Below are 44,969 nucleotides of genomic sequence, written 5' to 3'. Positions count from 1 at the left end.
GGCGACGTTCGATCGCGGTGATTTCGGCGTGGACTACGGCAAGGCATACGGCTTCAAGATGAAGACGACGCTGCATATCCAGGCTGAAGGCGTGCGCCAGTAATTTGGTGGCAGGCATCATGGTCCGGCGTGCCGGACCGCAAAAACCGCTTTAACGGCTCAGGCCGGAAGCGGCTTTTTTTCGACTACAGGTTTTGCGAGCATTTCGATCTGGATTTCGGTGTGGCACAGTCGGCAGCGTTTGCGCCTTTGCAAGCGGTCCGATTGCTGGCTATATCGATAAAAAAATACCAGGAGAAATGCATGAGCAGCACGCCTGCAGCAGTACCGGTTGTCCGCCCGGCAGCGTGGCGCGCCGTGGTGGCCGCGTCCATAGGCAACGCGCTCGAGTGGTTCGACCTCGTGGTCTACGGGTTTTTCGCGGTCGTGATTTCGAAGTTGTTTTTCCCCTCGGGCAACGATTCCGTCTCGATTCTGCTGACGCTCGGCACGTTCGGCGTGTCGTTTTTCATGCGGCCGCTGGGCGCGATCGTGCTGGGCGCTTACGCCGATAAAGCCGGCCGCAAAGCCGCGCTCACCCTTTCCATTTTGTTGATGATGGTGGGCACGCTGATCATTGCCGTGTTGCCGACATACTCGTCGATCGGGATCGCGGCGCCGTTGATCCTGGTCCTCGCGCGCTTGATGCAGGGCTTTTCGGCCGGCGGCGAATTCGGCAGCGCAACCGCGTTTCTTGCCGAGCACGTGCCCGGGCGGCGCGGTTTCTTTGCAAGCTGGCAGGTCGCTAGCCAGGGTTTGACCACGCTGCTCGCTGCTATTTTCGGCGTAGTGCTGACTGGAAATCTATCGCCGGAACAGATGAATACGTGGGGCTGGCGCATGCCGTTTGTCTTCGGCCTGCTGATCGGACCGGTGGCGTACTACATCCGCACGCGACTCGATGAAACGCCCGAATTCCTTTCGGCCGTGACAACCGAAACGCCGTTGCGCGATACGTTTGCATCGAACAAGGAACGCTTGCTGATTGCCATTGGCACCGTGGTGCTGGGAACCGTCGCGACCTATCTCGTGCTCTTCATGCCCACTTACGCGATCCGCCAGTTGGGACTGGCGCCATCGGTGGCGTTCACGGCCATCCTGCTGACGGGCGCGATCCAGATGGTCTTGTCGCCGCTCGTAGGCCATCTCTCCGATACCCACGGCCGCACCCGCATCATGCTGATATCGGCCGTGCTGTTGCTCGTGCTGATCTATCCGCTTTTCTCGTGGCTCGTCGCGCATCCGACGTTCGGCAACCTGCTAGTCGTGCAGGCGGTGCTCGGCGTATTGATGACCGGTTACTTCGCGGCGTTGCCAGGTCTGCTCTCGGAAATGTTCCCGGTCGCGACGCGCACGACGGGAATGTCGCTGGCTTATAACATTGCGGTGACGGTGTTCGGCGGGTTTGGACCGTTCATCATCACGTGGCTGATTACATCGACGGGATCGAAGGCCGCGCCCAGCTTCTACATGATTTTTGCGGCGGTGATCAGCCTGGTGGCGTTGATGGCGGCGAGGCAGAGGTTGGGGTTCAAGTGATGGGTTGGGGTGGCGGCTTGATTAATTCCGCGCGCAGAAAAAAGTCGTCACCCAATTCAGGCATTTCACTCGTGTCGATGCGGGAATCCGGCATGGTTTCGAGCAGCTTCCAATCGGTCTTTGTTGTCTCGCTCATAGCAGGGCTGTCCTGGTTCCACCAAATATTGCAATTCACTGTCCCAAAGCAAAAAAGGCCGATTCATTCGAATCGGCCTTTCGTACTTCGTTGCTTCTAATGCGGAAAACTCAAACCTCCGCGCCGGCGTTCGGATCGCCCGGATCGTACTTAGGCTTCTTGTCCTTCACCAGGTCTTCGCGCTTCACGCCAAGCCACATTGCCAACGCGGCAGCCACGAACACCGACGAATAGATACCGAACAAGATGCCCACCGTCAGCGCCAACGCGAAATAGTGCAGCGTCGCACCGCCGAAGAAGAACATGGACAGCACCATCATTTCCGTACAGCCGTGCGTGATGATGGTTCGCGACATGGTGCTGGTGATCGCGTGGTTGATCACCTCGATCACCGTCATCTTGCGTTGCTTGCGGAACGTCTCGCGAATCCGGTCGAAAATAACCACCGACTCGTTCACCGAGTAACCCAACACCGCGAGAATGGCCGCCAGCACCGAGAGCGAAAACTCCCACTGGAAAAACGCGAAGAACCCGAGAATGATCACCACGTCGTGCAAGTTGGCTATCACGCCGGCAACCGCGTATTTCCATTCGAACCTGAACGACAGGTAGATCACAATGCCGATTACCACGCACGCCAGCGCAAGCAGGCCGTTGGTCACGAGCTCCTTGCCGACCTGCGGACCAACGAACTCGACGCGTTGCAACTGCACCTGCGCGTCTTGCGTCTTCAGCGCGGCCATCACCTGATCGCTTTGTTGCGCCGACGTCAAACCCTGCTTCAACGGCAAGCGGATCAGCACATCACGCGACGTACCGAAGTTCTGCACCTGAGCATCGGGATAACCGAGCTTGCTCATGGTGCCGCGAACGGGTTCGAGCGGCACGGCTTGCGGATACTGCACTTCCACCACGGTCCCGCCGGTGAATTCCACCGACAGATGCAGCCCGCGATGCAAAAGGAAAAACACGGCGGCAAGAAACGTGATGATGGAGACGGCGTTGAACAGCAATGCTCGTTGCATCAACGGCAAGTCGCGGCGAATACGAAAGAATTCCATGATTTATTCTCCGTGACTCAGTTGGACGAGCCAGGTTTTTTCGGTTCGATACCCGGACCCGAGCGGCGGCGAACAACCGGCTTGCCGTTACGAAGCGAGGGCGCAGCTGGCTTTTGCTGACGGGCAGGGACCGGCGCCTTGGCACGAGGAGCTGCCTGGACGATTTCATCGACGGGAGAATCATCACCGCGCTGATTCGCAAGGTACGCCGCCGTTGCCGCCGCGGTATCGGCGCCTTCCGGTCGCCAGACCTGACCAATCGCGAGCGATTGCAGCTTCTTCTTGCCGCCGTACCAAAGGTTCACGAGGCCGCGCGAGAAAAACACCGCCGAGAACATGGACGTCAGAATGCCGATACAGTGCACGACCGCGAAGCCCCGAACCGGGCCCGATCCAAACGCGAGCAGCGCAAGACCGGCAATCAACGTGGTCACGTTCGAGTCGAGAATCGTTGCCCACGCGTGCGAGAAACCATTCTGGATCGCGAGCTGCGGCGGCGCGCCGTTACGCAATTCCTCACGAATACGCTCGTTGATCAGCACGTTTGCATCGATTGCCATACCGAGCGCGAGCGCAATAGCCGCAATACCCGGCAGCGTCAGCGTGGCCTGGAGCATCGAGAGAATGGCGACCAGCAACAGCAAGTTCACCGACAGCGACAACATGGAGATCAAGCCGAACAGCATGTAGTACGCGATCATGAAGATGGCGATTGCGGCGAAACCGTACTGCACCGAATCGAAACCCTTCCGGATGTTGTCCGCGCCCAGGCTCGGGCCGATCGTGCGTTCTTCGATGATATCCATGGGCGCCGCGAGCGAACCGGCACGCAAGAGCAGCGCGAGATCAGTTGCGGCTTGCGGCGAAGGTTGGCCGGTGATCTGGAAGCGGTCGCCGAGTTCCGACTGGATGGTCGCAACCGTCAGCACTTCGCCCTTGCCTTTTTCAAACAGGATCATGGCCATCGGCTTGCCGATGTTGTCACGCGACACGCTGCTGACCGACCGGCCGCCGGCCGCATCCAGGCGAATGTTCACCGACGGACGCTGATGCTCGTCGAATCCCGCCGATGCATCGATAATCCGGTCGCCCGAGAAAATCACTTGCTTGCGTACGAGCGTCGGGCCGTTGTTGCCCTGCGTGAAGAGTTCGTCGCCGGGAGGAACCGGGTCGTTCGGACCAGGATGCGTATTGGTCGGATCGGCGAGACGCGCTTCGAGCGTTGCCGTGCGTCCAATGATGTCCTTCGCCTTCGCCGTATCCTGCACGCCCGGCAACTCGACCACGATACGGTCGGAACCTTGCTGCTGGATCACCGGCTCGGCCACGCCGAGTTCGTTCACGCGGTTATGCAGCGTGATGATGTTCTGCTTGAGCGCGCTGTCTTCAACGGTCTTTTGCGCAGCCGGCGTGAAGGTGCCGACCACCTGATAACCGTCGTTGCCCTGGCGCGTCGCCCATTGCAACTCGTTCAGGCTCGTGGAAAGCAGGGTACGCGCGGAATCGGCTGCGGCCTGATCCGAGAAGTTGACGACTACCGACTGATTGACGCGATTAACACCGCCATCGCGGATGTTTTTATCGCGCAAGAGAGCGCGTGCGTCCGTCGCGTTCGAATCCAGTTTCTTGTTCAGCGCACCCGCCATGTCCACTTGCAAAAGAAAGTGAACGCCGCCGCGCAAGTCGAGGCCGAGATACATGGGCAATGCGTGCAGCGCGGTGAGCCAGCGCGGCGACGCCGCCTGCAGATTCAACGCGACGACGAATTGCGGATCGCTCGGGTCGCTGTTGAGCGTTTTCTGCAACAAGTCCTTCACGCGCAATTGCGTTTCCGGGTCTTTCAGGCGTACGCGGATGTTTGCATTGGCCGACGAATTGTCGAACGTGACTTCGTCAGGCGTGATCTGGCTTGCCGACAGCGCGCTCTCGACATTGGCAAGCGTCGACGAATCAAGCTTGACCGTTGCCTTGCCGCTCGATACCTGCACCGCCGGCGCTTCGCCGAAAAAATTGGGCAGCGTATAGACGAGGCCGATGACGAGCGCCACCAGCATCACGGCATATTTCCAAAGTGGGTAGCGATTCATGGGGATGGCCGAACAGGAGAGTTGGCGAGGAGGGGATAAGCGATGCGTCCGGCAATGAGCGGGGTTCCGGTTTCATGACCGTAACCGCGCGGGCCGCGCCGGACGCGAGAGCAATTGGCCTTACAGCGACTTGATCGTGCCTTTCGGGAGGATGGTCGTGACAGACGCCTTCTGGATGGTAATTTCCGTGCCTTCTGCGATCTCGACACCCACATACGCGTCCGACACCTTCGTCACCTTGCCGACAATACCGCCGTTCGTTACGACTTCGTCGCCTTTCGCCATTGCAGCCAGCATGTTGCGATGTTCCTTCTGGCGCTTCATTTGCGGGCGAATCATGATGAAGTACAACACAGCGAACATCAAGATCAGAGGCAAGAAACTCATGATGCTCGACTGCGCACCGTCGGCGCCTTGTCCGAAGGCTCTTGAAATAAAATCCACGTCGGTCTCTCCGTATATAACGATCAGAAAATTAGCCCGCTATTCTAACACCGGGCTACGCCGCTACAGCGCGGAATGCGCTTTGTGATCAAGCTGTTAAAGGGCGGCGTAAAGTAATTGTAATGTTTATTGCACGGATTGGAGATCCAATGGCTGAACGTTAGCCATTCGGTCGTCATTCGGCGAGTATCCGTTCAGTCGATTCCACGCGCCCGGTTCTCGTGAAACACCTTCACGAACGCGTCGAACATATGGTTTTCGATCGAATCGCGGATTTCCTGCATCAGTTGAAGGTAGTAATGCAGGTTGTGAATGGTGTTCAGTTGCGCGCCGAGAATTTCGCCCACGCGATGCAAATGGTGCAAATAACCGCGCGTGAAATTGCGGCACGTGTAGCAGCCGCAGCTTTCATCGAGTGGCTTGAGCGAGTTCTTGTGCGCGGCGTTGCGGATCTTTACGTCGCCAAAACGGGTGAAGAGCCAGCCGTTGCGCGCATTGCGAGTCGGCATCACGCAATCGAACATGTCCACGCCGGACGCTACGCCCGCGACCAGATCTTCCGGCGTGCCGACGCCCATCAGGTAATGGGGTTTATCGGCGGGAAGCCTCGGGCCGATGTACTCCAGCACGCGCATCATGTCTTCCTTCGGTTCGCCCACCGACAAACCGCCGATCGCAAAGCCATGGAATCCGATATCCGCGAGACCGGCAAGCGACTCGTCGCGCAAATCTTCGAACATGCCGCCCTGGACAATGCCGAACAGCGCGTTCGGGTTGCCGCCTTTGGCGAATTCATCGACGGAACGCTTTGCCCAGCGCATCGACATGCGCATGGAATCCGCCGCGTCCTGGTGCGGCGTGGGCACGCCGTTGGTGGCGTAGGGCGTGCATTCGTCGAACTGCATCACGATGTCCGAGTTCAACACTTTCTGAATCTGCATCGAGATTTCCGGCGATAAAAACAGCTTGTCGCCGTTGATGGGTGATGCGAACGTGACGCCATCTTCGGTGATCTTGCGCAGATCGCCGAGGGAGAAGACCTGGAAGCCGCCGGAATCGGTGAGGATCGGCTTGTTCCAGTTCATGAACCGGTGCAAACCGCCGTGCGCCGCGATGGTTTCGAGTCCCGGGCGCAGCCAGAGGTGAAATGTGTTGCCGAGGATGATCTGCGCGTGCATTTCCTCGAGCTCGCGCGGCGCAACGGCTTTCACCGTTCCGTACGTGCCGACAGGCATGAAGATGGGCGTTTCGACCACGCCGTGGTTCAGCGTGACGCGGCCGCGGCGCGCTTTGCCGTCGGTCGTGATCAAGTCGAATTTCAGGCCGTTTTCAGGGCGCGTTGTATTGCTGCTTGCTTCGGTCATGCAAAGTGCTCCTGTGCAACCAGAGTGCCTTGCATGGGGCCGGAATAAGCGCTGTAGCGCCAACTCCGGACCGGCAAGTCCGGCGCAAATTGGTAAATTTATTGCCGCGTGAGCAGCATGGCGTCGCCGTAACTGAAAAACCGATACCGCTCTTCGATCGCGTGCGCATACGCGGCGCGGATCGGGTCCATGCCGGCGAAAGCGGACACGAGCATCATCAACGTCGATTTCGGTAAATGAAAGTTCGTCACGAGCCGATCCACCACGCGAAACTGATATCCCGGCGTGATGAAAATATCCGTCTCGGCGCTCGTTTCGGCGAGCGGCCGGCCGGCTTGATCGGCATCGCGCGCGGCGGCTTCGAGGGCGCGCATCGACGTGGTTCCGACCGCGATCACGCGATTTCCCCGTGCCTTCGTTGCCGAAATCTTGTCCGCGAGCGCCTGCGGCAGCCTGTACCACTCGCTATGCATCTTGTGTTCTGCGAGATTCTCCACGCGCACTGGCTGAAACGTGCCCGCGCCGACATGCAGCGTCAACGTCGCGCGTTCAATGCCGCGCGCATCGAGCGCTTCGAGCAGGGGTGCGTCGAAATGAAGGCCGGCCGTGGGCGCCGCGACCGCACCCGGATTCGCGGCGTAGACCGTCTGGTAGCGGGTTTCGTCGTAGGCATCGGGATCATGTTCGATGTACGGCGGCAACGGCAAGCGCCCGTATTGCTCGATCAGCGTCAAACAATCCGCCGGGAAATGCAGCGTATAGAACGGTTCCACGCGCTCACCGATGGTGACTTCGAACGCATCGGCGAGAACGATCTTCGTGCCTGGCTGCGGACTTTTGCTCGCCCGGATCTGCGCGAGCGCGGTCGTCGCGCCCGTCAAACGCTCGACGAGCACCTCGATTCTTCCACCGCTGGCCTTTTGGCCGAGGAAACGCGCCTTCAGGACTTTGGTATCGTTGAATACCAGCAGATCGCCGGGTTGCAGCAGGCCGGGCAGTTCGGTGAACTGGCGGTCGGTGAACGCCGGCGGATTCGTGCCGTTGTCCACGTCGAGCAAACGGCTCGCGCTGCGCTCGGCGAGCGCCGTTTGCGCGATCAGCTCGGGCGGCAGATTAAAATCGAAATCGGAAAGCGTGAACATTGGGAAAGCGTGTCGATGCGCGATGATTCGCGCGGTATTTTGCAAAAATGCGTGGCAAGGCGGCGCGGTGTTGGAGCGCGCGCGGCGGCAGCGTAATGCAGGCGTGGCCGCGCCGAACGAAGCCAGTATTGTACTTTGAAGAGATTAGATGCCCTTGCCCGACCGCCGTTTGCTTGTCGAACCCGACGCCGAAAACGTTCCTGACGCTCGGGGCGAACCGGACGCGCTTGCACAAAAGCCCAAACGCGGACGCGCGGCCGCCGCGAAAAAGCTCGCCAATCTTGAAATTGCCGACAAAGTCCAGCCGCTCAAACCCGCCGCGCCGCCACCGAAGCCCGTCGATAAACTCGCGAAGCTCGGCTTGAAATCGGATATCGATCTGGTGCTGCATCTGCCGATGCGCTACGAGGACGAAACGACCATCACGCCTATCGGCCATCTGATTCCGGGCGACAACACGCAAACCGAAGGCGTTGTGTTCGACAACGAGATTGCGTACCGCCCGCGTCGCCAGTTGCTTGTGAAAATGCACGACGACGCCGGCGACGAACTCACGCTGCGCTTCCTTAATTTCTACGGCTCGCAAGTCAAGCAAATGGCGATCGGCGTGCGTTTGCGCGTTCGCGGCGATGTCCGCGGCGGTTTTTTCGGCATGGAGATGGTTCATCCGCAAGTGCGTCCTGTCGACGAAGACACGCCGCTGCCGCAAGCCCTGACGCCGGTGTATCCGAGCACGGCGGGCGTATCGCAGGCGTATTTGCGCAAGGCCATCGACAGCGCGTTGTCGCGTGTTCATCTGCCGGAATTGCTGCCCGAGAAAATCGCGCGCGCTCATTTGCAGCCGCTGAACGTGCCCGGTTTGCTCGATGCCGTCAAAACGCTCCATCATCCTCACGCCGATTCCGATGAAAACGCGTTGATCGACGGCACGCATCCGGCGTGGACGCGCATCAAGTTCGAGGAATTGCTCGCGCAGCAGTTGTCGTTGAAACGCGCGCACGAAGAGCGCCGCACGCGGGCCGCGCCCACGATGCCGCGTTTGCACGACGCGCCCGAATCGCTCGTCGCACGGTTTTTGAAGACGCTGCCGTTCAAGCTGACCGGCGCGCAGGAACGGGTTTGCGCGGAGATTTCAGGCGAACTGATGTTGCCGCATCCCATGCAGCGCCTGCTTCAAGGCGATGTGGGCAGCGGCAAGACCATCGTGGCCGCGCTGGCTGCAGCGCAAGCCATCGATGCCGGATATCAGGCCGCGTTGATGGCGCCGACCGAGATCCTCGCCGAGCAGCACGCGCGCAAACTTCGCGCGTGGCTCGAACCGTTGGGCGTGACGGTTGCGTGGCTCGCCGGCAGTCTGAAAGCGAAGGAAAAGCGCGCGGCGCTGGAAGCGGCGGCGTCCGGCGCGGCGCAACTTGTGATTGGGACGCACGCGATCATTCAGGACGCGGTGGAGTTTGCGCGGCTGGGCTTTGCGATCATCGACGAACAACATCGGTTTGGCGTGGCGCAGCGGCTCGCGTTGCGCGCCAAAGCGCAAAACGCCGGCGATGGCGCGCGGAATTTTCAGCCGCATCAGCTGATGATGTCGGCCACGCCGATTCCGCGCACGCTCGCGATGACGTATTACGCGGATCTGGATGTATCGACTATCGACGAATTGCCGCCGGGCCGCACGCCGATCCTGACCAAGCTCGTCTCCGATAACCGCCGTGACGAAGTCATCGCCCGCGTGCGCGAGGCCGCGTTGACTGGCCGGCAAGTGTATTGGGTCTGTCCGCTGATCGAGGAAAGCGAGACGCTGCAATTGCAGACGGCCGTTGAAACCTACGAGACGCTGGCCGTGGCGCTGCCGGAATTGCGTATCGGGCTCGTGCATGGTCGTTTGCCGCCTGCCGAAAAAGCCGCCGTCATGGATGCGTTCACGCGCGCCGAAGTCCAGTTGCTGGTTGCTACAACCGTGATCGAGGTCGGCGTGGACGTGCCGAATGCATCGCTGATGGTGATCGAGCATGCCGAGCGGTTCGGGCTCGCGCAGCTTCATCAATTAAGAGGCCGCGTGGGGCGGGGGACCGCGGCGTCGGTGTGCGTGCTGATGTACGCGGGACCGTTGTCGCAAACGGCGCGCGCCCGTTTGCAGACCATGCGCGAAACCACTGATGGCTTCGAAATCGCGCGTCGCGATCTCGAGATTCGCGGTCCCGGCGAATTCCTCGGCGCACGACAATCAGGCGCCGCGATGCTGCGCTTTGCCAGCCTGGAAAACGACGGATGGCTCATCGAGCCGGCGCGCGCCGCGGCAGACCAGATGCTTGCCCAGTTTCCCGAAGCCGTCACGAATCACCTTGCCCGCTGGCTCGGCGCCCGCGAGCAATATCTAAAAGCGTGAACGTAGCGGCGTTCCATCAGTCTTAAGCGATCGCGTGAAACGCTTTTTCGCGTTTCAGGCGCAAGTATTCTGCTCGGGTTGGCGAATCCACTCGACGGGTGTATAAGTCAAATCCTATCGATTCATTGACTCTGATTGGCCCCTAATGACCCTGACCGAATTGAAGTACATCGTTGCAGTGGCGCGCGAGCGGCATTTTGGCCGTGCCGCCGAGGCATGTTTCGTGAGTCAACCGACGTTGTCTGTAGCAATCAAAAAGCTCGAAGACGAACTGAACGTCCAGATTTTCGAGCGCGGCACGAGTGAAGTCAGCGTGACGCCTATCGGCGAACAGATCGTGACCCAGGCGCAGCGCGTCCTGGAACAAACGCTCGCCATCAAGGAAATCGCCAAGCAGGGCAAGGATCCGCTGGTTGGGCCGTTGCGGCTGGGCGTGATCTACACCATCGGGCCGTATCTCCTGCCCACGCTCGTCAAGCAGATGATCAAGCGCGTGCCGCAAATGCCGCTGATGCTGCAGGAAAACTACACGCTCAAGCTGATCGAGTTGCTGAAGCAGGGTGAAATCGATGTCGCCATCATGGCGCTGCCTTTCCCCGAAACCGGCTTGATGGTTCGGCCGCTTTTCGACGAACCGTTCGTGGTCGCCATGCCGGCCGGTCATCCGTGGGAAAACCGCGAAAAGATCAACGCCGACGACCTGAAGCTCGAAACCATGCTGCTGCTCGGCAGCGGCCACTGTTTCCGCGATCACGTGCTCGGCGTGTGTCCCGAGTTGATGCGTTTTTCGCAGAACGCGGACGGGATTCAGAAGACGTTCGAGGGATCGTCGCTGGAAACCATCCGGCATATGGTCGCGAGCGGCGTGGGCATTACCGTGTTGCCGCGCATGTCGGTGATGGAAGTGAAGCCGCACGCGGCGGGCGTCGATGCGGGTCTGCTCAGCTACGTTCCCTTCGATGACCCCATTCCGGACCGCCGCGTTGTGCTTGCGTGGCGCAAAAGCTTTACGCGGATGCCTGCTATCGAAGCAATTTGCGATGCCATCGCCGCGTGCAATATCCCTGGCGTAACGCGACTCGAACTTCCCGCCGCGGTCAACTAAGCCATTTCCGCCGCGCCTTTTCTGGCGCGGCTTCCGTCCCCGTCCCTTTTTTAAGCCTTCGTCCCACCGAGGATTTGTTCGACCTATCGGATAGATTAAATTAATTGAATTCGATAAGTGGATAGTCTTTGTTATGCTCCGACTCATGGATCAGCACCATCCAACCAGACAAAACCGGAGGAAGCCATGACATTGATCGCCCGCCAGGCAACGCAACTTACCGCGCGTTATCGCGAAGCACGCAGTGTCGTGGTGGATGTCCTAGCCAGCTTCGCCGGCACCTGCTGAACAAATCCCGCAAAAACGCACTACCGAATACATTCCAGGAGCACTCGATGACCAATCGCACTCTCACCACTGCAGCAGGCGCGCCAGTCGGCGACAACCAGAATTCCGTGACCGCCGGTCCTCGCGGCCCGATCGCATTGCAGGATTTCTGGCTGATCGAAAAGCTCGCGCATTTCGATCGCGAAGTCATCCCCGAGCGCCGTGTTCACGCCAAAGGATCGGGCGCGTTCGGCACGCTCACCGTCACGCACGACATTTCCCGTTTCACAAAAGCCAAGGTTTTCGCGGAAGTCGGCAAACAAACGCCGCTGTTCATGCGCTTCTCGACGGTCGCCGGTGAACGCGGTGCGGCCGATGCCGAGCGCGATGTGCGTGGTTTCTCGATCAAGTTCTACACGGAAGAAGGCAACTGGGACGTGGTCGGCAACAACACGCCGGTGTTTTTCATCCGCGATCCGCTGAAGTTTCCTGATTTCATCCATACGCAAAAGCGCGATCCGTACACGAACATGCGCAGCAACGTGGCGGCGTGGGATTTCTGGTCGCGGCATCCGGAGTCGTTGCATCAGGTCACCATCCTCATGAGCGATCGCGGGATTCCGAAGAATTATCGGCAGATGCATGGTTTCGGGTCGCACACGTATTCGTTCATCAACGCGAATAACGAGCGTTTTTACGTGAAGTTCCACTTCAAGTCGCAGCAGCCGCTCGAGAATTTCACCGATGCCGAAGCGTCAGCCGTAGTCGGCAGCGATCGCGAAAGCGCGCAGCGTGATCTGGTGGATAACATTGACCGGGGCAATTTCCCGAAGTGGAATTTCCGTATCCAGGTGATGACGGAAGCGGAAGCGGCGACGTATCGCATGAATCCGTTCGATATCACCAAAGTATGGCCGCATAAGGATTTCCCGCTGATCGATGTTGGCACGCTGGAGTTGAACCGCAACGCGGGCAACTATTTCGCCGATGTCGAGCAAGCGGCTTTCACGCCGGCGAACGTGGTGCCGGGTATCGGCTTCTCGCCGGATCGTCTGCTGCAAGGACGTTTGTTCTCATATGGCGATGCACATCGGTATCGGCTTGGCATCAATCACCATCAGATTCCGGTGAACGCGCCGAAGGCCGCCGTGCAGAACTCGTTTCATCGCGATGGCGGCATGCGTGTCGATGGCAACAGCGGCGGCCGCGTGAATTACGAGCCGAACCGGTTTGGCGATTTTGCGCAGGACGCGAGCGTGAACGAGCCCGCGCTGGCGGCGGGCGCGGTCGAGCGTTACGACCATCGTGAAGACATGGATTACTACAGCCAGCCGGGCGACCTGTTCCGACTTTTCGACGACGCGCAAAAGCAGCGCTTCTTCGGCAATATCGCGCGGCATATTCACGGCGTGCCGAACGAGATCGTCAAGGTGCAGATCGAGCACTTCCGGCGCGCCGATCCGGCGTATGCAGCGGGTGTAGTTGCAGCGCTCGCGGCGTTGGGACAAGTGGTCGAGACCGCCGACGCGGATCTTGAAGTAGCAGTGAAATAAGCAGGCCGGGACGCTCGAGCAGAAGCGTCCCATCGATTGAAAACGCAGGACTCAAGGAGAAACGGCGATGACACAAGCGATCATGAATATTGAACGGGCGGTAAGCGGCATCGAGGCCAAAAGCCTGAATGCGTCGCGCGGCGTGCGGCTCGCGATCGGTTTTGGCATCGTCGCGGCGAGTTACGCGGCGGTGGTTATAGAAGGATTGCATGGGGCGGGACTGGTCTGATGGACCCATGTAATTGCTTTGGTGCGCGTCGTATCGACGCGCCCGATAACCCTTCGGACCCGCGCTGCACGGCGGGTCCGGCTGCGTTTCTAAGATAAACTCACGAACGCCCGGCGGAACCCGGTCCACGATCTGGATCAGTCATTCGCCTGCATTGTTCGTATCACTCTCACGGAGTCACTATGGCGAAGAAAATCGCATCACCGGCTGTGAACATCGGTATCAGCGACAAAGACCGCAAGAAGATTGCCGATGGCCTGGCTCATCTGCTGGCCGACACCTACACGCTGTATCTGAAGACGCATAACTTCCACTGGAACGTCACGGGGCCGATGTTCAACACGCTCCACCTGATGTTCGAAGGGCAATACACGGAACTGGCGCTGGCGGTCGATGCCATCGCCGAACGCATCCGCGCGTTGGGCGTGTATGCGCCAGGCAGCTATCGTGAATTCGCGAAGCTTTCGTCCATTCCGGAAGCCGATGGCATTCCGGCCGCCGAAGAGATGATCCGTCAATTGGTGGAAGGGCAGGAAGCGGTGGTGCGCACGGCGCGCGCGATTTTCCCGCTGACCGATAACGCCAACGACGAACCGACGGCCGATCTGTTGACGCAGCGCATGCAGATTCATGAGAAGACCGCGTGGATGTTGCGTGCGATGCTGGCTGAGTAAGAAGCTGGCCGTGATTTAGAAAAAGCCCCGCGCTCGTTAGAGCGCGGGGCTTTTTGCTTAACGCCTGCCTGTCGAAAGCGAGGCGTCAAACCGTACTGCCTTAAAATACCCATACCGCTATTTGCCGCAGCCCAATCGCCATGTTCGCTCGTCTTCCTTTGTATCTCCGCCTCGTCCGCATGGACAAGCCCATTGGCAGCTTGCTGTTGTTGTGGCCGACGCTCAACGCGTTGTGGATTGCGTCGAGCGGCCGCCCATCGCCCATGATTTTGCTGATCTTTGTGTTCGGCACGCTGCTCATGCGCTCGGCCGGTTGCGCGATCAACGACTACGCCGATCGCGACTTCGATAAACACGTCAAGCGCACCGAAAACCGGCCGATCACGTCCGGCAAGATTGCCGCGTGGGAAGCGGTGGCGCTGGCGGCGGTGTTATCGGCGATTGCGTTCTTGCTGATCCTGCCACTCAACACGCTAACGAAGGAACTGTCGGTTTTCGCGCTGTTTGTGGCCGGAACTTATCCGTTTACGAAACGCTTTTTCGCGATTCCCCAGGCGTACCTCGGGATTGCTTTTGGATTCGGCATTCCGATGGCCTTCGCTGCCGTGCAGGATCACGTGCCGCCGCTTGCCTGGATCATGCTGGCGGCGAATGTGTTCTGGTCGATCGCCTACGACACCGAGTACGCAATGGTCGATCGCGACGATGACATCAAGATCGGCATCCGGACCTCGGCGCTGACGTTCGGACAATTCGATGTCCTCGCGATCATGCTGTGCTATGCAGTGACGCTCGGCATCTACGCGTGGATTGGCGTGACGATGGCGTTCGGCGTGCTGTACTGGATCGGCTGGGCAGCAGCCGTTGGCTGCGCGGTTTATCACTACACGTTGATCAAGGACCGCGAGCGCATGGCGTGCTTCGTCGCGTTCAAACATAACAACTGGCTTGGCGGCGTGTTGTTCGCGGGGATCGCGGCGCATTACGCGTTTTTGCGTTAAGCCGGTTTAGCTTTTCCGCGTAAATAGGTTGCCTGACGCTTCGCTGTTGACAACCCCGTTTCTTTTCGCAATCCGATGTATCTAGAAGTGACCGGATTTTTTCGATGTGACATGGCGAAGGCGATCTGCTTCGTTTCATGAAATCAGATTCCCCACATAGTTATTCATCAGTTTGTGCAAGATCAAGCGTGCAGTTTGAGCCACGCAAACGCCTCCGATACAATTCTGCGCCCCTCGCGCCGGCAAGACGCCAAGGCAGCGGCGGCTGCCAGATCGGAACTTCATGCTAGATAAATTTTTCGGACTCACCGTAAATCGAACCTCGGTGCGCACCGAGTGCCTCGCCGGACTGACCACGTTCCTGACCATGTCCGCGATATTGTTCGTCAATCCGGACATTCTTAAAGCCGCAGGCATAGATCATGGCGCTGCGTTTGTAGCGACTTGTCTCGCCGCCGCCATTGGCAGCCTGTTGATGGGGCTCCTGGCGAACTACCCGATCGGCCAGGCGCCGGGCATGGGCATCAACGCCTTCTTTACTTTCGGGCTGGTGAAGGGTATGGGGTTGTCGTGGGAAGTGGCACTGGGCGCGGTATTTTTATCGGGCGTGCTATTCGTTTTGTTTAGTTTGTTTAAAGTGCGCGAATGGTTTGTGAACGCCATTCCCGCCGGTCTCAAGCTGTCCATATCCGCGGGCGTCGGGTTATTCGTGGCCCTGGTCGCGCTTCATCAGGCCGGCATTGTTGCGGCGAACGCCGACACACTGGTTGCCATCGGCAATATCAAATCACCGCAGGCATTGCTCGCCATGGCCGGCTTTCTTCTGATGGTGATACTCGATAAACGCGGCGTGCCGGGCGCGATTCTCATCGGCATATTGGCGATCACGGGTGTATCGATTGCAATGGGGATCACGCCGTATGGCGGTATAGCGTCGAGTCCGCCATCGCTTGCACCCACGTTCCTGCATGCCGACATCAAGGGGGCGCTCGATGGCGCTGTGCTCGGCGTCGTGCTGTCTTTTTTCCTGATGAGTTTGTTCGAGACGTCGGGCACGCTGATCGCCATTGCAAGTCGAGGCGGATTTCTGAATGCCGACGGCAAGTTGCCCCGTCTCAAACGTGCGCTCCTTGCGGACTCGCTGGCGATCAGCGCGGGCGCGTTGCTGGGGACGTCCAGCACCACGTCGTACATAGAAAGCACCACGGGCATAGCCGCGGGAGGACGAACCGGCCTGACCGCCGTGGTCATTGCACTATTGTTCCTGGGCAGCCTGTTTTTTGCGCCGTTGGCAGCGATGATCCCGCCACATGCAACCGCCCCCGCATTGCTGTTCGTGGCCATATTGATGCTCAAGAGTCTCGCCGATCTCGATTGGCAAGATCTGACGGAATCCGCACCGGCCGTGGTGTGCGTTACCGTCATGGCGTTCACCTTTTCAATTTCCGATGGCATCGCGTTTGGCACCATCGCTTACGTGCTCCTGAAGTTGTTCAGCGGTCAGCGCCGTGGATTGAACGTGCCCATTGTGGTGGTAGCTGCGTTATTCACGGGCCGCTATTTATTTCTATGAGCGTTGCGGCCGGGCCGGCAACCAGATGAAAACGGGCAAAGCCGCGAGCAATAACAGCGGCAGCCCGGTCAGCGCCACCAATACGCCGCTTCCCATCCAGCGGGCCGGCAGCATCATCATCAAGCCGCCCATCACGAACTGGCTGCCGTTGACCAATGCCGACGCAACACCAGCCTTGTCCGGGCCGGCCAGCATGCAGGCGATGCTGAAACACAGCATGGAAGCGCCCGCGGCCAGCCCAAAGGTGAAGAGCAACAGCGCCAAGGGCACTGCGGTTATGGCACCGCCTTCCAGCAATACAACCAATATTGCCAATTGAAGCAGCACGCCAATGAGCAGCGGTTTTTTTGGATTGCTGCCCGCGCAGCGCGCAAACAACGGCGCCCCAAACGCCATCCCGAGCCAGCAACAGGCAGCGGCAATGCGCGCAGGTTGTTGCGCTATGCCATAAGCCTCGACCAGCCGGGGCGCCCACACGACGCCAAGCGCCAGCATGCTGCCGAAGCTCACGGCACCAATAAACAGATTGCTCGGCATGCCCGGAACGCGCGCGACATGAATCAGATCGATCACCATCTGCCGCAGAAAGACCCGCGGTTCATGTGGCCATCCGTGATTGCTGTTCCAGCCGGGTGGATCGCGCATTAACAACATCAGCAACGTAAGGCCGACGGCGGCGGCTGCCAACGAATAAATTACGGCATGCCACGACCACGCGACGAGTGATTGAGTCAGCGTGATCTGCGATAAAAACGCGGCAATCGAAGCCACGAATTGCACCCAGGCGAACATCACGCCGTATCGTTCAGGTGCGAACCACACGCCGCCTACAAACCCCGCGCCGATAAACGCAAACGACGCACCCAAACCCAGCGGCAATTGCGCGAGCAAGAGCGTAGTCAGATTGGTCGCACTGGCGACGAGGGTTGCGCCAAAGGCGAGCAACGCGCAGGCGAGCGGCAGCAAGCGCCGTGCGCCTACGCGATCGAGCAACGCACCGGAAAGCAGCTGGCTCACTGCGAAACACCACGTATAGGCGAAGCCGACCAGACCGATATCGGCCATGTCGAGACTGAGACTCGATGCAATATCTCCGTTCGTGATGGCGTAACCCGTCTGGAAACCAAAGACAAGAATGACGAAAAAGACACTTAGCGCCCAGTTGAACCAAGGCTGACAAGCAGTCAGAACACGGGTCTGCATGAGCATGCTCCCGACAGGATGAAGCATGGCGAACCAGCCGATACTCGATAGCCGGCCGCCATGCCTGGGTGCGTCAGCACAATGCTGATGCGGCTGTGACGGCTTAGCCTCGGCGCGCCGGGTGAGATTCGCGGACGATGAGCGAGACCACGAAAGACACGACGAGTAGCCCGGGCATACTCAGCATGGCGTCCTGGAACGCGGGCAGATCGCCTGCCGTGCCTTCGAGGAATCGTCCCGGCAGGTTCATCAACACGCCGCCCACGATAAACATCGCGCCATTGACCACCGATGCAGATGTGCCGATCAAGCGCGGCGGCACGTTATCGCCGGCCATGGTGAAAGCGAGCATGTGACCCGCGTTTGCAAAGCCGACGACGAAGCACAAGGCCATCGCCAATATTCCGGTCAACGGCAGGTAGATCAGTGCCAGCAGCGCGGCGAGCTGAAGCAGGGTGGTGATGATGACGGGGCTCTTGCGTGCCTTGATTGCATCGGACCACTTATTGATCAATGGGCTACCCGCAGCCAGGCCGAGCCACAGGCAGGCGTTTGCCATGTTTGCATCGGATTCGCTGACACCGTGCGCCATGATCAGCTTGGGCATCCACACCACGCCCAGCGCTAGCATCACGCCGAAAGTGATCGCGCCTGCCACGGAGATGAGAATAACCTGATGGTTCTTAAGCACTTCGGCCATGGAACCGAGGACGTCGGAGAGAAACCGGCCAGCGGTCAAACCGCGGGTATCGGGCGTGACAGGATTGCGCATGAACACGAGCGATGCCACCAGCAGCAGGACGCCGAATCCGCCGAAGCCGAACATCAGCTGGCGCCAGGTCATGACGGACAGTGCCGCGTCGAATCCGGCGGCGCCGAAAGCCGATGACAATGCGGCGACCAGTTGCACGAGGCCGAACATCACGCCGAACTTGGCCATGCCGAACCACACGCCGCCCACATAACCCGCGCCGACGAAGCCCGCACACGATCCCAATGCAAGCACAACCTGCGAGAGCAACAGCATCTCGAAACTGTGAGCCGTCGCAAACAGGAATACGCCGAGGCCGACCAGCAAGATTGCCGGGATCAATATTTTTCGCGATCCCAGCCGGTCCAGCAATGCGCCCGAAAACAGCTGGGCGATTGCAAAAACCCACGTATAGACCGCGGCGATCAAACCGACTTGATCGAGGCGCAGGCCAATATCGGACTGAACGTGCGCGTTGAGAATGGCGTAACCGGTTTGAACGTTGAACAACCAGACTACAAAAAGGGTGGCCAGTATCCATACCAGCCAAGCGTAACCGCCGCCCTGCGCCGCAACCGGCGTGGGTGTTACGGTGCTCAGATCATTGTCGCGAGCACTCATGATGTTGATTCCAGAAAAGTGATAACCGCTGCATGACGCAGCGGAAAATAAAAGCGGCGTTTATGAACGCTCGTAGATGGGATGTCCGGCGACGTAAGTAGCGGCAATGGCGCGGTCATCGGCCAGCGTCATCTGAATGAACAACGACTCTTCGAAGCTTTCGCAATAACGCATCCGATAATCGATGATCGGGGTCGAGTGCAAATCGATTACAGCCAGATCGGCTTCGAAGCCCGGCGCGATCGTGCCGATCTTGTCAGCAAGCCCCAGCGCGATGGCTGTGCCGCGGCTTGCCTGATAAAACGCGTGACCCGACGAAAGCGCGGCGCTGTTCAATTGCGCAGCCTTATACGCTTCATTCAGCGTCTGCAAAATGGAGAAACTCGTGCCAGCGCCCAGATCGGTCGCGATTCCCACGTTCACCGGATTTTTTCGCGTCCTGGCATTCTTCAAATCAAAATAGCCGGATCCGAGAAAGAAGTTGGAAGTAGGGCAATGCGCAATAGAAGCGCCGGTTGCCGAAAACAAATCCAGTTCTTCGTCGCTGAGATGAATACCGTGACCATAGATGGCCCGTTCGCGTAACAGACCATATTTATGATAGACGCCGGTATAACTCGTGCATTCCGGATAAAGCGATTTCACCCAGGCCACTTCGTTGATATTTTCCGACACATGCGACTGAATCAACGCCGTAGGCAAATCAGATGCCAATTGAGACAACATCTCGAATTGCTCGGGCGTGGACGTTGGCGCAAAGCGAGGCGTAATGACATATTCATTGCGCCCGTTGCCATGCCATTTTTTCGCCAGTGCGGCGGATTCGTCGTATGCGCGTTGTGGAGAATCGAGTAAAGCACTCGGCGCATTGCGATCCATGCAGATCTTCCCGGCTTGTACGCGCATGTTGAACTTGCTGGCGACTTCAAAGAACGCATCGACCGATTGAGGATAAACCGTGCAGTAAACCGTCGAACTCGTCACGCCATTGCGTAATTGTTCGCGCAAGAATACTTCTGCTACTTCTGTGGCGTGTTCCTTGTCGGCGAATTGCTGTTCGGCAATAAACGTATAGTTGTTCAGCCAGTCCAGCAGTTGCTCGCCATATGCGCCAATGATTTGCGTTTGCGGATAATGCACATGGCTATCGATAAAGCCCGGAACAATCAGGCTCTTTTCATACTTGCGGACGCGAGTATCGGCGGCAAGTGTGCCGATCAAATCCTTGGCCGGCCCAACTGCGCTGATCAAACCATTTTCCATGACCACGATCGCATCGGAGTCGTAGACCATGCAATCTTGCATGTCCCGACGGAACGGGTCGTCCTTGAATGTGAGCATTGCCCCGCGAATTGCTGTTTGCATCTTGACACTCCGTATCTACACCTTCACTCGGCGGCCACGTGTGCATGGCTACCGCCCGAGGCCGCGCGATGCTCGTTTAGGACTGCGCGCTGATCGCCTTCGGTGTAGATATTGTGCGCTGCACACTTTCGCTTCTCTTTGCTTTTCATCAAGTATCTTTGTATCGAGATACATTTGACGAAGAAACTTTCGATCGAACGATATGCAGTCCTGCCAATCTGGTTAAATAGCGTCCCCTAGCTTATTGAATTAGAGACTCGTTCATGCCAGACCGAACCGATGGCGTCGATCAGATCGTCTCCCGCTGGCGGCAAGTCCGCCCCGATCTGGATTCGTCCAGCACCGAAGTCATTGGCCGTATCGTGCGGCTGGAATATTTCATCACCCGTCGCGTGTTGCTGGATCTGGCGCGTTATCAGCTAACGGTAGGTGAGTTCGATGTGATCGCGGCATTGCGCCGCATGGGCGCGCCGTTTGAATTGCCGCCCTCTCAGTTGCAGAGCATGGTGCTGATTTCGTCGGGAGGGCTGACCAACCGGATAGACCGGTTGGAAAAAGCCGGCCTGGTGACACGGCATCCTGATCCGGCCGACCGGCGTGGCGTGATAGTGCGCCTCACAGGGAAGGGCGTGGAAGTGGCGGACGACGCCGCCGGACATCATCTTGGCGCCGAGGCGGAACTGCTGAATCCATTGGATACAGACGAACGTCAACAACTGGCCGGCCTCTTGCGCAAGCTATTGAGCCGGCACGAAAGTTAGGCCTTCGTCTTGCCAATGTGTCAGGCCTTGCCCAACTCCGCGCCCATTTCCTTCGCCCGCGCGTCGGCGGCCAATGCGCCGCGGACGATGGCGTCCTTCACGCCCTGGGCATCGAAGGAAGCGAGCGCTGCCGCTGTCGTTCCGCCCTTCGAAGTCACGCGTTCACGCAGCACGCTCGCCGGTTCGCCTGACTGAGCCGCTAGTTGCGCAGCGCCGGTGAACGTGGCGACCGCAAGCGCGCGACCTTGCTCTTCATCCATGCCGAGCTGGCGCGCGGCTTCCTGCATGGCTTCGATGAAATAAAACACGTACGCCGGGCCACTGCCTGAAATGGCGGTGACGGCGTCGATCTTCGCTTCGTCGTCGAACCATACCGTTTCGCCGACTGCTTCCAATACCTTCGATGCCAGCGCCTTCGCCGCGTCGTCCACGCCCGGCAACGCGGCCAGACCCGTCACGCCCATGCCGATCAGCGCAGGCGTATTAGGCATGGTGCGGACGATTTGCGTGTAGCCGCCCAACCAGCGCGACAGATCGGCGGCGCGAATGCCGGCGGCAATGCTGATCACCAGTTGCTTCGATAACACCGGCTGCAGTGCGCCTGCAACGTCCTTCAAGACCTGCGGTTTGACGGCGAGCAGGATGGCGTCGTAATCGCCGAGTTTCGAATCGATCGACGCACCCGTCGCAGCGCCAAACTCTTTCTGCACGCGAGTACGCGCTTCTTCGCCCGGATCGACCACGTAGAGATCCGCTGCCGCAACGCCGCGCTTGATCAAACCGCCAATAAGCGCCGACGCCATGTTGCCGCCACCAATAAATGCAATTTTCATAGTGAGTTCAGATCAGGATTGTTTGGAGTAGTCACGCGCGCCGAAGATGGCGGTGCCAATGCGAACCATCGTTGCGCCTTCCAGGATCGCGGCTTCGATATCCGCCGACATGCCCATGGAAAGCGTATCGAGTTCCAGGCCGTCCGCGCGCAAAGTGTCCATGAGTTCGCGCAAACGCTTGTGCGGCGCGCGTTGTTCATCGAGCGAAGCCTCGGGTTCTGGGATCGACATCAAGCCGCGCAATTTCAGGTTCGGCAGCGCCGCGATTGCGTGCGCAACGGTCGACGCTTCTTCCGGCGCCACGCCGCTTTTGGATGCTTCGCCGCTGACATTCACTTGCAGGCAGACGTTGAGCGCCGGCATGCCCTCCGGGCGCTGTGCCGACAAACGTTCGGCAATCTTCAGCCGATCCACTGAATGCACCCAGTCGAAATTCTCGGCGACCAGCTTCGTTTTATTCGATTGCAACGGACCGATGAAATGCCACTGAATCTCGCTGCGCAGGTCGGCGAGTTCAGCGATTTTCGCGACCGATTCCTGCACATAGTTTTCGCCGAAAGCACGTTGTCCCGCATTGAACGCGGCGCGAACATCGCTGGCAGGAAATGTCTTCGATACCGCCAGCAACGCAACCGACGACGGATCGCGCGAAGCCTCGGCCGCGGCTTTTGCGATGTGCTGCCGGACTTCGTCTAGATGACGGGCTATGTGGGAGGACATGGAATCGGACGCCGCAAGGAAGCAGAGATCCGATTATACGGACGCGGCGCGGCGGTGCGGCGCGCGCCGGCCAGCGTTAGCCATACAGCAGATGTTCCACGAGCTGGATCCAGTGGACCACGGGCGTGGACGTGCCGCTTTGCAGATGCGCGATACAGCCTACGTTCGCGGAAAGGATCATCTGCGCTTCCAGTTTCTGGAGCTTTTCGATTTTCTGGTCGCGCAACGCGTAAGAGAGTTTCGGCTGCAACACTGAATACGTTCCGGCCGAGCCGCAGCACAAATGGTTATCGGCGGGAAGATGGACTTCCATGCCGAGCGCTGTCAGCAAATTCTCCACGCGGCCGCGGATCTGCTGTCCGTGCTGCAGCGTGCACGGCGGGTGAAACGCGACGGTATGGACAGCACGGCGCCGGACCATCGCGCTCAGTTCTTCCTCGTATTGCGGCAGCACTTCTGCGAGATCGCGCGTCATGTCCACGATTCGCGCAGCTTTCTCTGCATACGCCGGATCGTTACGCAGCAAATGCGCGTATTCCTTGACCGTCGCGCCGCAACCGGAAGCGTTCATCACGATCGCCTCGATGCCGCTTTCAACATACGGCCACCATGCATCGATGTTGTTGCGTACGTCGTCGAGGGCGTCATCGTTGTATCCGAGATGAAGGCGGATCGCGCCGCAACATCCCGCGTCCGGCGCAATCAGCATTTGTATGCCGAGGGCATCGAAAACACGCGCCGTTGCGGTGTTCACGTTCGGCATCATGGCCGGCTGAACGCAACCGGCGAGCATCAGCATCTTGCGTTGGTGGATGCTGGTCGGCATGGCAAGCGGACGCTGCGCCACCGGGATCTTTGTGCGCAAGGTATTCGGCAGCAGCGGCCGGAATTGCTGGCCGAGCTTCATTGCGGGCGTGAAAAGCTTGCTGTTCGGCAGGAAATTGGCGAGCAATTTCCGTTGCACTCGCTGGCCGAACGGCCGCTCGACTTTCTCCTCCACGATCTTCCTGCCAATCTCGACCAGCCGTCCATATTGAACGCCCGACGGGCACGTCGTTTCGCAATTGCGGCAGGTGAGGCATCGGTCGAGATGAAGCTGCGTGCTGCGCGTGACGGGCGCGCCTTCCATCATCTGCTTCATCAGATAGATGCGGCCGCGCGGGCCATCGAGTTCATCGCCGAGAATCTGGTAGGTCGGGCACGTCGCCGTGCAGAATCCGCAATGCACGCACTTACGCAGGATGGCTTCGGCTTCGTCGCCGTCGGCCGTATTGCGCATGAAATCGGCGAGATTGGTTTGCATTGCGTAGGTCGGTCAGCTTAAAAGTCGGGGTAGAGACGGCCGCGATTGAAGATGCGCGCGGGATCGAATGCGGCCTTCAGGCCACGGTGGATTTTCATCATGGGCGCGGGCAGCGGCGTGAAGACGCCGGCATTGCGGTCGTACGACGAACCCGAGCGGAAAATGGTCGCGTGGCCGCCTGCCTGCTTTGCGCTGATGCGCACGGTCTGCGCGTCGGCGTCCGTGATCCACCAGCGTTGCGCGCCGCCCCATTCCATCAGATGCGGGCCGGGAAGATGCATGGGTTCGGCAATCGATGGCAACGACAGTCGCCACAACGCCGATGCCGCCGGCAGCACCGCGAAAAACGGATCGGACTGTTCGCGCAGGCCGCACCAGAATCGATCGGCTTCCACGGCGTCGACCACTTCGCCGCCAAGCGCCGTACGCGCCGATTTCACCGCCGCCTCCGCGCCGCCGAGCCGCAGCGCAAGCGTGTGATCGCGCCACGCGCTGCCCGTGATCGGCAACGGATGGCCGCCCCATTCGTTGAGCTTGCGCACGGCGTCGGTATCGTTCATTTCGAACTTGAGCGTGATCTCGGCAACGGGTTTAGGCAGCACTTTCACCGATACCTCGAGGATCATACCCAGCGTTCCAAGCGATCCCGCGATGAGCCGCGAGACGTCGTATCCCGCGACGTTCTTCACCACCTGGCCGCCGAAATGCAGCACGTGGCCCTGGCCGTTCATCACCACCGCGCCGAGCACGAAATCGCGCGGTGCGCCGGCCGCGGCGCGCCGCGGGCCGGCGAGTCCCGCAGCAATGCAGCCGCCAATGGTTGCATCGTGGCCGAAATGCGGCGGCTCGAACGGCAGCATCTGGTTGCACTCGTCCAGCCGCGCTTCGATTTCGCGCAGCGGCGTGCCGGCCTTCGCGGTGATCACGAGTTCGGCCGGGTCGTGTTCGATAATGCCGCTGTGCGCGCGCGTTTCGATGACCTCGCCTTGCAGCGTCTGCCCGTACCAGTCCTTCGTGCCGCCGCCGCGAATCCGCAAAGGCGTGTTGCTCGCGGTCGCGGCGCGCACGCGCTCGGACCAGCTCGCGACAATGTCTTCCTCGTTCATGGTGTCCCGCGTTTCATTGCTCGTTTTGGGTGCTCAAGGTCAGTGTATCGGCGCGTGCTGGTAAGGCCACTCGTATAAACGTGGATATGTTTTCCGCCTCGAAGCCGCTGCCAGCGGCAATCCAAGGCATTCCAAGCTAATCCAGGCCGATCGCCGGCGTTTAGATGCGGCGCATAAACACGAGGCCTAAAAGCGCGGGATTTCCGGATGCGGCAGCAAGCCGCCGCGAATGTGCATTTTTCCGTACTCGGCGCAGCGCGCGCGCGATGGAATGCCCTTGTCCGGGTTGAGCAGGCCGGGGGGATCGAAGGCGCGCTTGATTGCATGGAACGTGTCGCGCTCTTCCGGCGAAAACTGCACGCACATGGAATTGATTTTTTCGATGCCCACGCCATGCTCGCCCGTCACCGTTCCGCCCAGTTCCACACACGCTTCGAGAATGTCCGAGCCGAACGCCTCCGCGCGATGCCACTCGTCGAGATCGTTGCCATTGAAGAGAATCAGCGGATGCATGTTGCCGTCGCCAGCGTGGAACACGTTCATGCATCGGAGCGCGTATTTGACTTCCATTTCCTCGATACGCGCGAGCAACGGTCCAATCTGGCGGCGCGGCACGGTGCCGTCCATGCAGTAATAATCCGGCGATATCCGGCCGGCCGCCGGAAACGCGTTCTTGCGTCCCGACCAGAACTTCAGCCGTTCAGCTTCCGATCGCGAAATCTGGATGCGGTTCGCGCCGAACTCGCGCAAAACCGCCGTCATGCGGACAATTTCCTCGGACACTTCGTCCTGCGTGCCATCGGATTCGCACAGCAGGATGGCCTTCGCTTCGAGGTCGTAGCCTGCCTTGACGAACTCTTCGACCGCGCGGGTCGCGGGTTTGTCCATCATCTCCAGACCGGCCGGAATGATGCCGGCGGCGATGATCGCGGCGACCGCATTGCCGCCTTTCACCACGTCGTCGAAACTCGCCATGATCACTTGCGCCGTTTGCGGCTTCGGGATCAGCTTGACGGTGATTTCGGTGACGATTGCAAACATTCCTTCGCTGCCGATCAGCACCGCCAGCAGGTCGAGTCCGGGCGCATCGAGTCCGAGCGAACCGAATTCGAGAATATCGCCGTCCATCGATACAGCCCGCACCCGCATTACGTTGTGACACGTCAGGCCGTATTTCAGGCAATGCACGCCGCCGGAGTTTTCGCTGACATTGCCGCCGATCGTGCATGCGATCTGCGACGAAGGATCGGGCGCGTAATACAGCCCGTAAGGCGCGGCGGCTTCGGAAATGGCGAGATTGCGCACGCCTGGCTGAACCGTCGCGGTGCGTGCATACGGATCGACTTCCATGATCTTGCGAAAGCGCGCAAGCGATACCACGATGCCATGCCGTATCGGCATTGCGCCGCCCGACAAGCCCGTGCCGGCGCCGCGCGGAACGATGGGCACGTCCAGCCGCGCGCAAATCTGCACGACGCGCTGGACCTGCGCTTCGGTTTCCGGCAATGCAACGGCGAGCGGCAAACGTCTATAAGCGGCTAATCCATCGCATTCATACGCGGCCGTGTCTTCCTCGCGATACAACAAGCAATGCGTCGGCAGCACGGCCATCAAGGCCTGGACCACTTCACGCTGACGTTGCGCGAGAATTTCCGGCGAAAGCTCGGCGGGTGCGTTCATGTCTCCTCCCGGCGGTTTGTGCGCTGTGGCATGTCCAGCAGCAGATCGCCTGATCTTGCACCTGGGCGTCCCCGCCGTCGATTGGGCTAATTACGGGGACGGAGCGTGGTTTCCCTAAGGCTTTCCGCGATCAAGCGTCGTACGCGAAGATCTTGCCCGGATTCATCAGGTTGTTTGGATCGAGCGCGTGTTTGATCGATCGCATCACGCTGATGGCGTCTTCGCCATGTTCCTCGATCATGAACTGCATCTTGTGCAGCCCCACGCCGTGCTCGCCGGTACACGTTCCGCCCATGCGCAGCGCGCGTTGCACGATCCGGTGATTGATGCGCTCGGCCTCCTCGAGTTCTTCGGGTTTGGCGGGATCGAGCAGCATGGCGACGTGGAAATTGCCGTCGCCAACATGGCCGACGATCGGGCAGGGCAGCGTGCTCGCCTTCAAATCCTGTTCCGTTTCGATCACGCATTCGGCCAGGCGCGAGATCGGCACGCACACGTCCGTGGTCACGGCGCGGCAACCGGGTTTCAGTTGCAGCATCGCAAAATAAGCGTTGTGACGCGCGTTCCACAAGCGGCTTCGATCTTCCGGGCGCGTGGCCCATTCGAAATCCGTGCCATGGTTTTCCGCGATGATCGCCTGCACCGTTTCCGCTTGTTCCTTCACGCTGCTTTCCGTGCCGTGGAACTCGAAGAAGAGCATCGGCGATTCGCGGAAAGTCATGTTCGAGTGGCGGTTGATCGAACGCACGGCAAGCGAATCCAGGAATTCGACGCGCGCGACGGGCACGCCCATCTGGATTGTTTCGATGGTCGCGCGCACGGCGTCGCCCATCGAGGGAAATGCGCAGACGGCGGCCGAAACTGCTTCCGGCTGCGGATACAGCCGCACGGTGATCTCGACGATCACGCCAAGCGTGCCTTCCGAGCCAACGAACAAGCGCGTCAAATCGTATCCCGCCGACGATTTGCGCGCGCGCGTGCCGGTCTTGATGACGCGGCCATCGGCCAGCACGACGGTCAGGCCCAGCACGTTCTCGCGCATGGTTCCGTAGCGCACGGCGTTCGTGCCCGAGGCGCGCGTGGCCGTCATTCCGCCAATGCTGGCATCGGCGCCCGGATCGATCGGGAAGAACAGGCCCGTGTCTTTCAACGCTTCATTCAACTGTTTGCGCGAAATGCCCGGCTGGACGGTGACCGTCAGGTCTTCCGCGTCTATCGATAAAACACGGTTCAGCCCGGACATGTCGATGGACACGCCGCCTTGCACCGCGAGCAAATGTCCTTCGAGTGAAGACCCGTTGCCGTATGGGATCACCGGCACGTTGTGTTGGGCGCAAAGCTTCACGACCGCCTGGACTTCCTCGGTGCTCGTGACGAACACAACGGCGTCGGGCAATTGCGGATCGAACGGCGATTCGTCGCGTCCGTGGTGCTCGCGCACGGCAGCCGTGGTCGAAACGCGCTCGCCGAACGTGGTCTTGAGCGAATCGAGCAGGGCGGACGGGAAGGTGCGACGAACGGCAATAGGAGGAACGGGGTGGTTCACGGCATGTCTCCGGACATCGATGTGATGGACGTTGGGATGCGCGAAATCCGCCAATGGAATGCGTGATTCGCGCGTTTTATGCATTTATTTTACGCCGATACCCCGATTCCAGCCCGCGCCCGGTCGATCCTCCCGCGGTGCCTATAATGAACGCGGACGCTGACCGGCGTTCGCGTTCAACCTGGGAGACAACATGGGCAATCGCCTGAGCAAGATAGCGACGCGCACCGGCGACGACGGCTCGACCGGACTCGGCGACGGCAGCCGCGTGCAGAAAGACGATGCGCGGATCGCGGCCATTGGCGACGTGGATGAACTGAATTCGCAGATCGGCGTGCTGCTGTGCGAAAAGCTCCCGGAGAATGTCCGCGCCGCTTTGGTCGCGATCCAGCACGATCTCTTCGATCTCGGCGGCGAGCTATGCATTCCCGGCCATTCGATGATCGAAGAAGCGCATCTTGCGCGTATCGACGAATGGATTGGCGAGTACAACGCCAATCTTCCGCCGCTGAAGGAATTCATCTTGCCGGGCGGATCGCGGGCGGCGTCGCTTGCCCACGTCGGCCGGACGGTTTGCCGGCGCGCGGAACGATCGATCGTGGCGCTCGGCCGCGTGGACAAGATCAACGCCGAGCCGCGCAAGTATGTGAATCGGCTGTCGGATCTACTATTCGTTTTGGCGCGCGTGCTGAACCGCGCGGATGGCGGGTCGGACGTGTTGTGGAATCACGAGCGCAAGCTGTGAATTAAAAAAGCTGCGAAGCCATCTCCGCAGCTTTTTTAGCTTTTTTAATTTCCGTTGCCACGCGCCACACGACGCTGCTTGACGGCAGCGGCCAATCCTTCCAGTACGCCGAGACTGTCTTCCCAGCTGATGCATGCGTCAGTCACGCTCTGACCGTAGACCAGCTCGCAGCCTTCCTTCAAGTCCTGACGTCCCGCGACCAGATTCGATTCCACCATCACGCCGACGATCCGCTCGTCGCCGCCGGCAATCTGCTTGCCGATATCGGCGCAAACCGGAATCTGGTTATCGTGTTTCTTGGAGCTGTTTGCATGGCTGGCATCGATCATCAGACGTGCGGCCAATCCTGCCTTGCCGATATCGCTGCACGCCGCGTCCACGCTTTGGGCATCGTAGTTCGGCGCCTTGCCGCCGCGCAGGATGATGTGGCAGTCCTCGTTGCCGGCCGTCGAGACGATTGCCGAATGGCCGCCCTTTGTCACCGACAAGAAATGGTGCGGCTGCGACGCGGCCTTGATCGCGTCCACGGCAATTTTCACGTTGCCGTCCGTGCCGTTCTTGAACCCGACCGGGCACGACAATCCCGAAGCCAGTTCACGATGCACCTGCGATTCGGTCGTGCGCGCGCCGATCGCACCCCACGAAATCAGGTCCGCGATGTACTGCGGGCTGATCATGTCGAGGTATTCGGTGCCAGCCGGCAAACCGAGTTCATTGATATGCAGCAGCAATTCGCGGGCGGTGCGCAGACCGTCGTTGATCTTGAAGCTGTTGTCCATGTACGGATCGTTGATCAGGCCTTTCCAGCCAACCGTGGTACGCGGCTTCTCGAAATACACTCGCATCACGATTTCCAGTTCGCCGGCGAAGCGCTTGCGTTGCTCGACCAGACGGCCGGCATATTCCATTGCCGCCTTCGTGTCATGAATCGAGCACGGCCCGATGATCACGATCAACCGGTCTTCCATGCCGTGCAGGATTCGATGCATCGACTGGCGCGAGTTGTAGATCAAGTTCGAAACCGGCTCGGCGCACGCGAACTCGCGGATCAGGTGAGCGGGGGGCGTCAGTTCTTTCAATTCGCGGATTCGGACATCGTCGGTGTTGTGCGGGGGCATGCTGGTTCTCCAGGAACGCGTTTGGTGCTGTATTCGAAGTGATGAAACAAAAAGACATAAAAAAACCGCCAGACTCGGCTGGCGGTTTTTCGGGAAACTTGGGTTCAACACAAACGACTCACCCCTCTCGATCCGCCAGCGGCTTGAGATGCCAAAAAAAGTAGAAATAAAACTTGGCGGACATGAGGATTTGGTCGTTTGGTAAAAATTGAACGTCTGGCTTTATAACCCTAAACCCGCGCGGCTGGCAAGTTGCGAGGTATCAAAATGCGGAAAATCCGCGTGCGCGACGCCGTTTTCGCGAGGACCGTGCAGCATTTATGCGGTTTTCCCGCATGCCGCGCTGATTTCTGTAAAACAGCGCGGCACGCAAAAAGCGATTAAACCGTGCCGCCCACTGTCATCTTTTCGATGCGCAACGTCGGCTGGCCAACGCCCACCGGCACGCTCTGGCCTTCCTTGCCGCACACGCCCACGCCGCCGTCGAGCGCCATGTCGTTGCCGATCATGGTCACGTACTTGAGCGATTCCGGGCCGCTGCCAATCAGCGTTGCACCCTTCACCGGATACGTGATCTTGCCGTTTTCGATCATGTACGCTTCCGACGCGGAAAACACGAACTTGCCGTTGGTGATATCGACCTGACCGCCGCCGAAATTAACCGCATACAAGCCGTTTTTCACCGATGCCAGGATCTCGCCCGGATCTTTGTCGCCGTTGAGCATGTACGTGTTCGTCATGCGCGGCATTGGCAGCGCCGCGTAGGATTCGCGCCGCGCGTTGCCCGTCACCGGCATTTTCATCAAGCGCGCGTTCAGCGAATCCTGGATGTAACCCTTCAGAATGCCGTCCTCGATCAGCGTGGTGCACTGCGTGGGATTGCCTTCATCGTCGATGTTCAGCGATCCGCGGCGGTTCGGCAGCGTGCCGTCATCGACGACCGTGACGCCTTTCGCCGCTACGCGTTCACCAATACGACCCGCAAACGCCGACGAACCCTTGCGGTTGAAGTCGCCTTCCAGTCCGTGGCCGATAGCTTCGTGCAGCAGCACGCCGGGCCAGCCCGGCCCAAGCACGACAGTCATTGCACCGGCAGGCGCAGGACGTGCATCGAGATTGACCAGGGCCGCGTGCACGGCCTGATCGACATAAGTGGACAGGATTTCGTCGGTGAAATAGGCGTAGTCGTAACGTCCGCCGCCGCCGCCGCTACCAATCTCGCGGCGTCCGTCCTTCTCGGCAATCACGGTCACGGAGACACGCACCAGCGGCCGGATGTCGGCGGCCAGCGCGCCGTCACTGCGCGCGACGAGCACGACGTCGTATTCGCCGGCCAGACCCGCCATGACCTGGACGATCCGCGGATCGCGGCCGCGCGCCATCTGCTCGACGCGTTCGAGCAATTTCACCTTGGCGGTGGCATCGAGTGATGAAAGCGGATCGGACGGCAAATAAAGATCGCGCCCGAACACGCCGGTCAGCGAACTCGCCGATTTGATCTTGTGCTTGCCGCCACCGGCCTTGGCGATTGCGCGCGTGGCGATTGCCGCCTGGCGAATCGAATCGGGCGATAAATCGTCTGAATACGCGAATGCCGTCCGATCGCCCGAGACGGCGCGAACGCCCACGCCCTGGTCGATGCTAAAACTGCCGGATTTGACGATGCCTTCCTCCAGGCTCCACGCCTCGCTGCGCGTGGACTGGAAGTAGAGATCCGCGTAGTCGACGCGGTGCGTGAAAATCTCCGCCAGCGTGCGCGTAATCGTGGATTCGTCGAGGCCGTAAGGCGTCAGCAGAATCTCTTTCGCGGTGGCGAGATTTCGGATGCCGGGTTCGATGATGTTCATTCGGTGCCTGTGGCGAAGTCTGTAGGGATTAAAAGCATTCTAACGTCGGAGCATTTATGCCACACCCTGGCCAAATGGAGGGGTACTCCGAAAAAAACAAGCCAACCAAACAAGCTAGCCTAAATGCTGAAGCCGGCTAACCCAGCACGCGATGCCTAAACGCCGGCAAGCTTTGCCGGACAGACGCGATGCGTGCCTTGTCGATATTTCCAGCCGCCACGCCCGGGCCCTCTTTCACCACGGCCACGATCTCGCCCCAAGGGTCGATCAACATGCTGTGGCCCCATGTCCGGCGGCCGTTCTCGTGTTTTCCGCCTTGCGCGGCGGCGAGCACGTAGCACTGGTTTTCGACCGCGCGCGCCTTGAGAAGGGTTTCCCAATGGGCTTCGCCAGTCGTGTAGGTGAACGCGGAAGGCACGACCATCAACGCGCAGTCGCCCATCTTTCGGTATAGCTCGGGAAACCGCAGGTCGTAGCAAACGGACAAACCGACCCGTCCGAATGGCGCTTCAAACGTACGCACTTCGCTGCCCGGGCAGATGGTGCGGGCTTCATCGAAGGATTCCGTGCCTTTTTCGAAGTTGAACAGATGAATCTTGTCGTAGCGCGCGACCTGCTTGCCAGTGGGATCGAAGACGAGCGTGGTGTTCAGAACCCGCGACGCTTCAGGCGACTCCAGCGGCAACGTTCCGCCGATGATCCAGGCCCGATGTTCCCGCGCCGCGTCCGATAAAAACTGCTGGATCGGCCCATTCCCGGGCGTCTCGCGTATAGCAAGTTTGTCGGTGTCCTTGAAACCCATGAAACAGAAGTATTCCGGCAGCAGCACGAGTTGCGCGCCGTCGCGCGCCGCCTCGGCAATCAGCCGGCCAGCTTCAGCGATATTACGGTCGCGATCGGGCGCGCTGACCATTTGCAGCGCGGCGACGCGGAAATTCCCGGGATTGCTTTCGCTCATGTCAGCCTTCGAAAAAGGGCACGATAAACGATCGATTCGCCGTCAACACCAGCAAAGAGCGCTGTAAAAATAGCGTAATGCGCCGCTCAATTGGCCACGGCCGCAGCGGGAGTTTCGATCTTACCCTGATCGCCTTTGAGCCGCTGAATGACGGGTTTCGACCACGGGCCGGTAATGGAATAGTCGATGGTGAACGCCTTGCCAATCGATTTCGACAGCACCAGATCGCCGGCCAGCGTGGCGAGTCCGAGCAGCGGATTGATCACGGCCGCGCCAATCGCCACGGCGCCTGCGCTGATGGTCGGAATAACTTTCGCGTGCAGATCCTGCGTTTGCTTAGGCAGATCCACCAGACCTGTCAGCTCGACGCGCGCTGGCGCCGTCACCATCTTGAAGTCGTTCGTCCGTGCAATGCCATCCTCGGCCGTCGCGGTGCCGGTGATCTTCTCGAACGGCAACCCCTTGCCAACGACATCCTGGAAATTCAGCGTCAGGAAGTGCGCGAGGCTTTGCAGGCTGAACACGCCGAGCCATTTGGCCGCTGCCGCGTTTTTGACCTTCAGGATCTGGCCGTGCTCGAAATCGACGGCGACACGGCCGTTGAGCGTGGGCATGTCGATCGCGGCCGGGCTGCCGTCCCAGCCGAGCTGGCCCGTCACCGTGCCCTTGCCGTTCTTCACCGTCTGCGGCAAACCCATGCGTTCAACGAGCGCGCCGGCATCGAGAATATCCAGCTTGAAATCGACGGCCGTGCGGCGCGGGGTGTCATCGTCGGAACTGGTTTCCGCGTGCGATCCGCCTGCGCCGGGAATGCTCCGCCAGTTGGCCGTGGCGGAGAGCTTCGCGTCGGGGTTCGTCAGGTCGAGCTTGTCGAGATGCCAGACCGGCACGCCGTCTTCCACGCCGTTTCGCGCGTTGACTTCCAGCCGCCCAAGCGTGCGTTCGCGCACCACGAGTTCATTCACGATCAAATCGATAGACGGCATGTTGCTCGGCGGCGGCTTGCGGATCATTTGCCCGACCATGTCGTTTTCCGTCTTGTTCGGAATCACGACCTTGGCGAAGCGCGCTTGCAACGCACCGGGGCTTTCCTTGGTCGCGCCCGGCATCCATTCCACGTAACCCGAAACCTGGTTCGACGCGATGTTCGCCTGCCACTGCCGGTCATCGGCGCCACTGCCGCGCGTGGCACCGATGGCGACGTTTTCCCAGCGCCGCGCGAGCAGCTTGAGCGTGGTGAAGTGCAAAGCGACGCGATTGGGGATGAACTGTTTCGCCACCGCTGAGGGCGGCTTTCCGTCGGGGAGTCGAACAGGTTGCGGCGCGGGCATTGGACCCAGATCCGCGATGGTCTTGCGCCAGGCGTCGGCATCGAGTTCATCCAGATCGACGGCTGCCGTCACGCCATCGGCGGGAAGATCCGCAGGCTTGTTCACACCGATCGCGCCGCGCTCCACGACCGGCGTCGCCTTGCCCTCGCGCTTGAGCAGGTAATGCGCGTTGACGGGCCCGAGCGTGAGCTTGGCGTCGTGTTCAATCTGCGATCCGGCGACGGGCGCAAAGGTGAATGTGAAAGGCATCGGCGTGCCTTGCGCCTTGTTGAACGGCGCCGGGAAGTCGAGGCCGAGCCCGGTCAGGTCGGAATTGGCTTCCACGCGCGGCAACGCGTTTTTCACGCCGCGCACGCGCAGGTCGTACGGCGCGGTGCCGCTGAGATGTTTGAGAAGCGCCGTTGTCTGCGCCTGATTACGCAGATTGAGGCTTTGCGCAGCGTCCGCGCCGATGCGGCCGGTGACATCGAAAGCGTAGCTGCCGTCGGGTTTCACGCCGCCCGTGCCGCGCACGTCGCCGCCTAGGAACTTGCCCGTGATGCCATCGAGCGATGCCGTTTTTTCGCCGAAACTCGCGCGCCCTTTCAAGTTCGATAACGGCGGAAACGCCTCGTATTCCAGATCGTTTCCGGCGAATGTGAGCGATCCCTTGTAACCCACGCGTTGCCGCTGACCCGGTGGCGGCGCGACGCGCGGAATCAGCAATTGCAGCGCGAGCGTGGCGTTGCCGGTCGCGCGGATCTTCGTCGCGACATGTTGCGAGAGCGAACCGAGCGAACTGTCTTCCACGTAGCGCAGCATGTCGGTGATCGGGCCGTGCGCGTCGGCATCGATGATCAATTTCGATTCCCGATTTCCCAGATCCTCGATGCGTCCCGTCGTCTTGCGCACGCCCACGCCGAGGTAGTGGCCGCGCGTGATATCGAAGCCGAGTTTGTTTTCGGCCAGATGAAAAGTCCCGTCGATACCGTCAAATGCCGGCCATTGATTCGGCGTGCCGTTCGCCATTGTCTTCGGCGGATAGGGCGTTGGCTCGAACTTGCCGCCGCTGAACGGCGCGACTATTCGGAACTGGCCGGCATCGGGGAAACGGGAGTAGGGAAATTTCGTCAGGTCGCCGTGAATTTCGATGGTGCCATTGCGCGATACGCCCGCCTGCAAAGCGTGACCGAGATAAACCCGCAACTTCTCGCTGATGCTGGTCGGCAAGTAGTTGGTGAGGCTCGTCACCTTCAGATATTCGGCCGTCGCCTTCAGGTCGAGCGATCCGCGTCCTTCGCCGGCGTTCTTGTAATCGGCCGTCGCGCGCGCTTCGGCATCCGCGTTTTTTATGTGCAGATTGTCGACGTGCGCCGTGATCGCCTTGTGCGGCTTGCCGGGCGCTGCGGCGACGGTCCAGGTCACGCGGCCATCGATCTGATCGAGCACGAGGCGCGGGTTATCGAAAACGCCGGGAAGCGTGATGGCGGTATTTTTTGTATCGATGACCGCGCTGCCGTGATCCTGATCCGCGTCGATCGTTCCCCACAGGTTTTCAACGCCCGGAATCCCGGCGCGCGGATGGTTGTTCGCCGTGAGTCCCGGCGGCGGTTCCTGCGCCAACACGCTCACGCCGTGCAGGTCGCCCTTGACGGTGTATCGGGTGGGCGCTTCCGTGCCTTGTTCGCGCTGCGCCTGCGCTTGTGCGGGCGTCGTGGGCGGCGGACGCTCGGTTTCCAGCGTGTAGTTGGCGATCTGTCCACGCGGATCGAAGCGGATCAGGTCGTTCTGGACCTTCGCCGGCAGCGGCAGCGCACGCATAAATTCGCCGAGAATGCCAAGGTCCACGAAGTCGCCCGACACACCGAATTTCTGGCCCGCGTTCACCGTCGCCGCGCGGTACTTGCCGGTAAGCGTGTGCATGGCGAGAAGCCGTGAAACCGGTGTGCCATCGGACATGGGTTTCTGGCCGAGTTCAGCCTGCAGATTGGCGAGATGCAACGTGTATTCGTGATCCTCGAGCCCGAGATCCCAGTTGAATTTCGCGATTGGCATGTCGAGCCGCGGCTGAGTCGGACGAACACGCAACGCGATCTCGGAGCCGGTCAGTTCGCCGCCCGCCGTCTTCAATTTGCCGTTGGCGAAGTCGAGCCAGATGCGGTTATCGAAGCGGCCGCTGTAGGTTGCAAACGGCATCTTCACGTAGCGCGCGAGCATGGGCAGATCGACCGGTCCCGTCGATAAATACGCATCGCCCGTCCAGTTCTCCGGACGGCCCGCAGTGCTGAAACGCGTATGGCTGAAATCCGCGCGGAAATCGAGCGGACCGTGCAGCACGTCGCCGTCCGGCGGCGCTTGAAGCGCCAGGCGATGATGGTTGCCGTCGGTGAGAATCGCCAGCTTGATGCGTTTCAGCGCGAGTTCCGGTGCGCCGCGCTGCGCGTCGCGCCATCGCAGCGTGCCGTCGCGCAGCACGATGGCTTGCTGGCTCAAAAGCCAGGTCATGAACGTGTTGTTGCCGGTGCGTTTCGTAGGAATCGGCACGCCGGCCACGCTGATCGTGCCGTCGTTATTGCGCGCGATGATGACGTCGGGGCCATCGACCGTCAGGTTGGAGAGCACCGGAATGGGCCCGAGCAGCGAACGCCACGCGACCGTTGCGCTCGCGTGCGGCACGGCCAGGCCGGGCGAACCATCGGCGGTGTCGATGCGCAGATTGTCTATATCGAAGGAAGGTTGCAGCCCGGACCATTTTGCGGTGATCCGCCCGAGACGCAGTTGCGCGTGAATCTTCGCCGATACCATCTGCTCGATGCGCGGCCTGAACGCATCTATTTGCGGCAGGACGGCATAACGCAGAACCAGATAAATGCCGGCGACCCCGAAATAGACCACGGCGACCAGCACCAGAAGGACTTTGAGCGCCCGCGTCAAAACGCGCTCGACTCGACCGCCAAGCTTCATTGGTACAGCTTCTGGCAGGTCGGCAAATTCCTTTTGGTCGGACATGCGGCGGCGGGTCGGCGATATGGTAGGTTTTCGAGATTTGACGTTGAAATGTAACACAGCGCGCAGTGCAAAAAACTGCGGGGAGACGCTACGATGCAGCCGCGAAGCCGCGCCAGACGGACCTTTCCCGAAGTGCGCGCGCTGTGTTATCAAAGCCCCGGCGACTGCCGGACAAGTTTCAAGAGCAATGACCGAGCCCGACTTTCCATGACTGATGCTTCCTTGCTGAGTTCCAGCGCCTCCAACTACGCGGCGCGCCTGTACGCCGCGCGTCCTGAACTGCCGGCGCAAGTGGCGTTATGGTCGAAGGCGCCGGTTCGCCGGGCGTGGATAGAAGAGCGGCTGGACGCGTTGTGCGAGACGTGCGCGAGCGGCGCCCGCTTCGACGAAGCGAAGCTCAAGACCGCGTTGCGCAAGCTTCGCGGGGAAGTTTTCTGCACGGTGATGGAGCGTGATCTGGCTGGTCTCGCCGATGTTGCCGAAGTCACCGGCGCCATGACCGATCTCGCCGAGCTGACCATCCAGCGCGCACTGGCGGTGTTATCGGCGGATCTGGAAACCACGTTTGGCGAGCCGCGCGGCGCGGACGGACAGCGCCTGACACTCGGCGTGGTGGGCATGGGAAAACTCGGCGGGCGCGAGTTGAACGTGTCCTCGGATATCGATCTGATCTTCGTTTATGAAGACGATGGCGAGACCGCGGGCGGGCAACGAGCGGGTTTATCGACGCAGGAATATTTCACGCGGCTCGGGCGCAAGCTGATTGGCGCGCTCGCCGAGGTGACGGAGGACGGTTACGTTTTTCGTGTCGATATGCGTTTGCGTCCGAACGGCGACGCCGGGCCGCTCGCCTGCGGGCTCGGCATGCTCGAAGAGTATTTTTACGTGCAGGGCCGCGAGTGGGAACGGTATGCGTGGATCAAGGGGCGGCTGGTTTCCGAGGCGGCGAGCGAATCCGCGCAGCGTCTTGCAGCGCAGCTTGATGCGCTTGCCATGCCGTTCATCTACAGGCGGTATCTGGATTACGGCGTGATCGACGCCATTCGCGGGCTGCATGTGCAGATCCGCCAGGAAGCGCAACGGCGTGCATCCATGCGCCCCGATAAAGCCGACGACATCAAGCTCGGCCGCGGCGGCATTCGCGAGATCGAGTTCAGCGCGCAAGTTTTCCAGCTGATGCGAGGCGGTCAGATTGCCGATCTGCGCATTCGTCCGACCTTGTCGGTGCTGCAAAAAGCTACGGCGTACGGACTGATATCGCCGACAGTTTGCGCAGAACTCTGCGAGGCGTATCTGTTTCTGCGCAAGCTCGAACATCGTCTGCAATATAGAAACGATGCACAAACCCACGCCATGCCGGTCTCGCCCGAGGACCGCGCGGCGCTCGCGAGCGCCATGGGTTACGCCGATTACGCCACGCTCAAAGACGCGCTGGAGGCGCATCGGGCACGCGTCGAGCATCAGTTCGACCAGATTTTTGCCGACAAGGTGAACGGCGACGGCGGCTGCGGCGTGGCGGAGGATTCAGCCGCGTCGTGGGTCTGGAGCAGCGCGCTCACCGACGAAAGCGCTGAAAAGGAACTGATCGAGCACGTCACCGAACTCGGTTTCACCGATGCCCCCGCCGTGCTTTCGCGTTTGCGCGCCGTGTGGACATCGACGCGATACGAAGGTTTGCCGGCCCGCAGCCGCGAACGCTTCGACATCATTGCCCAGCGCGCGCTCGAAGCCGCGCAGAAAGCGCAGCCGCCCGAGCGGCGCGGCGACACCATCGCGCGGCTGTTCGACCTGCTCGAAGCGGTCAGCCGGCGCGGCGCGTACCTCGCGCTCCTGACCGAATATCCCGCGGCGCTGGAACGTGTGTTGGCTGTGCTGGGTGCATCGCGCTGGGCGGCGGGTTATTTGATCCGTCACCCGCAGCTTCTCGACGAACTGCTCGACGACGAAGTCATTTCCAGCCCGTTCGACTGGCAGGAATTCCGCGCGGCCTTGCGTGCGCAGATGGCCGCCGCCGATGGCGCCGAACAGCAAATGGACTTGCTGCGGCACGCGCATCAGGCCGAAGTGTTCCGGATTTTGCTGATCGATCTGAGCGGCAAGATCACGGTCGAGCACGTGAGCGACCTGCTTTCCGCGTTGGCCGATGCCGTGCTCGATGTCACCATCGAAACCGTCTGGTCGCAGTTCCCGAAGCGTCATCGCGAGGTGCCGCGTTTTTCGGTGATCGCTTACGGCAAGCTCGGCGGCAAGGAACTGGGCTATGCGTCGGACCTCGACCTGATCTTCCTGCACGACGATCCCGACGATTCCGCCAGCGACATCTACGCCATGTTCGCGCGTCGCCTCGTCACGTGGCTCACCACGGCTACGGGCGCGGGCACGTTATTCGACGTCGATTTGCGCCTGCGTCCAAACGGCGAATCTGGTTTGCTGGTGACGAGCCTGGAGTCGTTCCGGCGCTACCAGATCCGTGAGGGCGATGCCGCCAATACGGCCTGGGTCTGGGAGCATCAGGCGTTATCGCGCGCGCGTTTTTGCGCTGGCGATGCCGAGATCGGCGCGCACTTCGAAGAGATCCGGGCCAAGGTCCTGACCATGCCGCGCGATTCCGAAGCGCTTGCTCAAGAGATCGTCGCGATGCGCGAGCGCGTGTACGCCGGCCATCCGAACAAAAGCAAGCTCTTCGACCTGAAGCACGATCGCGGCGGTATGGTGGATATCGAGTTCATCGTCCAGTTCTGGGTGTTGCTGCACTCGCGCGAGGACGGCGAGTTTGTGCGCAACCTTGGCAATATTTCGCTTCTTGGGCACGCCGCCAGGTTCGGGTTGATGAGCGCCGAGGAAGCGGAAACGGTGGCGGCGGCTTATCGGCGATACCGGAAGTTGCAGCACACGCTGCGGCTCGATGGAATGGAAAAGGCGCGAGTCGAGGCGGATGTGGTGGCGGCAGAGCGGGAGGCGGTAAGCGGGCTTTGGAGGCGGGTGTTTAGGTAGCGGCTTTTACTTGACCAGGCGAATCGGGCTTGCTTTGTACTCGGCAACCGTTTCGTCGTTGGTCAGCAAGGTGATGCCCTCGACCGTGGCCTGTGCAATCAGCAGCCGGTCGAAAGGGTCTTTGTGATGGTCGGGCAGGTTGGCTACGGCCGCGGTGTGAGCGCTGCTGATCACCAGCTCGATATATCCATTGTCCAGCAGTGCTCGCCGAAACAAGTGAGGATCGACTTTGAAGTCGGGTCTGCCGAGCCCGTTCTTGATCGCTACTTCCCAGACGCTCGCCGCGCTGAACAATAGTTCGTTTTCCTCATCCTCGATAAGCCCGCGCGCTTCATCGGATAACGAGCCAACCGAGCGAACATCCGCGTTTGCAACCGCAGTCCACAACAGCAAATGCGTGTCGAGCAACAACTTCATTCGTTACCGCCAAACATTGCGGCGATTTCGTCGCTGCCCAGGTCGTTGAACACGTGCGCATCGGGCACAGTCACCTGGCCGGCGAGGAATCCAATCCGTTTCTTTTTTGATGGCGGCGGCGCGTCTATGGCAACGATTCGCACCATCGGCTTGCCGGCTTTGGCAATTACGACGGATTCGCCTTGCGCCGCCTTTTCGACCAGCCGCGAGAGGTTGGTCTTGGCTTCATGCATGTTGACGGTGATCGTTGGCATGGAATTTCGATTAGCTTAGCTAGGTTGACTTAGTCTATCACGATGTTGGCAAAAACCGATACGCGCTTAGGCGGCAGTTATATGGAATAGGGAATGAACACGAGTGGCCGAGAGCGTTTAAGCCTCTACGCCGCCAGCATTTCCTTCGCATGCTTGCGCGTGGTTGCGGTGATTTCCAGCCCGCCCAGCATGCGCGCGACTTCTTCCACGCGTTTCGATTTATCCAGCGGCGTAACCGTGCTGACCGTCCCGCCCGCCGAATCGCCGGCTTTGGCCACCTGGAAGTGATGATCGCCCCGCGCCGCGACTTGCGGCAAATGCGTCACGCACAGCACCTGACGATCGCGTCCAAGCTGATGCAGCAACCGTCCGACGACTTCCGCCACGCCGCCGCCAATTCCCGTGTCCACCTCGTCGAAAATCAAGGTAGGCGTGGGACTGGCTGTGCTTGCAATCACGGCCAGCGCCAGGCTGATCCGCGCGAGTTCCCCGCCCGATGCGACTTTTGCCAGCGGGCGCAATATCACGCCGGCATGACCGGCGACCCGGAATTCGATCTGCTCGAGCCCGTACGCGCCACCTTCGGCGAGCGGAACGAGCGCGACTTCGAAGCTCCCGCCGGCCATCGATAATTCCTGCATTCCCTGCGTGACGGCCTTGCCGAGCGATTTCGCCGCCTTCGCGCGCGCCTTCGACAACACCGTTGCTTCAGCGAGATAAACCTCTTTTGCTTTTGCCACGTCGGCGCGCAATGCGTCGAGATCGGCAGCAGCATCGAGCGCGGCCAACTGACGGCGCCGCTCGGCATGTTCCTCGGGCAACGCTTCAGGCTGCATGCGGAATTTACGCGCAGCCGAATGCAACTGATCCATCCGATGCTCGGCTTGCGCCAGCCGGTTCGGATCGAGTTCAAGGCGCTGGGCGTAATGCGAAAGCGAGTACGACGCCTCTTGCAACTGGATCTCGGCAGGTTCGAGCGACGCCAGTACGTCAGCAAGAGCGGGATCGATATCGGCCAGGCCGCGCAGCTTCGAAACGATCGCGGAAAGCTGCGTGATCATGGCTTCGTCGGATTCCGAGAGCGCGTTCAGCGCGCCCTGCACGCCATCGATCAAACTTGCCGAATGCGATAACCGATGATGCTCCGCGCTCACCTCTTCCCACTCGCCGGGCTGTGGCGCGAGTTTGTCCAGCTCGCTTAATTGCCATGCAAGGCGCTCGCGTTCCAGCTGCAACTCGCGGTCGCGGTTCTGCGCCAGTTCCACCGCGTGAGTTGCGTCGCGCCAGACGCGGTGGGTGCGAGCGACTTTCTGCGCAGTTTCGATCAAGCCAGCGTGCGTGTCGAAGAGTTCGCGCTGCGCGTCGGGACGCATCAATAATTGATGCGCATGCTGGCCGTGGATATCCACGAGCATTTCGCTCAGTTCGCGTAACTGCACGAGCGTAGCCGGCGTGCCGTTGATGAACGCGCGAGACCGGCCGCCGGAATCCACCACGCGCCGGAGCATGACCGTGTCGCCGTCGCCCGTTGCAAGCGCATGTTCATCGAGCCACTTGACGACCTGCGCGTGCGTTGAAAACTCGGCGGTAATGTCGGCGCGTGCCTCGCCTGTTCGCACGATGCTGGCGTCGGCACGCGCGCCGAGCGTAAGCGCGAGGGCATCGATAAGAATCGATTTACCCGCGCCGGTTTCGCCCGAAAACACGGTAAAGCCGCGTTCGAACTCAAGGTCGAGCGCGGAAACAATGACGAAGTCCCGAATCGATAAGTGGCGGAGCATGAGAGTCTTAGTTTTTCGAAACGTCTTCGTGCGAGGGATATTCGTTCCAGTGCAGCTTCTTGCGCAGCGTGGCGTAGTGGCTGTAACCCACCGGATGCAGCACGGGTACGGTATGGCGTGAACGCCGCACTTCTATTGTGTCGTTCAGTTCCACGGCAGTGAACGATTGCATGTCGAAATTCACGTTCACATCACGTCCGCCGATGATCTGGATTTCCACGCGCGAATCGTCGGGAAGGACGATCGGCCGGTTGGAGAGAGAGTGCGGCGCAATGGGCACGAGCACGAATCCTCCGAGTTGCGGATGAAGAATCGGTCCCGCCGATGAAAGCGCGTAAGCGGTCGATCCGGTCGGCGTAGCCACGATCAATCCGTCCGAGCGCTGGTTGTACATGAAGCGCCCGTCTACCGAAACACGCAGTTCCGCCATGCCCGAAAAGCCGCTTCTGTTCACCACGACGTCGTTGAACGCCAGCGCGTGATAGATCGGCAGGCCGTCGCGGACAATGCGTGCTTCGAGCAAGGTCCGCTCTTCGCGCTCGAAGCTGCCCGCCAGCATTTGCGGAACGAGTTCCTGCATTTCGCTGAGCGTGATGTCCGTGATGAAGCCGAGCCGCCCGTGGTTCACGCCGATCAGCGGTGTCCGGTACGGTGCCAGTTGCCGGCCGAGGCCGAGCATGGTGCCGTCGCCGCCCAGCACGACTGCCACGTCGGCGCGCGCGCCGATCTCGGGCGCGCTCAACGCCGGATAGTCGGTCACGCCGACTTCCTGCGCAGTATCCGCTTCGAACACGACCTCGAAGCCCCGCTTTGCAATGCAGGCGGCGAGCGCCGTCAACGGCTCCCTGATGCCGGGCGTATTGTTGCGCCCCACGAGCGCGACGGTCTTGAATTGGGTGCCAATATCCATGGCGGCATTACACCATAGGTGAGTGTCGAAAAGAACCGCGGGCCGCGTCGGGGTTGCCTTTGGGCCGTCCCCGTCTGCGCCGATACGCTAAGCTCCGGTGCTTTAATGAATTCTCGTTAGAATGACGTGGAACATGAATTGATGACGGACGAATGAAAAAGGGCGATTCGTTTCTGTCTCGCTCCTCTGTCTCGCTCTTGTTTCGCAAGTCATCGCGCTCGCTGCTCCATTAACGTTGAGCTAAAATTTCCCCATGCTAGACCCACGTGCCCAGACCCTCCTCAAAACGCTGATCGAGCGATACATCGCCGAAGGTCAGCCGGTCGGTTCTCGCACGCTGTCGCGTTACTCCGGCCTCGAGCTGAGTCCTGCCACCATCCGCAACGTGATGTCGGATCTGGAGGACCTTGGACTGGTGGTGAGCCCCCATACTTCGGCGGGACGAATTCCCACGCCGCGCGGCTACCGGCTTTTCGTGGATACCATGCTCACCGTCGAAACCACCGACGACGAAGCCATGACTTCCGCCGTCAAGATCAAGCTGCAAGGCGGCGAGCCGGCGAAGATCGTGGCAGCCGCTGCGAGCGTTTTGTCGAACCTGTCGCAATTCGCGGGCGTCATTCTCACGCCGCGGCGCAGCCACATGTTCAAGCAGATCGAATTCATGCGGCTTTCCGACAAGCGCATTCTGCTGATCATCGTCACGCCCGAAGGTGACGTTCAGAACCGCATCATGGCGACCCAGCGTGACTATTCGCCGTCGCAACTCACCGAGGCGTCGAATTACATCAACGCGAATTTCGCTGGTTTGTCGTTCGACGAAGTACGCCGCCGACTTCGCGAGGAAATCGACGCGCTGCGCGGCGACATGACCACGCTGATGCAGGCAGCGGTGGCCGCGAGCGTGGACGAAACCGATCCCGGCGAGACCTTGCTGATTTCCGGCGAACGCAATTTGCTGGAAGTGGCGGATCTTTCCTCCGACATGGCGCGGCTGCGCAAATTGTTCGACGTGTTTGACCAAAAGACCAGTCTCCTTCAATTGCTCGATGTGTCGAGCCACGCGCAAGGCGTGCAGATATTCATTGGCGGCGAGTCGAATCTCGTGCCAATCGAGGAAATGAGCGTGGTTACCGC

35 protein-coding genes and 1 pseudogene (1 of these 36 cut by a window edge) are annotated in these 44,969 nt (G+C 60.2%); 13 read left to right on the top strand and 23 right to left on the bottom strand.

The annotated features are described in order from the left end of the window. Positions 1–103 (top strand): annotated as a pseudogene (locus ASG35_RS31280) (polyisoprenoid-binding protein); the annotation flags it as partial. Between the two features lie 200 nt (positions 104–303). Continuing rightward, a complete protein-coding gene (locus ASG35_RS10380) occupies positions 304–1,578 on the top strand; it encodes an MFS transporter (protein ID WP_056356255.1) in 1,275 nt (424 codons plus the stop codon). Here the strand turns inward: ASG35_RS10380 and ASG35_RS31275 are convergent. From ASG35_RS31275 to queA, 6 genes are all read right to left on the bottom strand, one after another. Further along, the gene (locus ASG35_RS31275; protein ID WP_156393085.1) at positions 1,571–1,714 is read right to left on the bottom strand and encodes a hypothetical protein; all 144 of its coding nucleotides are present in this window, start codon (positions 1,712–1,714) and stop codon (positions 1,571–1,573) included. The genes ASG35_RS10380 and ASG35_RS31275 overlap by 8 nt on opposite strands. A gap of 110 nt (positions 1,715–1,824) precedes the next feature. Then, positions 1,825–2,775, bottom strand: coding sequence for a protein translocase subunit SecF (gene secF, locus ASG35_RS10375; RefSeq protein ID WP_056356235.1), 951 nt, complete (start codon positions 2,773–2,775; stop codon positions 1,825–1,827). A 17-nt stretch (positions 2,776–2,792) separates the two neighbouring features. Then, a complete protein-coding gene (secD, locus tag ASG35_RS10370; protein WP_056356233.1) occupies positions 2,793–4,862 on the bottom strand; it encodes a protein translocase subunit SecD in 2,070 nt (689 codons plus the stop codon). 120 nt (positions 4,863–4,982) lie between these two features. Beyond that, a complete protein-coding gene (gene yajC / locus ASG35_RS10365) occupies positions 4,983–5,306 on the bottom strand; it encodes a preprotein translocase subunit YajC (RefSeq protein WP_056356232.1) in 324 nt (107 codons plus the stop codon). 194 nt (positions 5,307–5,500) lie between these two features. Then, positions 5,501–6,670, bottom strand: coding sequence for a tRNA guanosine(34) transglycosylase Tgt (tgt, locus tag ASG35_RS10360; protein ID WP_056356230.1), 1,170 nt, complete (start codon positions 6,668–6,670; stop codon positions 5,501–5,503). A gap of 98 nt (positions 6,671–6,768) precedes the next feature. After that, positions 6,769–7,812: a tRNA preQ1(34) S-adenosylmethionine ribosyltransferase-isomerase QueA gene (gene queA / locus ASG35_RS10355; protein ID WP_056356228.1), complete on the bottom strand. Its 1,044-nt coding sequence runs from the start codon at positions 7,810–7,812 to the stop codon at positions 6,769–6,771. A gap of 148 nt (positions 7,813–7,960) precedes the next feature. On the opposite strand from queA, the gene recG reads away from it, so the two are divergent. From recG to ASG35_RS10325, 7 genes are all read left to right on the top strand, one after another. After that, a complete protein-coding gene (gene recG / locus ASG35_RS10350; protein WP_056356226.1) occupies positions 7,961–10,198 on the top strand; it encodes an ATP-dependent DNA helicase RecG in 2,238 nt (745 codons plus the stop codon). A 145-nt stretch (positions 10,199–10,343) separates the two neighbouring features. After that, positions 10,344–11,303, top strand: a complete 960-nt coding sequence (locus ASG35_RS10345; protein WP_056356224.1) for a hydrogen peroxide-inducible genes activator — start codon at positions 10,344–10,346, stop codon at positions 11,301–11,303. Positions 11,304–11,638: 335 nt separating this feature from the next. Beyond that, positions 11,639–13,123 (top strand): catalase, encoded by a 1,485-nt coding sequence (locus tag ASG35_RS10340; RefSeq protein WP_056356222.1) that lies wholly within the window; start codon positions 11,639–11,641, stop codon positions 13,121–13,123. 67 nt (positions 13,124–13,190) lie between these two features. Next, positions 13,191–13,352 carry a hypothetical protein gene (locus ASG35_RS31270; RefSeq protein ID WP_156393083.1) on the top strand — a complete coding sequence of 54 codons (162 nt, stop codon included), beginning with the start codon at positions 13,191–13,193 and terminating at the stop codon, positions 13,350–13,352. A 182-nt stretch (positions 13,353–13,534) separates the two neighbouring features. Next, positions 13,535–14,026 carry a Dps family protein gene (locus ASG35_RS10335; protein WP_056356221.1) on the top strand — a complete coding sequence of 164 codons (492 nt, stop codon included), beginning with the start codon at positions 13,535–13,537 and terminating at the stop codon, positions 14,024–14,026. A gap of 140 nt (positions 14,027–14,166) precedes the next feature. Further along, the gene (gene ubiA, locus ASG35_RS10330) at positions 14,167–15,027 is read left to right on the top strand and encodes a 4-hydroxybenzoate octaprenyltransferase (RefSeq protein WP_056356220.1); all 861 of its coding nucleotides are present in this window, start codon (positions 14,167–14,169) and stop codon (positions 15,025–15,027) included. 283 nt (positions 15,028–15,310) lie between these two features. Continuing rightward, entirely contained in the window at positions 15,311–16,600 is a 1,290-nt protein-coding gene (locus ASG35_RS10325; protein WP_056356218.1) for an NCS2 family permease, read from the top strand. Here the strand turns inward: ASG35_RS10325 and ASG35_RS10320 are convergent. The 3 genes from ASG35_RS10320 to guaD all read right to left on the bottom strand — a co-directional run bounded on the left by ASG35_RS10320 (position 16,595) and on the right by guaD (position 20,540). Then, complete coding sequence (locus ASG35_RS10320; RefSeq protein ID WP_162244396.1) at positions 16,595–17,803, bottom strand: MFS transporter; 1,209 nt, start codon at positions 17,801–17,803, stop codon at positions 16,595–16,597. The genes ASG35_RS10325 and ASG35_RS10320 overlap by 6 nt on opposite strands. A 103-nt stretch (positions 17,804–17,906) precedes the next feature. Further along, positions 17,907–19,175 (bottom strand): MFS transporter, encoded by a 1,269-nt coding sequence (locus ASG35_RS10315; RefSeq protein ID WP_056356214.1) that lies wholly within the window; start codon positions 19,173–19,175, stop codon positions 17,907–17,909. A gap of 60 nt (positions 19,176–19,235) precedes the next feature. Further along, on the bottom strand, positions 19,236–20,540 hold the full coding sequence (gene guaD, locus ASG35_RS10310) for a guanine deaminase (RefSeq protein ID WP_056356213.1): 1,305 nt from the start codon (positions 20,538–20,540) through the stop codon (positions 19,236–19,238). A gap of 263 nt (positions 20,541–20,803) precedes the next feature. Between guaD and ASG35_RS10305 the strand changes: the two genes are divergently transcribed. Then, positions 20,804–21,301, top strand: a complete 498-nt coding sequence (locus tag ASG35_RS10305; protein ID WP_056356211.1) for a MarR family winged helix-turn-helix transcriptional regulator — start codon at positions 20,804–20,806, stop codon at positions 21,299–21,301. 20 nt (positions 21,302–21,321) lie between these two features. On the opposite strand, the gene proC is transcribed toward ASG35_RS10305, so the two are convergent. The 6 genes from proC to ASG35_RS10275 form a co-directional block, all read right to left on the bottom strand. Next, positions 21,322–22,134 carry a pyrroline-5-carboxylate reductase gene (proC, locus tag ASG35_RS10300; RefSeq protein ID WP_056356209.1) on the bottom strand — a complete coding sequence of 271 codons (813 nt, stop codon included), beginning with the start codon at positions 22,132–22,134 and terminating at the stop codon, positions 21,322–21,324. Between the two features lie 12 nt (positions 22,135–22,146). Beyond that, positions 22,147–22,854, bottom strand: a complete 708-nt coding sequence (locus ASG35_RS10295; protein WP_056356207.1) for a YggS family pyridoxal phosphate-dependent enzyme — start codon at positions 22,852–22,854, stop codon at positions 22,147–22,149. Positions 22,855–22,930: 76 nt separating this feature from the next. Then, a complete protein-coding gene (gene glcF / locus ASG35_RS10290) occupies positions 22,931–24,157 on the bottom strand; it encodes a glycolate oxidase subunit GlcF (RefSeq protein ID WP_056356205.1) in 1,227 nt (408 codons plus the stop codon). Between the two features lie 17 nt (positions 24,158–24,174). Continuing rightward, entirely contained in the window at positions 24,175–25,263 is a 1,089-nt protein-coding gene (glcE, locus tag ASG35_RS10285) for a glycolate oxidase subunit GlcE (protein ID WP_056356203.1), read from the bottom strand. A 186-nt stretch (positions 25,264–25,449) separates the two neighbouring features. Further along, positions 25,450–26,943 (bottom strand): FAD-linked oxidase C-terminal domain-containing protein, encoded by a 1,494-nt coding sequence (locus ASG35_RS10280; RefSeq protein WP_056356200.1) that lies wholly within the window; start codon positions 26,941–26,943, stop codon positions 25,450–25,452. 130 nt (positions 26,944–27,073) lie between these two features. Next, a complete protein-coding gene (locus ASG35_RS10275) occupies positions 27,074–28,489 on the bottom strand; it encodes an FAD-binding oxidoreductase (protein WP_056356253.1) in 1,416 nt (471 codons plus the stop codon). A gap of 193 nt (positions 28,490–28,682) precedes the next feature. Between ASG35_RS10275 and ASG35_RS10270 the strand changes: the two genes are divergently transcribed. Next, positions 28,683–29,234, top strand: coding sequence for a cob(I)yrinic acid a,c-diamide adenosyltransferase (locus ASG35_RS10270; RefSeq protein WP_056356198.1), 552 nt, complete (start codon positions 28,683–28,685; stop codon positions 29,232–29,234). A gap of 44 nt (positions 29,235–29,278) precedes the next feature. Here ASG35_RS10270 and aroG read toward each other — a convergent pair whose 3' ends face one another. The 4 genes from aroG to ASG35_RS10245 form a co-directional block, all read right to left on the bottom strand. After that, positions 29,279–30,352 carry a 3-deoxy-7-phosphoheptulonate synthase AroG gene (gene aroG, locus ASG35_RS10265; RefSeq protein ID WP_056356196.1) on the bottom strand — a complete coding sequence of 358 codons (1,074 nt, stop codon included), beginning with the start codon at positions 30,350–30,352 and terminating at the stop codon, positions 29,279–29,281. Between the two features lie 380 nt (positions 30,353–30,732). Further along, positions 30,733–32,199, bottom strand: a complete 1,467-nt coding sequence (gene tldD, locus ASG35_RS10255) for a metalloprotease TldD (protein WP_056356193.1) — start codon at positions 32,197–32,199, stop codon at positions 30,733–30,735. A gap of 136 nt (positions 32,200–32,335) precedes the next feature. Beyond that, entirely contained in the window at positions 32,336–33,157 is an 822-nt protein-coding gene (locus ASG35_RS10250) for a carbon-nitrogen hydrolase family protein (RefSeq protein ID WP_056356191.1), read from the bottom strand. Between the two features lie 86 nt (positions 33,158–33,243). Next, on the bottom strand, positions 33,244–37,476 hold the full coding sequence (locus ASG35_RS10245; RefSeq protein ID WP_056356188.1) for a YhdP family phospholipid transporter: 4,233 nt from the start codon (positions 37,474–37,476) through the stop codon (positions 33,244–33,246). A 207-nt stretch (positions 37,477–37,683) separates the two neighbouring features. Here ASG35_RS10245 and glnE point away from each other — a divergent pair, with 207 nt between their 5' ends. Then, positions 37,684–40,470 carry a bifunctional [glutamate--ammonia ligase]-adenylyl-L-tyrosine phosphorylase/[glutamate--ammonia-ligase] adenylyltransferase gene (glnE, locus tag ASG35_RS10240; RefSeq protein ID WP_056356187.1) on the top strand — a complete coding sequence of 929 codons (2,787 nt, stop codon included), beginning with the start codon at positions 37,684–37,686 and terminating at the stop codon, positions 40,468–40,470. Between the two features lie 6 nt (positions 40,471–40,476). On the opposite strand, the gene ASG35_RS10235 is transcribed toward glnE, so the two are convergent. From ASG35_RS10235 to ASG35_RS10220, 4 genes are all read right to left on the bottom strand, one after another. Beyond that, positions 40,477–40,887, bottom strand: a complete 411-nt coding sequence (locus ASG35_RS10235; protein ID WP_056356185.1) for a type II toxin-antitoxin system VapC family toxin — start codon at positions 40,885–40,887, stop codon at positions 40,477–40,479. After that, a complete protein-coding gene (locus tag ASG35_RS10230) occupies positions 40,884–41,141 on the bottom strand; it encodes a type II toxin-antitoxin system Phd/YefM family antitoxin (RefSeq protein WP_056356183.1) in 258 nt (85 codons plus the stop codon). The genes ASG35_RS10235 and ASG35_RS10230 overlap by 4 nt, the downstream gene beginning before the upstream one ends. A 125-nt stretch (positions 41,142–41,266) precedes the next feature. After that, positions 41,267–42,922: a DNA repair protein RecN gene (gene recN, locus ASG35_RS10225; protein ID WP_056356181.1), complete on the bottom strand. Its 1,656-nt coding sequence runs from the start codon at positions 42,920–42,922 to the stop codon at positions 41,267–41,269. A 7-nt stretch (positions 42,923–42,929) separates the two neighbouring features. Continuing rightward, entirely contained in the window at positions 42,930–43,832 is a 903-nt protein-coding gene (locus tag ASG35_RS10220) for an NAD kinase (RefSeq protein ID WP_056356178.1), read from the bottom strand. Between the two features lie 253 nt (positions 43,833–44,085). Here ASG35_RS10220 and hrcA point away from each other — a divergent pair, with 253 nt between their 5' ends. Then, positions 44,086–44,969, top strand: the 5' portion of a protein-coding gene (hrcA, locus tag ASG35_RS10215) for a heat-inducible transcriptional repressor HrcA (protein WP_056356176.1). The gene runs 133 nt beyond the window's last position; 884 of the gene's 1,017 nt are visible here — the first part of the coding sequence; it begins with the start codon at positions 44,086–44,088; the stop codon falls past the right edge of the window.

This window comes from Burkholderia sp. Leaf177, from assembly GCF_001424345.1.
GTDB lineage: Bacteria > Pseudomonadota > Gammaproteobacteria > Burkholderiales > Burkholderiaceae > Caballeronia.
This window is presented reverse-complemented; position numbering and strand designations above follow the sequence as displayed.

Excerpts from the sequence above, each read along its gene's own strand:
- proC (WP_056356209.1), bottom strand. The coding sequence starts at position 22,134 with ATGAAAATTGCATTTATTGGTGGCGGCAACATGGCGTCGGCGCTTATT.
- secD (WP_056356233.1), bottom strand. The coding sequence starts at position 4,862 with ATGAATCGCTACCCACTTTGGAAATATGCCGTGATGCTGGTGGCGCTC.
- recN (WP_056356181.1), bottom strand. The coding sequence starts at position 42,922 with ATGCTCCGCCACTTATCGATTCGGGACTTCGTCATTGTTTCCGCGCTC.
- ASG35_RS10295 (WP_056356207.1), bottom strand. The coding sequence starts at position 22,854 with ATGTCCTCCCACATAGCCCGTCATCTAGACGAAGTCCGGCAGCACATC.
- glcE (WP_056356203.1), bottom strand. The coding sequence starts at position 25,263 with ATGAACGAGGAAGACATTGTCGCGAGCTGGTCCGAGCGCGTGCGCGCC.
- queA (WP_056356228.1), bottom strand. The coding sequence starts at position 7,812 with ATGTTCACGCTTTCCGATTTCGATTTTAATCTGCCGCCCGAGCTGATC.
- ASG35_RS10335 (WP_056356221.1), top strand. The coding sequence starts at position 13,535 with ATGGCGAAGAAAATCGCATCACCGGCTGTGAACATCGGTATCAGCGAC.
- ASG35_RS10280 (WP_056356200.1), bottom strand. The coding sequence starts at position 26,943 with ATGAACGCACCCGCCGAGCTTTCGCCGGAAATTCTCGCGCAACGTCAG.
- ASG35_RS10380 (WP_056356255.1), top strand. The coding sequence starts at position 304 with ATGAGCAGCACGCCTGCAGCAGTACCGGTTGTCCGCCCGGCAGCGTGG.
- ASG35_RS10320 (WP_162244396.1), bottom strand. The coding sequence starts at position 17,803 with ATGCAGACCCGTGTTCTGACTGCTTGTCAGCCTTGGTTCAACTGGGCG.
- ASG35_RS10250 (WP_056356191.1), bottom strand. The coding sequence starts at position 33,157 with ATGAGCGAAAGCAATCCCGGGAATTTCCGCGTCGCCGCGCTGCAAATG.
- ASG35_RS10305 (WP_056356211.1), top strand. The coding sequence starts at position 20,804 with ATGCCAGACCGAACCGATGGCGTCGATCAGATCGTCTCCCGCTGGCGG.
- tldD (WP_056356193.1), bottom strand. The coding sequence starts at position 32,199 with ATGAACATCATCGAACCCGGCATCCGAAATCTCGCCACCGCGAAAGAG.
- ASG35_RS10325 (WP_056356218.1), top strand. The coding sequence starts at position 15,311 with ATGCTAGATAAATTTTTCGGACTCACCGTAAATCGAACCTCGGTGCGC.
- ASG35_RS10230 (WP_056356183.1), bottom strand. The coding sequence starts at position 41,141 with ATGCCAACGATCACCGTCAACATGCATGAAGCCAAGACCAACCTCTCG.
- ubiA (WP_056356220.1), top strand. The coding sequence starts at position 14,167 with ATGTTCGCTCGTCTTCCTTTGTATCTCCGCCTCGTCCGCATGGACAAG.
- glcF (WP_056356205.1), bottom strand. The coding sequence starts at position 24,157 with ATGCAAACCAATCTCGCCGATTTCATGCGCAATACGGCCGACGGCGAC.
- aroG (WP_056356196.1), bottom strand. The coding sequence starts at position 30,352 with ATGCCCCCGCACAACACCGACGATGTCCGAATCCGCGAATTGAAAGAA.
- ASG35_RS10270 (WP_056356198.1), top strand. The coding sequence starts at position 28,683 with ATGGGCAATCGCCTGAGCAAGATAGCGACGCGCACCGGCGACGACGGC.
- ASG35_RS10345 (WP_056356224.1), top strand. The coding sequence starts at position 10,344 with ATGACCCTGACCGAATTGAAGTACATCGTTGCAGTGGCGCGCGAGCGG.
- recG (WP_056356226.1), top strand. The coding sequence starts at position 7,961 with ATGCCCTTGCCCGACCGCCGTTTGCTTGTCGAACCCGACGCCGAAAAC.
- ASG35_RS10245 (WP_056356188.1), bottom strand. The coding sequence starts at position 37,476 with ATGTCCGACCAAAAGGAATTTGCCGACCTGCCAGAAGCTGTACCAATG.
- ASG35_RS10235 (WP_056356185.1), bottom strand. The coding sequence starts at position 40,887 with ATGAAGTTGTTGCTCGACACGCATTTGCTGTTGTGGACTGCGGTTGCA.
- ASG35_RS31275 (WP_156393085.1), bottom strand. The coding sequence starts at position 1,714 with ATGAGCGAGACAACAAAGACCGATTGGAAGCTGCTCGAAACCATGCCG.
- ASG35_RS31270 (WP_156393083.1), top strand. The coding sequence starts at position 13,191 with ATGACACAAGCGATCATGAATATTGAACGGGCGGTAAGCGGCATCGAG.
- glnE (WP_056356187.1), top strand. The coding sequence starts at position 37,684 with ATGACTGATGCTTCCTTGCTGAGTTCCAGCGCCTCCAACTACGCGGCG.
- guaD (WP_056356213.1), bottom strand. The coding sequence starts at position 20,540 with ATGCAAACAGCAATTCGCGGGGCAATGCTCACATTCAAGGACGACCCG.
- ASG35_RS10315 (WP_056356214.1), bottom strand. The coding sequence starts at position 19,175 with ATGAGTGCTCGCGACAATGATCTGAGCACCGTAACACCCACGCCGGTT.
- ASG35_RS10220 (WP_056356178.1), bottom strand. The coding sequence starts at position 43,832 with ATGGATATTGGCACCCAATTCAAGACCGTCGCGCTCGTGGGGCGCAAC.
- secF (WP_056356235.1), bottom strand. The coding sequence starts at position 2,775 with ATGGAATTCTTTCGTATTCGCCGCGACTTGCCGTTGATGCAACGAGCA.
- ASG35_RS10340 (WP_056356222.1), top strand. The coding sequence starts at position 11,639 with ATGACCAATCGCACTCTCACCACTGCAGCAGGCGCGCCAGTCGGCGAC.
- tgt (WP_056356230.1), bottom strand. The coding sequence starts at position 6,670 with ATGACCGAAGCAAGCAGCAATACAACGCGCCCTGAAAACGGCCTGAAA.